This window comes from Flavobacterium sp. RSP15 (genome assembly GCF_003968755.1).
Classification (GTDB): Bacteria; Bacteroidota; Bacteroidia; order Flavobacteriales; family Flavobacteriaceae; genus Flavobacterium.
Genome location: NZ_RYDL01000013.1, coordinates 1 through 57,671, shown reverse-complemented (window position 1 = coordinate 57,671; position 57,671 = coordinate 1). Strand labels below are relative to the sequence as shown.

Here is a 57,671-nt window from a genome sequence, read left to right as displayed (position 1 = left end):
TCAATTTGTTTTTTTGTGCATTAACACTTGTAAAAAGGAAGATTAATAGAAGAACCGCAAACGGCTTTTTCATGTTTTTAAAATTTATTAGAAAGCTAAAATACACAATATATTCCTAATGAAAGTCACTAGTTTATTCCTTTGAAAAATTATAACAACTTCATCTAAAACTGTCAACAAATTTGTATTTTTGACTCCTGAAATTCAATGAACACCGTTGAAAACAAAATACAGTAAAGTAAACTCAACCTCAGAATGCATTTTAAACATCCCGAAATTTTATACTTTCTGATCTTGTTGATTGTTCCACTTTTGGTTCATTTGTTTCAATTACGCCATTTCAAAAAAGAATATTTCACCAATGTTCGGTTCTTAAAAGCACTTTCAATTCAAACCAGAAAAAGCTCTAAAATCAAAAAATGGTTGCTTCTCGCCTGTCGTTTATTACTTCTAACTTGCCTTATTTTCGCATTTTCGCAACCTTTTTCCGAGTCCCAAGACAGCAAAAATGCCACCAATGAATTGTATATTATTTTGGACAATTCTTTTAGCATGCAAGCCAAAGGCAAAAAAGGGGAATTGCTAAAAAGAACGGTTCAGGAATTACTTGAGGAAACTCCGGAAAATGTAAATTTTTCTTTAATTACCAATTCCGAAAATTATTGGAACACAGATATAAAGTCGGTTCGTGATGCTTTGCAAAATCTAAAATACAGCGCAACTCCGTTCCAATTAGACAACATAATGGCAAAAATAAAAGCGCATAAATCCGCTTTTAAAAAGGATATCATTATCATTACTGATGCAATAGGTCTTGATGAACAACAACTAAAAAAAAGTGATGCAACTGATTCTCCTTCGTTTATAATTCCAAAAGCAGAACAAAAAAATAATGTTTCTATTGACAGCGTATTCATTCATAAAACAGTAGAAAATTTTTATGAAATTAGTGTCCAAATATCCAGTTATGGCAAGAATTTAAACCCGATTCCAATTTCTCTATACAATGAAAACAAGCTTATTGCTAAAACTATAACAACTTTAGACACAAAGAAAAAAAACCTCAGTTTCACGATTCCTAAACAATCCTTTCATGGTTATTTTTCTATAGTTGACGATGGTTTGTCTTATGACAACACGTTTTTTTTCAGTATTTCAAAAACGAAGAAAACCAACATTATCAGCATTGGAGAACTATCGAAAAGCAACTTTCTTTCCAGAATTTATACCAGTGAAGAATTCAATTATAACAATTATATCTTAAACAGCTTAGACTACAATAAACTGGAAGAACAAGACGCCATTATTCTTAATGAATTGGATGAAATTCCGCAAGCTTTGATAACCACTTTGAATTCTTTTGTGGAGAAAGGTGGAAATTTAATTGTAATTCCTTCGGCGATAAGTTCCATTACCAATTTGAATTCTTTTTTCTCGAATTTTGGAAACCTCACATTTAATTCTTTAGAAAACAGAGAAAAATTGATTACCAAAATCAACTTCAATCATCCTATATTCAATAGCGTTTTTGAAAATAAGGTGACTAATTTTCAATATCCAAAGACAAAAAAATCCTTTATAATATCCAGTTCCAATCCTGCTGCTTTGTTTTATGAAGACCAAAGCGTTTTCTTGACATCGATAGCAAATTCAGTTTCAGCGGTTGCTGTTTTTGCTGCTCCTATCAACAGCAAAAATTCAAATTTTCAGCAATCGCCATTAATTGTACCTACGTTTTATAAGATGGCTATGAACAATCAAAACAACGACGTTAGTGCTCTGATAATTGGGAATAATAACCCGCATTTAACCGAAGCATCGCTAAACAAAGACGCTATTTTAACGGTAAAAGGCTTAGAAGAACAATTTATTCCTATCCAGCAAATTCTGAATAATAAAGTCAAAATGACTTTCAATAATTATCCGGAACAAGCAGGAAATTTCAGTATTTACAATAAAAAAGAGTGGATTGAAAACATCAGTTTCAACTACAATAGAACCGAAAGTGATTTGGCTCCAGCAAATGAAACTATTCTTTCTGACTATAAAACAATCCAATCAATCCCATCGTTATTTGACACTTTACAAACTGACAGAACTGATAATCAAATTTGGAAATGGTTTGTTATCTTTGCACTGTTATTTCTAATAATTGAAATGGCAATTATACGATTCGTAAAGTAAATAACGGAGTTAAACACTTAAAAGTCAATATGAAACGAGCATGACTGTACTTTAGCCATAAAAGGCAATGCAAATTTTATATTCAATCAAAAAAACAAATAGTATCTATATATGAAACTAATCATCAGAGACGCCAAAATTATCGATTCGAAAAGTACCTTTCATAATAAGACTGCAGATATTCTAATTGTTGATGGTTTTATACAAAAAATTGGAACATGGCTACCAAATCCAGATAAAGCAGACGAAATACAACTCGATAATTTACATGTATCCCAAGGCTGGTTTGACAGCAGCGTTTCGCTTGGAGAGCCTGGTTATGAAGACCGTGAAACCATAGCAAACGGACTTACTGTAGCTGCCAAAAGTGGCTTCACGGCAATCGCATTACAACCCAACTCCTTCCCAATTATTGACAATCAATCCCAAGTGAATTTTGTTTTAAACAAAGCACAAGGATTTGCAACTCAACTGTATCCTATCGGCGCTTTGAGCAAAGAAAGTGCAGGAAAAGACATGGCTGAATTGTATGACATGAAAAAAGCGGGAGCAGTTGCTTTTGGAGATTATAATAAAAGTTTGGACAATGCTAATTTGCTAAAAATAGCCTTACAATACGTTCAGGATTTTGATGGATTACTTCTTGCTTTTTCCCAAGACGAAACGATAAAAGGAAACGGAGTGGCTAATGAAGGCGCTGTTTCTACCAGATTGGGTTTGAAAGGAATTCCAAATCTTGCCGAAGAATTGCAAATAGCACGAAATTTATTTCTGTTAGAATATACCGGCGGAAAACTTCATATTCCAACCATTTCTACTAAAAAATCAGTTCAATTAATCAAAGAGGCTAAAGCTAACGGACTAAATGTAACGTGCAGCGTGGCAGTACATCATTTAGTTTTAACCGATGAAAAACTGGAAGGTTTTGACACCCGTTATAAAATTTCTCCACCGCTTAGAACTGAAACCGATAGGAAAGCATTACTGAAAGGAATAAAAGACGGAACGATCGATATGATTACATCCGACCATAATCCGATGGATATTGAGCACAAAAAAATGGAATTTGATGGAGCCAAGAATGGAACTATTGGTCTGGAAAGTGCTTTTGGAGCTTTGATGACTGTTTTGCCATTAGAAACCGTAATAGAAAAACTCACTTCAGGAAAAACAACTTTTGGCATCGAAACAGTATCAATTAATCAAGGTTCAAAAGCAAATATTACCTTATTTAATCCGGAACCAAAAAGCATTTTTACAAAATCATCCATTTTATCCAAATCTAAAAACACTGCTTTTTTAGGAACTGAACTAAGAGGTAAAGTGTACGGAATTGTGAATCAAGGAAAATTAATTTTAGCATAAAAAAATGAATACTATTAATAATAATAATTCAGAGTCAGGAAAGACGGCCGCAATCACCAGTTATATTTTAGGAATTGGCGTATTTATTGCCATGTCTATGAACTCCGAGGACAAAAATGAATTTGCTTCATTTCACATCCGTCAAGGACTGGGACTTACTTTAACATTCATATCACTGGGATTAATCATCAGCAATTTTGACAGCCTAATGATTTCGGCTCCCATGTGGATTTTCGTATTTGTTTTATGGTCTTACGGTATTACCAGTGCTATAAAAGGAGAAACAAAACCGGTTCCATTATTGGGAACGTATTATCAAAAATGGTTATCAAACATCTCATAATCCCATGAATTTATCTTTAGAATATAAAATACGAGAACCTAAAATAAAATTAGACGAAAATCCACTTTTACTTTTATTGCACGGATACGGTAGCAATGAAGACGATTTATTTTCATTTGCAACCGAGCTTTCTGATGAATATTATATTGTTTCAGCACGTGCGCCTTATACCATGCAATACGGTGCATATGCATGGTATGCAATCAATTTTGATGCGGATCAAAATAAATTTTCGGATCACGAACAAGCCAAAGTTTCAAGAGATTTAATTGCCGGATTTATTGATGAATTAATTCAAACCTACCCCATAAATGCTGAGAAAGTCACATTGATTGGCTTCAGCCAAGGATCTATATTGAGTTATGCAGTTGCACTTTCATACCCTGAAAAGGTTCAGAAAGTAGTTGCGATGAGCGGGTACTTAAATTTAGAAATTGTCGCTGAGAATTACCTAAAAAACAATTTTCATACCCTGAAAATATTTGCTTCACATGGAACAGTGGATCAAGTAATTCCAGTTGAATGGGCAAGAAAAACACCCGCAATAGTAGAAAATTTAGGGATAAATATAACCTACAAGGAATATCCTATAGGACATGGAGTTGCTCCACAGAATTTTTATGACTTCAAAAACTGGATTTTAGAGAATGAATAATTAATATTGTGCCGTATTCAGGACTTTATAAACGGAATACGATACCTTAATTATTTTTGGTACAACAACGATTGATTGACCTCAAAAGAAATACTTTCATCATCATTGACAAAATATTTCAACAAAACTTCACCCCAAATTTCACCATCACTATAATCAGCAATAATCCATCTGTGGTTTAGTATTTTTACTTTGTTAATAATAAATTTATTTGTGCTAATTTGATCTTGACCCGTATACGGATTTCCCTTTGGGTTGGCGTTCAAATCCAATAATTTTTCAGTGACGAAAGGAATCAATTTCTCGTATTGAATTGTTTTGTTAGCGCTTGTAGTATCAAAATAATTTTGAGCATTCTCATTTTTTTCCAAAGAAAAATAGTTGGCATCCACTAATTGATTCGAAACCAAACTCAGACTGTCTCTTAATTTTTTAGTGGTTTTTTCATATCTAGTTTGCTCAAATACTACTTGTTTACTCAAAAACATATACGTAAAAACAGTAGAAAGCACAGCCAGAATAGTAAGGTACAGGAATAATGAATTTTTCATTTTAAATACAATTAAATTTTAATTTCTAGATTATCATAGGCGAGATAAACATGCTCGGGGAGATTTTTTTGAACCTCCTCGTGATACCCCATGATATGACTAATATGTGTAAGATAGGCTTTTTCTGGTTGGACCAAAGCTATAAAATCCAACGCTTCTTTTAAATTGAAATGCGTTTCATGAGACTCTTCCCGTAAAGCATTTACAACCAATACCTTTAGATTTTTTAACTTGACTATTTCACTTTTTTCAATAGTTTTCACATCCGTTAAGTAGGCAAAATCATCAATTCTATACCCAAAAACCTGAAGATTTCCATGCATGACACTGATGGGGACAACCGTTTTGTTGCCAATGGCAAATGACTGGTTATTGACAACTTCAATAGTTGTAACAGAAGGTGCACCGGGATATTTATTGACCGTTTCAAAAACATAATCGAAACGTCTTTTTAGATTAGTTATTACCCGTTGATGTGCATAAATTGGAATTTCTCCTTGTTTGAAATTAAAAGGCCGAATATCATCGATTCCTGCGGTATGATCCGCATGTTCATGAGTAAATAAAATACCATCTACTTTCTGGCAATTTGACACAAGCATTTGCTGTCTGAAATCAGGTCCGCAATCAATTACAAAAGAATAATTCTCCCAAGAAATCCATACAGAAACGCGCAGTCTTTTATCTTTAGAATCAAAGCTTTTACAAACAGGGTGATTACTACCAATAACAGGAATGCCTTGTGATGTACCAGTTCCTAAAAAATATACCTTCAACTTTCTTTATTTTATTTGCAAAAATAGGGTTAATTCCCTTTCATTAGAAACCTATTTAACTAACTTTACAAAATATTAGCCATATTAAAAGAAAATGGATACAGAAATAAAATTAAAAGGTGATAAAATCATCGAACAAATCCCTTCAGTCAAAGATAAAGCACTCCGTATTAATTTGAACGAAAATATCTATGGAACTTTTGCAGAAATTGGCGCTGGACAGGAAACTGTAAGACATTTTTTTAGATCTGGTGGATCCTCGGGTACAATTGCAAAAGCAATGTCAGCCTATGACAAAGACTTTAGCGATGCCGTTTATGGAATCGAAGAAGACGGTCGTTATGTGACCGAAAGTCGACTCAAAAAAATGCTTTCTCATGAAGTAAATCTAATAGAAAAAAGGCTAAGCAGAGAAAAACATCCTAATAAAATGTTTTTTAGCTATGCGAATACCGTGGCCACTATTGACTTTGCCAAACAATTCAAAGGACATGGCTGGGTCGGTATTAGTTATCAAATTGAGCCGGATGAGGATTATAATGAAATTATTCTTCACATTCGATTTAAAGAAACTGATGTGCGTTTGCAACAGGAAACATTAGGTATTCTGGGCGTAAACTTAATTTACGGAGCGTATTACAAATACAATGATCCCAAACGTCTCTTGCGTTATTTGTATGACCATTTAGACAAAGATCAATTAGAAATAGACACCATAAATTTCTCAGGTCCTCGTTTTGCTGATGTTGACAATCGTTTGATGAGTTTACAATTAGTCAAAAATGGAATGACTGATGCCGTTATGTTTAATCCTGATGGAATAAACATACTTCCTGCTGCTATCTTATACAAGAAAAACATCCTTGCTTTTAGGGGTAGTTTTCGTCCGGTTACAAAAGTCAACATGGACATGTATGAGAAATCATTAAAAATGTTTTTAAATGAGAACAAGGTCAGTCCGGAAAACACATTAGTGATTTTTGAAATTACATTATCCAACCTACGATCTGATGGAGAAATCGATGAAAGAGATTTTATGGATCGAGCCGAATTGCTCTGTTCACTTGGACAAACCGTAATGATTTCAAATTTTCAGGAATATTACAAAGTAGTGGAGTATTTTGCTAATTATACCAAAGCCAGAATGGGATTAGCCATGGGTGTGAATAATTTAATAGATATTTTTGACGAGAAATATTACCGTCATTTAAGTGGTGGAATTCTGGAAGCGTTTGGAAAATTATTCTACCGCGACATGAAAGTATTCTTGTATCCAATGATTGGGGAAAATGGAGAAATCATCACCTCCGAAAATTTAAAAGTACACCCAAGAATGAAAGAACTCTATAAATTCTTTAAATTCAACGGAAAAGTAGTTGATATAGATAATTATGATCCCACTATTTTAGAGGTGTTCTCTCGTGAAGTTTTAAATATGATTAATAATGGAAAGCCCGGTTGGGAAACAATGCTTCCCCCTGGTATTGCAGAAATAATTAAGGAACACAGACTTTTTGGATTTGATCCTAATAAAGTTTTGAAGGAAATCAATTCGTGAATCAGTAGTCAAATTTTGAGTTAAATTAAAAACAAAGTCCAGAATTTAGGTCGATTAAAACCGCAGATCTGGACTTTGTTTATTATTAAAAGTTGGTTTGCATTTATATTTGCAAATGCAAAAAAAAATGACTTTGACTGAATCCTTATTTTAGTATCTGAGCAGCATGCAATTTGGTTTTTACAGCCGAAATAACCTCATCAATAATCCCGTTTTCATCAATTATAAAAGTAGTTCTGTGAATCCCGTCATACTCTTTTCCCATAAATTTTTTGGGACCCCAAACCCCAAAAGCCTGTATCACTGATTTGTCTTCATCTGCAAGTAATGGAAAAGGAAAATTATACTTTTCCTTAAACCTGACCTGTGCTTTTTGAGCATCGGCACTAACGCCCAGAAGTGCATAATTGTTAGCTTCAAATTGCTCGAAATTATCTCTTAAGTCACAAGCCTCAGCTGTACATCCTGGCGTATTTGCTTTTGGATAAAAGAAAATAACTAATTTTTTACCTGCATAATCTGCCAATTGATGTAATTTTCCGTCTTGATCCAGACCTGAAAAATCAGGTGCTTTATCTCCTTTTTTTAATGTTGTCATTATTTTTATTGATTTGAATTTGAATTTTACTAATGCCACCGAAATTGTTTTTCTTTACCAATCAAATTTAATAAATAATGAATAAACAGGAACGTGTAATTTTTGTTATAAATACGTTAAAAAAACTATATCCTACGATTCCAATTCCCTTGGATCATAAAGACCCGTATACGTTGCTGATTGCCGTTTTATTATCCGCACAATGTACGGATATTCAAGTAAATAAAATCACTCCTTTACTTTTTGCAAAAGCAGATAATCCGTTTGATATGATCAAAATGTCAGTCGAAGAAATTAAGGAAATCATTCGGCCTTGTGGCTTATCGCCAATGAAATCAAAAGGAATTCATGGTTTATCCCATATATTAATTGACAAACATGGCGGAAAAGTACCTCAGAGTTTTGAATTTCTGGAAGAATTACCCGCTGTAGGACATAAAACGGCTAGTGTCGTGATGTCGCAAGCTTTTGGAGTTCCGGCCTTTCCGGTTGACACACACATCCATCGCTTGATGTACCGCTGGAATTTAACAAATGGAAAAAACGTAGTTCAAACGGAGAAAGATGCTAAACGTCTTTTTCCTGAAGCAATTTGGAATGACCTGCATCTTCAAATTATTTGGTACGGAAGAGAATATTCTCCGGCTCGTGGCTGGGATTTAGATCAGGATATTATTACTAAAACAATTGGCCGAAAAACAGCTATTGATGCGTATTATAAAAAATAAAGGATACTAAAAAACCGCTACTTCCAAATGGAATCAGCGGTTTTTTCGTCTTTTACAATCCAAATAAAAAAGGAAAGCTGCTATCTCTACATCAATTCAATATAATTTCGAAATTTTTATTGTCAATTTTCAGTATGCTTAACGCCTTAGAATAGCTTAATAAAAAAGAAATTGTTTCTTTACTGGGTTTCATTGTTTGAGAAACTAATGATTTTTTTGAGTAAGTTTTTGCCATACAATAATACATATTTGTTTTCTATTACAACGCAGCAAGTTTCAGTATATTGTCAATTAGTCAAAACAATTTGGTGTTTATCAATCACTTTTCTCAAATTCATCAAAGCGTAACGCATTCTTCCTAAGGCGGTATTGATACTCACTCCTGTTGTCTCTGAAATTTCTTTAAAACTCATATCCTGGTACATTCGCATCACCAAAACTTCTTTTTGATCAGCAGGAAGTTCTTCTATTAGTTTTTTTAAATCCAGTTCGACTTGTTCCGATATTATTTTGTTTTCTATGGTCAACGAATCATCGGACATAATTGAGAAAATGGAAAACTCTTCCGTTTCTCTGAACATAGGCATTTTTTTAGTTTTTCGGTAATGATCAACAACCAGATTATGGGAAATACGCATTACCCATGGTAAAAATTTACCTTCTTCATTATAAGAATTTGATTTTAAAGTTTTTATCACTTTAATAAAAGTATCCTGAAAAATGTCTTTGGTAATATCTCTATCCAGAATTTTAGAATATATAAAACCAAAAATTTTTGATTCATGCCTTTTTATCAATTTAGCTAAGGCATCCTCATTACCTGAAATGTATTCCTTTACCAATAATGCATCAGGGAGTTGTATATTAACCATAATTATACTTTTTAGTTTTTAATTAAAATTGGAGAGTTTTCTCTAAAAAGTAGTTTTGTATATAGGCTAAAGAGTTTTTAGGTTTGTTAAAGTTTTCAAATTTAACCAATTATTATTTTAACATCCAAGTAAAATTAATAAAAATTAACAGAGGTTCATTAAAATTTGTTAAAGTTTTTCTTGTTTTTTCACATTTACAATACAAATATCATGCCGACGAGTACAACTAAATGATTTTGTACCAAAAACCTCCTAAATTTTAAAAAAAACTAAAACAAGACCTTGCGATCCTAAAACAGAATACAAAATGATATTTTAGTTTTGATTATAGCATTAGTTACTGATAAACCTTTATGTAATCTACTATAAAATCCTGAGGAAGTATCGCATCATCCACTTCTGGTCCTCCAAAATTCCCTCCTATCGCCATATTCACGATAAAGTAGAACGGCTGGTTAAATGGCCAGATTGCTTCGGTTTTATTTTCAGGCTGAAACGTGTACACTAAAATATCATCTACATAAAATTCCATTTTATCTTCCGTCCATTCCACGGCGTAAATATGAAAACCTTCTTCAATAGTATCAAATCTGGTTTTCTTAGTATTTACAGTATTTCCGTGACTATCCTGAGTGTGTAAAGAAGTAAAAATCATATGGGGTTCTTTCCCCACATATTCTAAAATGTCGATTTCACCAGATTTAGGCCAACCTACTTCACTGATATTTGACCCTAACATCCACCAAGCTGGCCAAATTCCTTGGCCAACAGGCAACTTTGCTCTGGCCACAAAACGTCCGTATTGGAACTCTTTTTTACCTTTAGTAGTAATCCGAGTTGAAGTGTACGTATCACCCTCTTTTTTGGCAGTGATGATTAACTGACTATTGGCAATTGAGTGATTTTGTTTCGTGTACAATTGTCTCTCGTTGTTTCCCCAACCACAATTAGGGCAACCATCGCCAATTTCAAAATTCCAATTTTTTTCGTTTAATTTGGTCCCCTCAAAATTTTCCTCCCAAACTAATTTTCTTTTGTGCTGTTGTGCAAAAGCAAAATTGACCACAAGTACAAATACTATAATTTTTTTCATTATATTTTAATTAGAATATTGAAAATCCCCTTCCAATTTTGTTACTGAACTACCTCCGATGAATACTTTAAAGTCTCCGGCTTCTGCTTCCCACTTTCTATTGGCTGTGAAATATTCGATTGTTTTTTCATCGATTGTAAACACCACTTTCTTGGTCTCATTAGGCTGTAGTTCGATCATTTCAAATCCTTTCAACTCTTTCACCGGACGTGTAATACTTCCTATTAAATCTCTAATATACAATTGAACCACTTCTTTTCCGGCAACTTTTCCAATATTTTTCAAATTTACGGAAACTTCAATTTTACCCTTTTTACCGAATTTATTAGATGATAATTTCAAATTGGAATATTCAAATTTAGAATAACTGAGTCCGTGACCAAAAGGATACAATGGTGTATTTTTTTCATCGATATAATGCGACCAAAATACACTTTCGGGCTCGTTCTTTACTGGTCTTCCCGTATTTTTATAATTGTAATAAATAGGAACCTGACCTACGTTTCTGGGAAAAGTCATAGGCAATTTTCCACTTGGATTGTAATCACCATACAAAACCTGCGCAATGGCGTGCCCGCTTTGTGTTCCTAAATGCCATCCTTCAAGAATTGCAGGAATATTTTCATCCGCCCAAGGAATGGCTAATGGTCGACCGTTATTTAAAACCAAAACCACATTAGGATTGACCTTGTAAACTGCCTCTAATAATTCTTGCTGGACTCCCGGCAAACCTAGATCAGCTCTACTTCTTCCCTCGCCTGATTGCAAACCGTGTTCTCCTAAAACCATTACCACCACATCAGCTTGTTTTGCTACCGCAATTGCTTCTGCAAATCCGCTCTTATCAGTCGTATTGATTTTAGTTTCCCAAATAAACTGGGTTCTTCCCTCGGTTACATCAGCTCCTTTGGCAAACGTTAGCGTATTTCCTGAATACTTTTGCAATCCTTCTAGAACTGAAACAGCCGAATTATCGTCAGCAGCAATTCTCCAACTTCCTAAAGGACTTGTTTTATCAGTTGCCAAAGCACCAATTAATGCAATTTTTAGTCCTGACTTTTTTAGCGGTAATACTTCTTTTTCATTTTTCAAAAGTACTATTGATTTCTTGGCCATATCCAAAACTCCTTCTTGAAATTCTTGTTTTCCAACGGTTGCCAATTCTCGATTTTCATCACAATATTTATACGGATCATCAAACAAACCTAATTCGAACTTTACCTTTAGAATTCGTCTTGCCGCATCATCAATATCACTTACTTTGACTTTGCCTTCCTGAACTAATGCAACTAAATGCTCCACATACGCGCTGGATTCCATATCCATGTCTGAACCAGCATTAATGGCTATTTCAGCTGCCTGCTTACTATCCTTGGCATATCCATGCGGAATCATTTCGTTGATAGAACCCCAATCCGAAACTACAAAACCATCAAATTTCCAATCTCTTTTTAATACTTCTCTTTGTAAATAGGCATTTCCTGTTGCGGGAATCCCATTCAATTCATTAAAGGAATTCATAAACGTGCGCACACCTGCATCAACCGCTGCTTTAAAAGGCGGAAAAATAGTATTCTGCAACACCGTTTCGCTTATATCAACGGTATTGTAATCTCTTCCGGATTCTGCAAAAGCATATCCTGCAAAATGTTTGGCACAAGCCAAAATAGTATTCGTCGCGGCTAAATCTTCACCTTGAAAACCTTGTATACGCGCAACGGCAATCTTACTTCCTAAAAAAGTGTCTTCACCAGCACCTTCCATAACACGTCCCCATCGGGCATCCCTCGAAATATCAATCATAGGTGCGAAAGTCCAATTCAATCCTACTGCAGCGGCTTCTTCTGCAGCTATTGCAGCTGACTTTTTTATTGCTTCTAAATCCCAACTTGCTGCTTCGGCCAGCGGAATTGGGCTGATGGTTTTGTAGCCGTGAATTACATCAAACCCAAAAAGCAAAGGAATTCCCAATCGGGTTTGTTCTACCGCTATTTTCTGTAACGCTTTCACATCCTTAACTCCTTTTACATTTAGCATTGATCCGACTAACCCTTTTTTCAGGTCTTCGTATTTTTTGGCTGCCTGCCCTTCTTTTGGACTGGGGCCTGTGATATCCCAAAAACCATTATACTGATTGAGTTGCCCTACTTTTTCTTCCAAAGTCATCAGCTGGAGAACCGAATCTACTTTTGTATCCAGAATATTTTCTTTGGAATAAGAAACCGGTGATTTTAAAATTTTAGTGCTGCAACCTGCAATTATTAGAGCTGTTATAGCAAAAGATGCTAACAGGGATTTATTTCTCATCATTATCCTTTTTTATTACAATTAAAAGGCCGGTAAAAAACCGACCTTTTTATATTAATTACGTATTTTATTGATAAATCCTTACATAATCAATCTCCATCGAAGATTGTGTAAAAGCAGGATCAATGGCTCCGCCAAAACTTCCTCCCATTGCCACATTCAAAATCATGAAAAAATCACTGTTGAAAGGCACTGAACTACTATTGGCAAACGTATGAAAAAGTTTATCATCCACATAAAACTGTATCGAAGTTGGACTCCATATCGTTTTATAAATATGGAACTCAGTAGCTGCATTTGCTATTGTTGTTTTAGCTGTGTTTGGGTTTGCTCCAAAATTACCCGGATAATGTAATGTTCCGTGGATGACATTTGGATCATTTCCTTTGTGCTCCATGAAATCAATTTCACCACATTTTGGCCAAGTATTAGTTTTATAATCTTGTCCTAGGGACCAAATTGCAGGCCAAGTTCCTCCACCAACTGGCAGTTTCGCTCTAACTTCAATTTTACCATAGGTAAATTCATATTTATCTTCTGTTTTCAATCGTGCGGAAGTGTAGCCTGTTCCTGATTTTTTAGCTGTAATTTTTAAATTTCCATTTTGAACAATTACATTATCAGCACCGTTTGTATACGTTTGGGCTTCGCCATTACCCCAACCGCCAGCGCCAAGGTCATATCCCCATTTTGTAGGATCCGGAGCACCGGCAACATTAAATTCATCAGCAAATTTCAAAACAGTATAATCTGTTGTTGGCGTAGGTGTTACAACTGCCGCAGGAGCTGCTGTAGTAAAAGTATGGTACCATGCCAAAAATGGATTCCCGGATTGAATCACTCTTACTACCATACGATTATCGGTAATTGATAAGATTTCATACGAACTAGATCCGACAAAGTAGCCCATAAAACCACCATCTGCAAAGTTCATTGTAGTTCCTCTTGTTTGAGTGGCGCTATTCGGATTTTTAGTTACAAAGGAATCTGACTTACTCAACGTTACAGTTTTAAGACCGCTTGTATTTAAGTCATAACAGGCATCCTCGCCGCCTCCTTTGAAAGCTCCGTTATAATACGTTTGTCCCTTGTTATCCAATTCAAGTTTCAAATTGCCTCCAACTATAGAAAAAGTCATCACACTTTTGTACAAACACGTTGCAGATTTTTCATTTGCTTTAGCAGAGTAGAAATCAGGGTAGTAATTTTTTGTTCCAAAAGTAGGATCAGACCAAGCTACGTTTGGACCAACACCTAAATGGCCATCTTCGGATTGTGCCCAATACCATTTTCTGGATGCGCCACCTGTTAAGAATTGTACCGCTTGCTCATCTTTAAAATTACTGAAAACAGTTACTTCTAAAGTCACATTAGTCGCAATCCCTCCTGCTCCAGAAGCAATAACGGTCACTGTGTATGTATTTGTACCTGGTGTTGCAAAGGTGTTTTCAAGAATCCCGCTTGGCGAATTTTGAGAAGTTCCATCGCTAAAAATGTATTTATACGATATTGCATTTTCTGCCGTGCTCGTGAATTTTACTTTCCCGGAACCATTTCCGTTTGGCAAAGCCGCTGTTTTACCAACTAACTCTGCTGTAACCTGAAGACTCGCAGGCGTATCTAACGCTCCAAAACCTAAATTATCCTCCTGACAATTGACCATCAATAGAAGGACAAAAACGGATACTAAATTTATTACTATTTTTTTCATTTTTACTATTTTTTAAAAAACATAACTGTGATACTCGTTGTATACCAATTCATTTTAAACTCATAATTACTTGCTACTATCTATCTTTTTATTAATTATGAAAATAAACATTGTCAACATAAACAGTGTTATTTCCGGCAGGCGCACCTACATAAATGAGCTGTGCAATGTGCGCTCGTGTGGTTAATCCTGTAAAAGAACTCAATGGAATATCTAAACTTACCCAAGATCCTTTTGCTGGAGATGAAACTGTTATTTCATGTTCTTTGTCGTCGCCCCCGCCAAAAGCTCCATTGGCACCAAAATCGACTAATTTTATTTTGAATTGTGTAAAGTCTGATGACCAAACGTCCGTATGAAAATGGGTCATTGCAGTAGCATTAATAGGACTTGTGGTTGCTTCGATACCAACAAAATCCAAGGCACTGTATTTTTTTGTCGCATTTCCATTAATACTCAAATCCGTCAAAGTGGCACTTGACCAGGAAGTTCTCCAGGTATCAACAGGGACATTTGCATACGCATCACTGAACATTGAAATTACTTTAGAAGCTCCTAAAGTAGGAGATGGCGCTGCACTAATTGAGCCCACCTGATTGTAAAAGAAAACATTATCTACATAAACCGTAGTATTTCCTGAAGGTGCGCCAACAAAAATTAATTGCGCAATGTGAGAACGAGTAGTCAATCCAGTGAAATTACTTAACGGAATATCTAAACTCACCCATTTTTCTTTCGCCGGATTTGAAATTGTGATTTCATGTTCTTTATCATCACCTCCACCAAAAACTCCATTAGCACCAAAATCAACCAATTTAACTTTAAATTCTGTCAAATCTGAAGACCATATATCGGTGTGAAAGAAAGTCATCGCCGAAGCATTAATTGGCTTTGTAGTTGCTTCAATACCTACAAAGTTTAAAGCGCTGTATTTTTTAGTTTTGTTACCACTAATATCAATGTCTTCGAGATTAGCCTGTGACCAAGATGTTCTCCAAGTGTCAACAGCAACATTTGTATAACTATCGCTAAACATAGAAATCACGTTCGCTGCTGGAATTGTAGGAACTGGTGCAGCAAATAAATTGGTTACAGTAATGGCTTGTGTTTTTTGTGTGGTTGCTGCACCTCCGCTCAAGGCAACTACTTTTACTTGATACGTTCCAGGATTCAAATATGTGTGTTTAATCACTTGACCTTCCATAAAATCAACGGGGACTTCATTAGTTACATCTCCAAAATAAACCTGAAAAAACGTTTCTAATTCAGCTTTTGCAGTTACAGTAATTGATAGGTTACTTCCAATAGTAATCGTGGGTTCAAAATTTCTTGGTGCCAAAAAAGAAACCGTTACTTCTTGAATCGCTTCAGTTTTTTTACCATTTATAGTTACCCCAACAATTTTCGCCTGAAATTTACCCTCTTTATATTTATGGGTAAAGGTACCACCCGGATTTACGTAAGCAGGCGCTGTGGTGGCATCACCAAAATAAATTTCGAACTGAGTTACTCCTTCCCCTTTTGGCAGAAAAGTAACATTTCCTGAATTATCTTGTGTAATGGTCGTCAGAGCAGATATATTTGAAGGCGCATTTACACCATCCAGATCTACGTCATTATTTTCGTCTGAACATCCCAAAAAGATCGTTAGAACAAAAAGACTTAGTATTAATTTTAATTTTTTCATATTGTAAATAATATTAGTTTTTAATATCCGGGATTTTGTGCCCAATTGCCATTTGCGAATTGAATTTCCTCGATAGGAATTGGAAACAATTCATTTTTATTGACTTTAAATCCAGTAATCTCCGTGGCAGCTTTACCTGTTCGTACTAAATCGAAGAAACGGTGGCCTTCACCAACTAATTCCACTCTTCTTTCTGCTAAGATAAAATCAGTCAAAGCAGCACCAGAAGATGAAATATCATGATTTAAATCGCCAAAAGCTCGTCTTCGAACTTGGTTCAAATAGCCTCTTGCTTTCGTATCATTCAGTCCTCCGCGATTGTAAGCTTCGGCCGCCATCAAAAGAACATCTGCATAGCGAATGGCTCTGTAATTATTAGGATTTGTGAGGTTTAAATCACCTTGTGCATTAGCACTTCTTTTTCTTGGAATATATTTTCTGTTGAAAAAACCGGTGTGTTCATATCCTTTTCCAAATGTGGCTCCTGTGGCTGTAGCCCAAGCTTCGATATCTAATATCGCAACTGCTTTTCTATTATCGCCTGCTTCAAATGCGTTTACGACTTTTTGAGTTGGAACATTAAAACTGAATCCTGAGGTAAATAAATTACCTGAATAATTTCTTGGTCCACTAAAACCAACGGCTACATTGCCTTCACTACATTGGAGACATCCAAAACCTGCTCCTTCAACATCCGTATATTGTACTTCAAAAACTGATTCTAAACCATTTTCTCCTGCATTTTCAAAAATAGTATTGTAATCTGAAACCAATGAATACGACGAAGTTGCAATCAAATTTTCAAGGGTTGTGGCCGCTTGTGGGTATTTATTTTGGTACAAATATGCTTTACCTAATAATGCTAAAGCAGCTCCTTTCGTGACTCTTCCTTTTTGTGCTGCTGTTGCTGATACGTTTTGAGAAGCAAAGATTAAATCTGCTTCGATAGAAGCGTAAACTTCCGCAACAGAGGAACGTTTAATAATTTTCTCGTCTCCAGAGCTGAATCTTACATCGCCTTTTAGTGGAATTCCACCAAACCATTTTACCAATTCAAAATGATAATAGGCTCTAAGAAAACGAGCTTCACCAATCACTTGATTTTTCCCTTGAAAATTAGTTTTATCTTTGAATTCTAAAATATAATTAGCCCTTTGTACTCCAGCAAACATCCAGTCCCACAAGTTTTTTAGATTACTGTTGACAGGAGTATGGATCATATCATCAATTTGCTGAAATCCTGGTGTATCCGATTGACTTTCGCCTCCGGCCAAGGTATTGTCTGAGGCTATTTCGCCTAATATTGCATTGAGATACGTGGATTGCAACAAATCATAGGCAGCAATCAAAGCATTGTCATAATCTGATTTCGAATTAAAATAGTTCTCAGAATCGATCGAATATTCTATTGGTCGGTCCACAAAATCATCACTGCAGGAAATGGTTACAGTTGAGAAGATTGTTATCGATATAAGGGTAATAAATAGATACTTTTTCATTTTAGTAGGAATTAAAAATTAATGTTTAAACCTAACAAATAGGTTCTTGGGATTGGATAAAAACCATAGTCAATTCCGCCGCCAATTGGAGCACCATCAGAAGCGCCTGGATCAAAACCTTTGTATTTTGTAAACGTATACAAGTTATTGACTCCTGCATATAATCGTAGTTTTGTGATTCCTGCTTTTTCAGAATATTTAGAATTTATCGAATAACCCAATTGTATGTTTTGAATTCTTAGATAGGATGCATCTTCAACAAAATAGCTGCTAAAAGTAGAATTTCCTGTGGCACTTGTAGTTACTCTTGGCGTCGTATTAGTACTTCCCTCACCAGTCCATCGATCTAGAACATAATTAAGACGATTGACATCAGTAAGATTTCTTTCATAATTTCGAACCATATCATTCTCTATAGAAGCAAATGTATAGACTGCAAAATCAAGGTTTTTGTAATTCATTTGTAAATTGAATCCCATTGAAGCAGCTGGAATTGGGTCTCCAATATTTGTTCTGTCACTCGCATCCAATATTCCATCTCCGTTCACATCTACAAAACGAAGATCACCAGGGCTGGCATTAGCACCCAGAGATAATTGAGACGGATGTGCATCAACTTCGGCTTGATTTTGAAAAATTCCATCTGTTTTATAGCCGTAAAAATAACCAATTGGCAGTCCAACTTCCATTCTTGAAGGTGGCTGTTGACCTACTCCAAAGGATCCTCCTTGTAAAAATGGTACTCCATTTGTGCTTAAAACTTCATTTTTAAGAAAGGTAACATTGTACCCCACACTCATTGAAAAATTATCAGAGAATTTATTTTTGTAATCTATAGCAAACTCAAATCCGGAATTTCTTACTGTCCCTCCATTGATTGTTGGAGAACCTGAACCAGGAGCTTCGGTCCCATTAATTCCTGAAACCGGTATATTCGTGATTAATAAGTCCGCACGTGTATCAATAAAATAATCGGCTACGATAGACACTTTATTTTGGATCAATTTAAGGTCTAAACCAACATCAAATTTTCTGGCTTCTTCCCACTTTAAATTTGGGTTCGGAATTTGTCCTACTGATAAACCATTGACCAATGCACCATCAAAAACATACGTCGCTTCCCCCGTTAATTGAGAAACATATCCATTATTACCAATTTGGTCATTTCCTAAAGTACCATAACTCCCTCTTAATTTCATGAAGTTGATTACCTTATCTTCTCCAAAAAACCCTTCATCTGATACTACCCAACCTGTTGTAAACGAAGGAAAATAACCCACTTTATTTCCGGGTCCAAATTTAGTTGAAGCATCACGACGTATCATGGCAGAAAAAAGATATTTTCCTTTATAATCATATTGCGCTCTTGCAAAATAGGATAGTCTTCTTTCATCATAATTATAAGCACTATTTGGAACTGTTTCAACGATTCCTCTTGTCAAACTTATATCAGCAAATTCCCATGAATTATATGGGACATCATATCCAGTGGCAAACAATCCGTTTCCAAATTGTTTAAAAATAGTGTTTCCTACTGTTGCCACGACATTATGGTCCTCCCCTATTTTCTTAGTATAGGTTCCAAATAAATCAAAGGAATAATCATTATCATTAATGGCACTTTGAGACACAGAACTTCTGGGTACATCAAACACTTTTCCACCATAATCAATTTGCTTGGCAAACGATTTAGATTCACTGTTTGAAGTATTAAAACCAATGGAACTCGAAATCGTAAAATCCTTGAAAACTTTATAATCCAATCCAAAATTACCGTTGACTTTCTTGAAGTTATAGTCATTATAGGTATTTGCAACTTGTGCCAATGGATTTATAATTTCTATTCCTAACCCAGTATTAGAAGGCACTTTTGTAAAATCACCATTTGCATCATACGGATTTAGCGTTGCTGGAGTGTTCAAGGCATTAAACAAAACAGAACCTAAACCTCTTTCGTTCAATGACTTTCTATTGAAATAAGTATAGATTACGTTTGTTTTTAATTTTAATTTATCAGTAATATCCGCTCCTAAAGACACTCTGGCTGTATTTCGTAAAAACCCAGATTTACTTCCGCCAATAATTCCCTCTTGATCCAGATGAGAACCACTTACTGCGTAAGTAATTTTATCAGAACCACCTGAAAAAGAGATATCGTGATTGATAATAGGCACACTAGTGCTAAAAATTTCATTTTGCCAGTTTGTTCCTTTCCCCAAACCGGAAACAGTAGGAAAAGGAATTGCATTCCCACCATTTGCATAACTTTCATTCAACAGTAAGGCATAATCAGTTGCATTCAATACAGGTAAGGTTCTTGAAGTTTCTTGAAAACCGGTATACGTATTGTAACTAATTCTCGCTTTTGAATTCTTTTTACCGGATTTAGTGGTGATAAGGATAATTCCATTAGCACCAATAGTTCCATAAATAGCAGCCTGAGCATCTTTCAGAACCGTAATGGACTCTACATCATTTGGATTTAGTAATCCAAGTTCACCAACATATCCATCAATAATTGTTGTAGGTCTATTATCTCCATTGGTTGCAATCCCCCTGATACGAATATCCAAAGCTGCACCCGGAGCACCAGAAGTGGTAGTGACATTCACACCCGAAACAGTTCCCTGCAACGCTTGCTCAATTTTAACTGGTTTCAAAGCTTCCAAAGTTTTACTGTCTACTACAGATACAGCGCCTGTAACTTCTCGTTTTTTCTGAGTTCCATAACCAATAACGACAACTTCGTCCAAAGTACTGGAATCCTCTTGTAATGTGATAATAAGTGCGCTATTATTAGACACCACTTTAAAGTCTCGATTTTTAAATCCTAAATAAGAAAAAGTAAGTGTTGCACCAGAGGGAACTTGTTTTAAGTAAAAGCGGCCATCCATATCTGTTGCTGATCCTATTGTTCCATTTTTGACTTTAACATTTACTCCCGGTATAGGTAAACCAGAACCTGCTTCTTTAACAACTCCTCCAATATCATATCCTTGGGCGAAACCAAACGAGGATAGAAATAGAAAAAGGATTAGTAGATAGTTTGACTTCATAATTTATGTTTTTTGTGAATTATAAAATTAATCGGAACCATTAATAATAAATTAAAAAGAACCTCAACAAAAAACATACAATGCAAAAATTTTGGTATTTAATTTACAATACTGAAAAAAGTATTGAATATTAAGAAGAAATTATGATAGTTGCTTTTCATCTAAAATAAAAAAACCACAACAATAACGCTATTGTTGTGGTAATGTATAGTTTTATTTGCAAAATCACATCCGAACTATACAGCCAAGATATACTCAACTAGTCCTTGTTCGTGTGATAATTCCATTTTTTTACGCAAACGATATCTTTTTATTTCAACACTTCGAACCGAAATATTTAACAAAGGAGCCACTTCTTTAGATGAAAGATTTAATCTTAAATAAGCACACAAACGCAAATCATTTGGAGTCAGTGATGGATGAGCCAATTTCATTTTTTTCAAAAAATCCTTATCTGCATTATCGAAGGCTTCCTTAAAAACACTCCAGCTATCCCCTTCTGAAATATTCTTATTAATAGTAGAGATGACTGATTTTATACTTCTATTGCCGTCGTCAGGTGTTTTCTTTAGGTCTTCTTTGATAAAAGCTAATAACTCGTTTTTACTGTTTAAACTCATCGTAGATACTGCTAATTCTCGACTTTTAGTATCTACATCCTGAGAAAGTTGCTCGTTTCTAATTCGCATTACTTCCTGTTCATTTTCAAGTTCTTTAATTTCCAATAAAAGATTATTCTCCTCTATCAATTTCTCTTTCTGTTTTTGGTAGTAATTTTTATAAGCCTTGTGAATAAATTGAGCCATCACAAGCACCAATATGAGGTACACAAATAAAGCAATGTTAGTAAAATACCACGGTTTTTTAACGGTAAAAGAATACTCTATACTGTTTTCCAGGGCAGAATTCGCAAATTTAGCTTTGACCTTAAAAGTGTAATAACCCGGTGGCAAATTTTTAAAACTCACTGTTGGTTTTGCGTTCCATTCACTCCAATCCTCCTGGAATCCTTCTAATAAATACTGATATTCAGCATTAATATATTTATTAAATTCAGGAACAGTATAATTAAAGCTAATGTTATTTTCATCATAACTGAAACGCCCCTCTTCTTTAATATCACGGTTTACAAAGCTTTCATTCAGCTTGTTTGTTGTTATTGCAGCGAACGAAATACTATGATTTTTAAAACTCAAATCATTAATATTCAATACATAATACCCATCTGTTGTTCCAATCAAATAATTTGAATTAGATATTTGGGTGATGTTTTCAAAACCCAACATAGAATTAGTCAATGAAGCCGGGATAGGAATTACATTTTGTTTGAGTTGATTACTCAATTTACTCGATGAAAAATAATGAATATAATTCTTTGAAAACAACCATATTTTATTAGAATTATCCACTATCAATTTCCCTGATGTATATTCCTCTTTTTCGAAAACAGCACTTAACAACTCGTCTTTGGCAAATCGTTTTGTTGTATTGTTGAGTTTAAAAATCCCTTCTTTATTGGCATAATAAATCGTATTATTCAATTTTGTCAAACTTGCATTCTTCCCTTTTTTAGGAGAAGAATACGTAGTAAAGGGTTTAGTTTTAAGTAGCGTATTATCTAGTTGCAATCTAAAAACACCTTTATATTCATGGCTCACATACACTTCAAGCGCAGCTGTTATTTCAAAATATCGCGAAGAATAATTAAATCCTACAATTTTATTTTTAAAAATCCATTGGTTGTTAATTTTTTTTAAAACAGAAATTCCGTAATAATTTCCTTGAAGTACAAGTTCTTTTTGATTGGGAACCGTCTCAAATTTCCAAGTTCCTGATGCTGAAAACACATTTTTTGCAACGGCGTTCTCAATCACAAAAGTTCCGGAATCATGACCACAAAAAAGCGTTCCGTCATATTCAAACAAAGACCAAACCTGCCCCTTTGTGCCATTTATGAATTTGAATTGCCCATTAGTTTGGTGATCTTTATAAAACAACCCTTGATTTGTTCCTATATATAAATTTCCCTTATATAATTTTGACGTGTACACTGTCCCTAAAATTCCGGTATCATCGACAAAATTTTGTATCGGAGATTGCAAATTGATACAATTGATTCCGTTATCTAATCCTACCCATAAATTTTGATCCGCATCTTCAAACAAAGACAAAACAGTATTGTTACTTAGTCCTTTGTTTTGAGTAATATGATACTTAATGTTTCCTTCATTGGTCAAAATAAAGATTCCATTAGAAACTGTTCCTAAAGCGAAACTTCCATCAGAAAGCAATTGACTGCTATATACGCTGCTGGCAGCTAATTCGGAGTCAACTTCGGTAGAAAACTTAGTCAAAGTAGGACCTATAAGTTTGTAAAATCCGTTGAGCTGTGTCTGGATCAAAAGTCCTTCCTCAATACTAAAAACATTTACGATCCTATTGCTTTGCAAAATAGGATTATTTGAAACCAAGCGCCCTTTTCCGCTTTCAATTTCAAATAGACCGCCATGAATCGTTTGAAAATAGATACCATTTTTAGTTCGGAATGATTTAGTGATTTTATAATTTGGCGCAATTACCTTGAACGTACCTGTTTTAGTATCGTAAATATAAATTCGATCTAATGATTGAAAGATTACCCACTGGTCATAATTTAAAACATTCCAGAATTGTTCGTCATCTAGAATCTTGTTTTTTATTCTGTTACTAAGTGAAGTGTATTTTAGTTTCCCATCTGTCTGTCGTGTCCAGAAGCCAAATTCCATGTAACATCCGGTGTAAATTTTGTTTCCTATGACTTTTACGGAACGAATAATTGTTTCATTAGGTGATGGATACAATTCCCAATTTGAACCATTGAATTCTAACAATCCGTCATTATTAGCAAAAAAAACATAGCGGTTTTGATCTTGTGCGATCATCCAGTTTTGGTTACCAGCCCCATAAGTACTCGATGTGTATTTTACAATTGGGGGTAACTCTTGAGAAAAAGCACAAAAGGACATTAAAAAAATAAAAAAAAGTAGTTTTGTTTTCAAGGGTATCATTTTGTTAATTTATTCCAAAAATAGATTTAAAATTAGCATTTATTTATGGGATAGAAAACATAAAAACTATACAACTTAGAAAAACAGGAGTAACAACCCCTTTTTAATCATTATTTGTGAGTTGTTCAATCCCTTTTCTCTGTTGAAAATTGATTACTTTTGTGAAAATTATCTTTTTTATGCAAGTTGACCTTTCGAAACTAGATCCAAAGAAAAATATTATTATAAAAGGAGCGCAAGTACACAACCTAAAAAATGTAGATGTCGCAATTCCCAGAAATAAGTTAGTGGTTATCACCGGACTTTCGGGTTCTGGAAAATCAAGTTTGGCTTTTGATACTTTGTATGCTGAGGGACAGCGTCGCTATGTAGAAAGTTTATCTTCGTATGCGAGACAATTTCTTGGACGATTGGATAAACCAAAAGTGGAATACATAAAAGGAATTGCTCCGGCAATTGCTATTGAACAAAAAGTAAATACTACCAATGCCCGCTCTACCGTAGGAACCTCAACCGAAATATACGATTATGTAAAATTGCTTTTTGCCAGAATTGGACGCACTTATTCGCCTATTTCTGGTCGAGAAGTCAAAAAAAATAACGTTACAGATGTCATTACCGATGTCAAAACATTTGAAAAAGACAGCAAATGGTTGCTGCTTGCACCGATTCATCTAGAAGAAGGACGCAAACTGGAAGATAAGCTAAAAGTACTTTTACAACAAGGTTTTGCCCGAATATTAGTAAATAATGAAATGGTACGACTAGACGATTTGTCGGATTCATTAGACAAAAAACAAATTTTCCTAATCATTGACCGAATTGTGATTAATCACGATACTTCAGGCGAAGAAGAGTTTTACAATCGATTGGCAGATGCTGTGCAAACGGCTTTCTTTGAAGGAAAAGGAATTTGCTATTTACAGGAATTAAACGCTGATAAAAAATATTCTTATTCCAATAATTTTGAGTTGGATGGTATTACATTTCTAGAACCAAACGTTCATTTATTTAGCTTCAATAATCCGTATGGAGCATGTCCCGTTTGTGAAGGATATGGAAATATTATAGGAATTGATTCCGAATTAGTCGTGCCGAATACCACATTGTCCGTTTTTGAAAATGGAATCTTCCCTTGGCGAGGAGAAAGTATGAGCTGGTTTCGCGACGAATTAGTAAATAATGCCTACAAATTTGATTTTCCAATACACAAACCGTATTATGAGTTGTCTGAGGATCAAAAAGAACTACTTTGGAATGGAAATAGTTATTTCCAAGGATTGAATGATTTTTTTAAAGAACTGGAAGAAAAAAATTATAAAATTCAAAACAGAGTAATGCTCTCCCGATATCGAGGCAAAACCAAATGCCATTCCTGCAAAGGAAAACGCTTGAGAGTAGAAGCTTCCTACGTGAAAATAAACGCAAAAACAGTTTCTGATTTAGTTGATTTACCGATTAAACATCTGGTTACTTTTTTCGAAAACATTGATTTAGATGTGTATGAAAAGCAAATTTCCAAACGCTTATTATTAGAAATCAACAACCGTTTGTCCTTTTTAACCGAAGTAGGATTGGACTACCTTACATTAAACAGAAATTCTGCAACACTTTCCGGAGGAGAATCACAACGCATCAACTTAGCCACTTCGCTTGGAAGCAGTTTAGTAGGATCTATGTATATTTTGGATGAGCCCAGTATTGGTCTGCACCCTAAAGATACGGAACGCTTGATAAAAGTATTGCTATCGTTACGCGATTTAGGAAATACGGTCATTGTGGTAGAACACGATGAGGATATCATGAAAGCCGCTGACATGATTATTGATATAGGTCCGGAAGCAGGAACTTTAGGCGGGCATTTAGTCGCGCAGGGAACCTATGACGAAATATTAAAATCGACTTCACTTACAGCGAAATATCTAAACGGTGATTTAGAAATTAGCGTCCCTAAAAAACGAAGACTTTTCAAGAATTTTATTGACATAAAAGGAGCACGAGAAAATAATTTACAAAATATTGATGTTACTTTTCCACTGGATGTATTAACGGTTATTACAGGAGTTTCTGGAAGTGGAAAAAGTACGCTTGTTAAGAAAATCCTTTTTCCGGCCATGCAAAAAAAGTTGGAAAACGCAGGTGAAAAAGCAGGACAATTTACTGAAATGACCGGTTCTTTTGCTCAAATTAAACACATAGAATACGTAGATCAAAACCCAATAGGAAGAAGTTCCCGTTCTAATCCGGTGACGTATATCAAGGCGTATGATGATATTCGAGAATTGTATGCTAGAGAAAAATTATCAAAAATAAGAGGCTATCAAGCCAAACATTTTTCTTTTAATGTTGATGGCGGAAGATGTGAAACATGTAAAGGAGAAGGTGCTATCAATGTAGAAATGGTTTTTATGGCTGATGTACAATTACCTTGTGAAACCTGCAACGGGAAACGATTCAAGAAAGAAGTGCTGGAAGTCGCTTTTGAAGGTAAAAACATTCACGATATACTAACGATGACAATCGATGACGCTATTGCCTTTTTTATAGCAAATAAACAACCTAAAATAACTCAAAAATTACAGCCTTTGCAAGATGTAGGATTGGGATATGTTCAATTAGGGCAATCCTCATCTACTCTGTCTGGAGGAGAAGCACAGCGTATAAAACTGGCTTCATTCTTGGTAAAAGGAGCGACAAAAGACAAAGCCTTATTTGTTTTTGATGAGCCTACAACGGGATTACATTTTCATGACATCAAGAAACTAATGGCTTCCTTCAATGCATTGATTGATAAAGGACATTCGATTATTGTTATCGAACACAACCTTGATTTAATAAAGTGTGCAGATTGGATTATAGACTTAGGGCCTGAGGGGGGAGAAAATGGCGGGAAATTGCTTGCAGTAGGAACTCCTGAACAAGTTGTAAAAATAAAACAATCAATTACAGGGCAGTATTTAAAAGATAAATTGTAAACGGATTACCCCATATAACATTTCTCCTCAAAAGCATTTCCATCTTCATCAATAGCTACAAGTATTTTTTTAGCTTTTGAGGAAACCTGTGTAATATAAATCCAGGCGATGGACCACAGTCCTAACGTAATGCAACATATACAAAAATTAAAAAGATGATCTACTTTTTGTCTTTTTTTCAATAAAATAGCGAAGGGCAACTTGTCGTTTCGTTCCAACACTATAAATCCATGACTGGTCTTATTTTCCAGGATGGAGGAAAACTTTACAAAATTCTGCTCGGTTGTACTTGTATTGCTTTTCATATTATTTCAGATAATTTACCGCTGCTTTTTAACAAACAGTGATAAAATGACAATTACAAAAATAATGGCAATTTTAGAACTTCACAATACCCACTTTTAGTGATATTTTGCATTTCTATTTTTTATTAAATATAAAAAAAATAATTATAAATACATGAAAATAAGCGACTTAATACGTAAAAATCCGAAAATAAATAATATTTAGGTGAATTTTTTTACAACCAAATTCAGAGCTTCGTTTATCTCTATTGAAATAACAAACTTGTAATTAATATAAATATATAAAATGGCTACTAAAATAGATTTTAATCCTATGCTTATGATTGGATGAAAAGGAAATTCCCAGAAATAAAACATCAAGAACAATACAAAAGTTATCGCAAGAGAATATAATGTCTGTATTGTAAACGGATACAAGTGCATACGCTTGACTACAAAAAGCAGTTTAGCCAAACTATACAGCGTTATTGATAACAAAGTAGCTACTGCAGTTCCTGTTATAGCATATCTTGGTATAAAAAACATGTTCAGTCCTATTGTTAGAAAAACAAGTAATAAACCTAAAAACAAGACCATACGGTAGTATTTTGAATTAAAAATAATAGCATTATTATTTCCTAAAATCAAATCAAAATATTTAGAAATCCCTATCAAAAATACCACTAGAATTCCTCCGCTATACTCTTTTGGAACCATTATATACAACTGGTTGATATTGACAAAAATACACAGCATTACAAAACCGCCTACAACTTGCAAATTAATTGATGTTTTTTTGTACAAATCATTTAATTCATCCTGTTTATTCTCATGCATTAACTTAGCCGTTATGGGATATGTAATTTGATGCATCGCCCTACTGGGAACTGCTATGACAGATGCAATATAAGTAGCAACGGAGTAATAGGCTATATTCTCAATTTTAATGTATTGATTCAGCATAATTTTATCAATATCCAACAACATAACCGCAACACTACCTGATAAAATAATGAAAAAAGTATATACTAAAACATCTTTCACATTTTGAGGAATGGAAAACTGAAATACAGGTTTTTTTATTCGGAAAGCATAAAACATCGTTATAGCAAAAGCCAAAAAATAAATAATAGCAGTAACATAAATAAATTGTACCACTGTAATCCATTTATAATAGACTCCAATCAAAGCAAATAAAGAAAATAATCTCAATCCTACCTCTTTTACAAAATTTCCAAAAACCGAATGCATATGCACTCTGGCCCAAGCATAAAAGATCTCGAAATAAGCCATACTAAGTCCTATAAATGGAATAAGCCATAAATAATCCTTAACTACAGGATTTTCTTTGCTCAAGTATAATGAAATAGGTTCAAAAAAGAAAAATCCAATCAATACTAAAGGAATACACAACAACAAAGGAATTAATACAGTAAACGAGAGAAACTGAGAGCGTTCTTCCTCTGTTTTATACTGGGTATAAAACTTCACCAACGTATTTTGCATACCAAAAGCCAGCAAAGGCATAATGATATTTGCCCAAGAAAGAATATAGTTTGTTAACGCATAAAATACTGTTCCTAAAAAAAACGGATACAAATAAAGTGTATTTATTGCCCCAATACCAAAACCAAAATAGGTAATTATCGTATTCTTTAAAGATTGATTTAATACTATTCCCATTTCTTTATCATTGCGAGACACAAAGCAATCTCACTTTTAATTTATATTTTATTAAGCAGTTTAACCAATTCTTTAGTAAGATTTTTTCTGGAATAACGCTGTAATCCAACTCCGTTTACCTGTAATTTACCTTCCAAAAACTGATTATAAAAGTCCAAAATTACACTTTTAAGTTTCATTTTCTCCGAATAATCAAAAAATATGCCCGTGTTGGTAGTGGTAATAATTTCGGCAAAATCAGAACCGTTGGGTCCGATAGCAATGATAGGCCTGTTAGAAACCATATATTCAAATAATTTTCCAGGGATAATACTTTTAGTCTCTTGAGAATTAATTTCGACAAGCAACAAAACCTGAGATTTTCTTTGATGTGCAATCGCTTCCGAATGTGAAACGTAGCCCAGATTATTCAAAAAGGAATTTAGTTTAAATTGCGAAATGGTTTCTAAAACTTCCTGACTTACTGCTCCAATCAATTTGATTTCCAAATGCGATTTGAACTCCGGAATCTCATTAATTAATTCGATCAAACTCTCCCATAAAATCAGAGGATTTCTCTCGGAGAGAAAAGAACCAATGTGTGCCAAAGAAAATTTAGAATCCAACGCTTGTTTTTCGACTTCCTCTGTATCATACCCATTGGTAATTACCGCAATGGGTTTATCTGTAATCGCCTCAAATTCGGTTTTGGTGGTTTTGCTTGTTACGATAATAGTATCGGCTGTATTCAAAACCTGATGTTCTAGTGATTTGTGTTTTTTAGCAGCAAAACGAGACAACCGCAAGGATTTGTGATAACCAATTGTGGTCCATGGATCTCGGAAATCAGCAAACCATTTTAAATCTAATTTCTGTTTTAATTCTAATCCAATAAGATGCAGACTGTGCGGTGGTCCCGAAGTAACAATGGTATCAATATTATTTTCTACAATATATTTCTCCAGATAAGCAACTGATGGTTTTACCCAAAAAACACGCGCATCGGGAATAAAAAGATTTCCACGAATCCAAAGAAAAGTTTTGTCTAAAAAAGATTGCTTTTTCTGATTTGGAATAATTCCTGAACTGATTTTTTTAGTTTTGTTTTTCGAAAGAAACGAAGCCAGTTGATACGGTTCGAAAATTTTCTGTTTCAAAATAATCGCTTTAACAGAAACTTCTTTAACCAAGTTTTCATCAACAATAGGATATGTTGGATTCTCCGGAATATACACAATCGGCTGAATGCCAAAGTCTGGCAAGTATTTAACAAACTTTAGCCAACGTTGTACCCCAGGTCCTCCAGCCGGTGGCCAATAATAGGTAATTATTAAAATTTTTTTTGGTTCCAAGTTTAGGATTTTGTTGTAATTGATTTTAAATCCGTAAAAAACAAAGTACTGTTTTGATACAATCCTTTTGAAATAATGTAAAAAGCCGGTAAAGCGGGGATTACTGAATAATATTTAAATTTGTCAGGTATAAATAAGTAAATACCAAACAATACTCCAAAAATAAAACCTAATAAAAAAAGCAACAACAATATTTGTTGAAACGATTTTAAACCGAATAATTCTATCATAATTTTAATAAATATTTTTGTTATTTAGTTTCTCCAACTCTTCAATATCTAGTTGATCCTTAAGTCTATTAGCTGCTTTTTTGGAAATAATCAAATTATCATAATCAATAAAAAACACTGGAATTCCATCTATATCTATGATGTTTGCTTTTTCTAAAAGTGCAGCAAAAGGTTGATTTTCTAAACCTTTAACAGAAGTCATAATATCCAGTCTAAAATTAATATTTAGAGTGAAATCTGTCCAACCGGGAATGAATTGCATAGTTTTAATACTTTCAAAATCACCCAATCCCATTTGTTTAATGGCCTTTCTCAAATTTTCACGATTAGCTATTGTATCTTCAATGAAAATATCAATATCTCCTGTGTTTCTTCCGTAGCCGTAAATATTTACTGCAAATCCACCGATGGTTAGATAGTTTACCTTGTTTTCTGATAAATACTTCCAAACATCTATTATTTGTTTCTGCATATTCATTTCAAATTATTTTGATTTTGAATATTTTTTTGCTGCCTTTAATAAGCAAGATATTTCGATTATTGCCATCAGTTTTTCAAAACGTTGCTGATAAGTCAATTGTCTTGTTTCCTCAACATATCTAGCCTCCTTTACTGTTGGATGTTCGTGATTTAATTTGACTTTACCCATTGCATTAAAAATTTAGAATGTATTCGAAAATTTATTAGATCAAATTTACAAATAAATATCAGACAGCTAACGCCTTTTTTTTCTTTCAAAATAAATCCCACCAATCAAAAGCAACAACATTCCTATGGAACTTACCAACGTAATCGTGCTTCCGGTTTTTATAACTTGAGGTTCAAACTTAAATTCTATTTTGTGTTGACCCCCTGGAAGAACTAGTGCTCTCAATACATAATCAACAGGGAAATGAACTGTTTTTACGCCATCAACATAGGCATTCCATCCCTTTTCATAATATATTTCAGAAAAAACTGCTAAAGCATATTTAGTATTATTAGCAGTATATTTAAGATAATTGGGTTTGTATACGTCTAATTGAATGGTTCCACTGGTATCCCATTTTCTTTTCAATCCAACATTTCTAAACTTAGATCCATGCTCATGCCGGTTAAATATTGCGACATCTTTAGTATTTAGTTGTCCTAACGATTTCATCTCGTCATCAGGGGTATTAACCACTTTCACGCTGCTTACAAACCAGGCATTCCCATTGGCATTTGGGTTCGAAGTTGGAAATTCTTTTCCTTCCTTATCCGTCTGAATTACATACTTGACATTTAGCATGTTTAGGATTTCCATATTATTATTGGCAATTTGATAATCAAATAATTGTTGCATTCTTCGTGGCTTCACGGCACTGTAACCACCTATTGATTTATGAAAATAAGAAGCCCGTGCGCTGGACAAGTTTCCACTTACTTCAAAAACTCTGTAATGAGTTGTATCCTTGAGAATTTCAACATCGGAAGCTGTTTCCTGAAATGGGACTTCCACTTCCCTACCGCTGACAAAATCTTTTCCTGACACATAATTTTTATCAACAAAAAACAAATCAAAAACCATCAATAAGCCTACAAGTATAATAGCGGTTTTCTGAGCAAACCTATTTTTAATAAACAACCATAAAATACCCGCTGTAATTACTATCAAGAAACCAGATCGCAATAAATCAGCACTATACAAACTCATTCGGTCCTGTTTTAAGGCATTAACAAAGTCAGGTCCGTAACTTTGTTGATAATACGCATCATTACCTCCAGAGAAACTAAACATACTTTTACTAAAAAACAAGATCAGTATTAATCCCAGCCCTAAAACACCGGTCTCCATTACGGCTTTCTTTTGTAGTTTTTTGTCCAATGTAAAGAAAGACTGTAAGCCCATAATAGCCAGAACAGGAAAACACAATTCAAGAATAACTTGTATGGAGGAAACTGCTCTAAATTTATTGTACATAGGAATATAGTCAATAAAAAAATCAGTCACTAAAGGAAGATTCTTCCCCCATGAAAGTATCAAAGCAACTACAGCTCCAGAAAGGAATACATATTTTATTTTGCGTGTATCAATAAACAAGGCCATAATAGCCAAAAAGAAAACCACTATACCAATGTATGCGGGAGCAGCAACTATGGGTTGATCTCCCCAATAGGTTGGCATTCCTGAAACAAAATCAGTTGCCTGATCTTCTGGTACGCCCTTGCCCACCATTAGTTCAAACATATTACTGTCTTTTCCTACTGCCTCATTATTTGAGCCTCCAAAAAGTCGGGGCGCTATCAGATTAAAGCTTTCCATAATTCCATAACTGTATTCCGTTATGTACTCATACGTCAAGGCGCTATTACTATCCTTTTTTGAACCATCAGGATTAAAGATTAATTCACTTTTCCCTCGAGTACTAAAATCTGCATATTCGGCAGTAGCTAATAAATTAGTCGCATTGGTGCCAATAGCAAATATTCCCGCAACCGCAAGTATTCCAAATGAATACAGTAGCGATTTATAGTCTTTTTCTTTTACTTGCTGGTACACAAAATATATAGAAAGAATCAATAAGAAAATCAATAAATAATAGGTCATTTGAAAATGATTCGCATTGATTTCTAATGCTGTCGCAAAAAGTGTAATCAAACCTCCTAGTATGTATTTTTTTTGAAACACCAAAATAAATCCGGCAATAACCAACGGCATATATGCAATCGCATGCGCTTTGGCGTTATGACCAACACCGAGAATAATAATCAGATATGTAGATAAACCAAAGGCCAATGCTCCAAAAAAGGCTTTTAAGGGATCCACTTTTAATACCAGCATCAAACCATAAAATCCAAGAAAATATAAAAACAAATAATCAGCCGGACGCGGTAAAAATCGCAATGCATCGTCTATCGCACCAATGTAATCGTGTGGATATTTTGCTCCTAGTTGATAGGTTGGCATACCTCCAAATGCGGAATTAGTCCAATACGGCTCCACATCATTGGTGGCTCTAAAGTCATTTTGCTCTTTGGCCATTCCTGTATATTGCACAATATCAGACTGGAAAATTTGCTTTCCTTGTAACACAGGATAAAAATATATCAGAGAAATCACAACAAAACCAAGTATGGCTAAGGCGTGTGGATAGAACTTATTTATTATTTTCAATGTAAAATGGTTTGGATTATAGTAAAAATGATGCTGATAACGACAAATTTAATCTATTTCTTCGTAATCAACATAATCGCCCACTTTTTTGGTTTCGCGTGGGTTTTTAGTATTTGCTGTTGTGTAAAGAACTTCTTCCTCCTTCGATTGCGTTTTTTGCCACGTATTCTCTTGTGCATACTGCTGTTGCTTCTGCATGTTTTCGCCTGCTTTCTGCACTACTTTTTTTACTAATAATGGCAGAAATAATTTCGCCAAAAATCTAAAAATATAATAGAAAGCAATCATATAAAAAAGTGCTTTTATAAAACCAGTAAATGAAGCTGTTTGCATATAATTGTAATTTTTTCCAAAATTAATAAATCAACTGTTCAAAATTAAACTATCTCTCTTAAATAAATAATAAAATATACTACATTTGAAAAGCGTTGTTACTTTTTAACTAAAAAAAATAAGATGTCCAAAATCAAAATCTTACTAATTGTAGCTCTCTCAATGATTCCAAGTATTCATTATGGGCAACATACGGATCAAATCAATTCGAACAGACCGGGTGAAACCATGTCGGCTTTTGCTGTTGGAAAGTCTGTTATCCAAATAGAAACTGGTGTTTACGGGATCAAACAAAACCATCGTTTATTGAACTATGATGCAAACGGTTTTGGGATTGATGCCACATTGCGATGGGGATTATTCATGGAAAAGCTGGAATTGATAGCCGATATACAATACCAAAACGAACAATACACTTCTTTATTCAACAAAACCAATCGTGCAGACTTCAAGCAAACGGTTCTGGGAGCTAAATATTTAGTGTATGATCCTTTCCGGAATTATGAAAAAAAAACAAACCTCTACAGCTGGAAAGCCAATCAAAGTTTTGACTGGCATCAATTAATTCCTGCTGTATCTATATTTGCAGGAGCTAATTTTACGATGGCAGACAATCCCTATTCTTTTTCCCCTGAATCCAGTATATCTCCAAAAATTATGTTGATTACCCAAAACCACTTAGGCGATGGCAGGTGGGTTTTTGTGACGAATATCATTGCTGACTATATTACTACTGAATTCCCGAGTTATGGCTACGTGGTAACTTTGACTAGAGGGTTTAATAACAAATGGTCCGGATTTGTAGAAAATCAGGGGTTCAAAAGTGATTTTTACAGCGATGCAATTGTTCGTGGTGGCGCTGCTTATTTGTTAAATAAAGACATGCAAATTGATGCCTCAATAAGTACAAGTCTTAAAGATACTCCATCTGCACTGTATGGAGGTATTGGTTTTTCCTGGCGCTATGATGCCAATTACCAAGAAGTAAGAATAAATATTGACAATTAAGTATTCCGATAAAAAAGCCTTAGAAATAAGCGGTATAAAAGAATCCCAAAACTTTCGTTTTGGGATTCTTTGTATTTATCTTTTCTAGTCGCTGAAAAGAGTACTAAAAACTATTTTACTTCCATCAATTCGACATCAAAAATCAAAGTAGCATTTGGCGGAATTGCTCCTCCGGCACCACGAGATCCATACCCTAAATGAGATGGAATTACAAAACGTGCTTTGTCACCTACACGCAACAAGGCAATTCCTTCATCCCAACCCTCAATAACCTGACCTTGCCCCAATCTAAATTCGATTGGTTTTTTTCTTGGATAAGAGGAATCAAACACTTTTCCATTCTCTAATGAACCTTCATAGTGAACAGCAACGGTTTTTCCACTTTCTGCTTTTTTACCTTCTCCTCTTTGGATGAATTGGTAACGCAGTCCACTTTCTGTTTTTTCAAAACCCGCAGCTAATTTTTCCATCGCAGCTTCAGCATCGGCTTTCAAAGTAGCATCACGTTTGTTCCGTGATCCCTTAAAGCTAATAAAAGCTTCAATTGCATTCCAATTTTTAGCTTCGTCTCCTACTCTAACGATCTCTAAAGTCTCTAAAACATCGCCTTGAGCGATAGTATCAACGACATCCTGACCTTCAACTACATGGCCAAAAACAGTATGCTTATTATCCAGCCATTCCGTAGGAATGTGTGTAATGTAAAATTGAGAACCATTCGTTCCTGGTCCTGAATTGGCCATCGCCAAAACACCCGGACGATCATGTTTTAGACTTGGATGAAACTCATCATCAAATTTGTACCCTGGATCTCCAGTTCCTGTTCCTTGTGGACAACCGCCTTGTACCATAAAATCAGGAATTACTCTGTGAAATTTTAATCCATTATAAAACTTAACTCCTTGTGGTTTAACTTTATTTTCTAAGTTACCTTCTGCTAATCCTACAAAGTTCCCAACTGTACCAGGAGTCAAATCGTGCGTTAGTTTTACTAAAACAGCCCCTTTTGTGGTGTTGAACTTAGCATATATTCCGTTTTCCATTGCTTTTTAATTTTTATTGAAATGCAAATTTACAAAATTAATTTATTTGAACCTATTCACTAAAACGTTACATTTGATAAATCATCTTGAAATTTCTTCCAATTTTCTGTCTTAAAAAGGATCCTATTTAAAGCTACTTGAAATTTAATCTTTGATGTAATTCTAACACAACCTGTATTCAAATGATTCTTTTTATACCGTCACCACTAAAAACCTATTTATCTATGAAATCTATTTATTACCTTTTATTCTTTTTTAGTTTCATTTGCAATGCGCAAGAAAGACCAGTACCGCTAGCGTATTTTTTGCCGCAAAACGAAACGTACAATGACAAAATTCCGACACCTAAAAGTGTTTTTAATTTTGAATTAGGAGAAATGCATACTGATCACAATCAAGTAGTTCGCTTTATGGAAGCTATTGCAAAAGCTTCTGACAGAGTGCAAATAGAAACAACCGGTTACACTTATGAAAACCGTCCACTACAATTACTTACCATTTCAAGTCCTGAAAATTTAGCAAAAATTGATGAAATTCATAGAAAACACCTCGCTTTATCGGATTCAGATACTAATGCTTCGGATGTATCTAATTTGCCTATCGTACTCTATTTAAGCTATTCAATCCATGGAAATGAATCCAGCGGAACCGGTGCCGCAATTGCTCTGGCCTATTATCTTACAGCCTCAGAAAGTCCTGAACTAAAGAAAATGCTGGATAATACGATTATTCTATTAGATCCAAGTTTAAATCCAGATGGTTTGCATCGTTTTTCAACTTGGGTGAACAGCCATAAAAGTAAAAACTTAGTAACAGATCCTAATGATCGAGAATTTAATGAAGCATGGCCAGGCGGAAGATTTAATCACTACTGGTTTGACATGAACAGAGACTGGCTTCCCGTTCAACTTCCAGAAAGTCAGGCGCGCATTAGGACTTTCAGGAAATGGATGCCAAATGTATTGTGTGATTTTCACGAAATGGGAACTAATTCGACTTACTTTTTTCAGCCGGGAGTTCAAAGCCGCACCAACCCACTCACTCCTGAATTAAACCAAAAACTAACCAAAAAAATTGCAGGCTACCATGCCAAAGCATTGGATAAAATCGGAAGTTTTTATTATGTCGAAGATGGTTTTGATGACTTTTATTACGGCAAAGGATCTACCTATCCTGACATCAATGGAGGTATCGGTATTTTATTTGAACAAGCAAGTTCAAGAGGACATGCCCAACAAAGCGTAAACGGAATAATCACTTTTCCATTTACCATCAAAAATCAATTTACAACCAGCTTGTCATCATTACAGGCTGCGTATGAAATGCGAAAAGAGTTGCTGGAATACCAACGCGATTTTTTTACTAATTCCAGTGCCGAAAGTAAAAGAAACAAAACAAAAGGCTATGTATTTGGAGATGAAAAAGATGCTACTAAAGTTCAAGAACTCGCCAAAATACTTAGCCAGCATAAAATTGAAATGCTGCAATTGAAAGAAGACATCACCATCAACAAAAAGAAATTCAGTAAAGATTTGAGTATTATTATTCCCATGGAACAAAAAAACTCAAAGCTCATACACGCTATTTTTGATAGACAAACCAAGTTCAAAGACAGTATCTTTTATGACATTTCAGCATGGAATTTTGATCTGGCTTTCAATTTAAATTTTGAGGAACTGAATTCCCTTTCACAAGCCGGGGCACGTTACGAAAATGTATTGAAACCCGGAACGGTCAATCAAAAAAGTGATGTAGGATACCTAATCGAATGGACAGACTACAATTCTCCTAAACTTTTATACCAATTACAGGCCAAAGGACTGCGTATAAAAACCACTAAGAAACCATTTGTCCACAACGGAAAAACTTTTTCCTATGGGAGTTTGTTAGTACCTGTTCAGAATCAGACAATGAGTTCAGACGAAATGTATGCGTACCTGAACCAAATTATCCCGGAATACGCTATTGCTATTACCGCCGTAGAAACCGGGTTTACTGATGGTGCCAATTTAGGAAATCCCAATCTAGTCAATCTTACCATGCCTAAAGTAGCTATGGTCGTGGGACGTGGTGTTGATCCATCAGATGCGGGAGAATTATGGCATTTATTTGATCAAAAAGCACAAATTCCATTGACTAAAATAGATATGGAACAACTACAAAGAGTGACTCTAAGTGGTTATACGACTTTGATCATGGTCAATGGAAATTATGGTGGACTTTCACCAGCTACAGCAGCTAAAATAGAGCAATGGACTCAAAGTGGAGGAACTTTAATTGCATATCAGGATGCTATTAAATGGCTGAATGATAGTAAATTAATTGAATTAACTTTGAAAACTACTAAAAATGAAGCTAAAGCAATTTCATTTGAACAAACTAGTGATTTCAAGGGAGCACAAGAGATTGGCGGGGCAATATTTGAAACCAGATTAGATTTATCACATCCTATTAATTATGGAATGCCACGAAATATGATGCCTATTTTCAGAAACTCCTCTATTTTTATTGAACCCAATAAAAACAGTTTTGGTAATCCAATCCAATATACTAAAAATCCATTGTTGAGCGGTTACATTTCGAAACCAAAACTGGAATTGTTAAAAGAAACGGTACCGTTTCAAGCCATTCGAAAAGGAGATGGAGCCATTTTAATTTTCACAGACAATACTAATTTCCGAGCCTTCTGGCTGGGAACAGAAAAATTGTTTTGGAATGCTGTTTTCTTTGGCAAACTCATGTAAAAAACTATATTCTTTTTAAAGTATTTCAGAGTATTATAAAAAAAGCGCAAAGTCAAAATACTTTGCGCTTTTTTTATAATCAATTCATTGTACTTTTTGCACTTTGTCTTTGCGTTTATAAGTAACTGCATAAACAGTTAATGCTAATAAAGACAAAATAATACAACCCAAAGTAACGGCCTCCCAGCCTCCATATTTCCATAACATCAAACCATAAGCTGAACCTGCCGCAGTTCCTAAAAAACTAAACGACATATATACGGTGTTCATACGGTTTCGTGCCTCTGGAAGTATTGAATATACACGGGTTTGATTTGAAATATGAACACTTTGTAAACCAATATCAATACAGACAATCCCTGTAATTATTCCGATAATACTTTGTCCTGAAAAATAAAAAATAACAAAACTGACTAACATCAATAAACTGCCATATCCCACAACAACTCTAGAACTGCCTTTGTCTCCGATTTTACCGACTAAAGGCGCCGCTAATGCTCCGGAAGCGCCCACCACGCCAAAAAGACCTATTGTTGCGCTATTAAAATGAAAAGGATCATCAGAAAGCAATAACACCATTGTGGTCCAAAACGCTCCAAATTGAGCAAAACAAAACACATTCATCACGGTTGCTTCTCGCAATAACGGTTGGGTTTTTATCAGAGAAAAAAGCGATTGAATTAATTGCGCATAAGTTCCCTCGAATACTGGTTGGTTGAATGGAAATTGCTTGTAGATTACAAAAAAAATAAACAAACATATTCCGGCGGCTATCCAAAACATGGCTCGCCAGCCCCAAATATCTCCAATAAAGCCGCTAAGGGTTCTAGATAATAATATCCCCACAAGCAAACCACTCATAATGGTCCCTACCACTTTACCCCGTTCTTCCGGCTTACTTAAAGAGGCAGCCAAAGGTAAAATCAATTGTGGCACTATAGAAGTAATACCAATAAGTAATGAAGCAATTTCTAGCACCACAAAACTTTGGGCAGTAGCCGCAATAATCAAGGCTATTACTGAGGCAAAAGTGGTGATTAAAATCTGTTTTTTACGTTCAATCTTATCGCCAAGCGGAACCATAAAAAAAAGTCCAATGGCATACCCTGCTTGCGTCAGGTAGGTTATTGTACCGGAATCCGTTACGGGGATTTTAAATTCGGCTGCTATTAAAATAATTAAGGGTTGGCAATAATAGAGGTTAGCAACGATAAGTCCTGTGCAGGCTGCCATAAACAAAACACTTGATTTGGATAAATTCATGTGACAAAAATACTATTCTAATTTTTCCTGAAAAAATTAATAAATATTTTTTTTCATACATTCCTGCACAATTTACGGCTTCAATTGGAACGTACTACGTACCAATTATTGAAAATAAGCAAGTACGTTTTCAATTGTATCAATTAATTGTGTTGGACCCAAATGAGTTGTGAAGTATTGTAGCCAAGGTCTTGTGCTGTTTTTAGATACGCCTGTTTTATATTTTGAGGCATTGTTTTATCTCGTGAAAGCAACCACAGATTCTTAATGCTTTCCCCCGCAACCAAAACATATTTATAATCCGAATCAAGTGCTATAATGGTGTACCCTGAATAAAATGGACCAAAAAAAGAAACTTTTAATTTTCCGGTGTTTGAATCGCCCACAAACTTAACCCTGCCTGTAGCTGCCACGTATTTGTTCTTTATAAAATTAAAACCCCGATTTATCATTTTAAGACTTTCATCCTCATTGAGTGAGTATTCAGCTGTGGTATTGTTTAAATTTTTTTCAAAAACAAAATCCAGCCGTGCAATTTCGTACCAGTTGCCTAGAAATTTGTCTTTATTAAAATTTTGTATTGCCTTTACCTTTTTAGGTGTAGAATGGCACAGATTCATTACGAATAAAGTTACTGAGAGCAATGTTAGACTTCCTAAGGCCAGAATTTTCTTTTTCATGATCTATCTTTAGATATCAAAATTCAGAAATAAAAAACTGTAAATCAATACAATTTAGAATACTTTAGGATTTGTTTTGGGTTTTTCGCGCAAATAATTTACACCCTCATTAAACAGAAAAAACGTATTTTATCTATTGACAAATAATGTTAGATGCCCACCACCGCTATCATTGTTAAATTTGACTCTAGTTTAATTTCAGGAATAGCTGTAGTCTTTTTTTTATTCAACTGTTCTGTTCTGTCATTCCATAAATGTTCCAGAAGTTGATTCATTTGTACTCTACAGCTTCTTTTGAGTATAAAAAAATACTCTTTTATAGACCAAAGCTAAAAAAAAACGAAAAATAAAACCTAATTTAGTACTCTTAGTAAGCGGCAGAAATACTTTAGCGAATACCCTAAAAAACTTAAATTACGATGATCAAGTATCACTTTAGAAAAGCAGAACCCTCTGAGATATCCCCAATATGGGAGATATTACAACAAGCTATCATTCGAAGAAAAGAAGACGGCAGTAATCAATGGCAAGACGGTTACCCAAATCCAGAGGTTTTACAAAAAGACATTGAAAAAGGGGAAGGATTTGTTTTGGTTGAAGGAAAAACCATTATTGGTTATAGCGCGGTATTAATCAATGACGAACCCGCTTATGAGAAAATTGAAGGGAACTGGTTAACCAATGATGATTTTGTTGTACTGCACCGCGTATCTATTGCTGAAAAGTATTTAGGCAAAGGCTTGGCTAAAATGATTCTCGGACACATTGAGGATTTTGCGGTAAGCAACCTCATTTACAGCATAAAAGCAGATACCAATTTTGACAACATTGCCATGATAAAAATTTTTGAAAGTTCAGGTTATACCTTTTGTGGCGAAGTATATTTTAGAGGAAGCCCACGAAAAGCATACGAGAAAGTCTTGGCTAGACAGAACCAATTGGAATTATAAAAAACTTAGTATTAAAATTTAAAAACCGCAAATTCGCAGATAAAAACAGTTAGCAACGGTTTCTATAATTTGCGAATTTACGGTGAGTTTTATTTAATACAATTTGTCTTAAACTGCAACTTCTTCTTCAAGTGCGGTTTCAAATTCCATGTGATCTTCTATCTCGACAGTTGCTTCCGGTTTAGAGGCTTTGATTGCATTGAACCTTTCTAATTGTTCCAATTCTCCTTCTTCTCCACTGAAATACGGAAAAACATCCATAATAGGAGATTCTGAAATAGCAGGAATCGTATAATCTCCCATCGTGCCTTTCATCACACTGATAGTATTATCATAAGCCTCTTTTACCTCATTGGCTTGCACTAATAAATACATATTGGTCTTGCGTTCTTTGCCACTTTCTTCGTCATAGGCGAGTAATGAAACTTTAGATCTAAACCAGCGATCTGCATTTTCAAAAGGATGAATCTCGGCATAATTAGCCACTTTTATATTCGTGATTTTGAATTCTTCACTAATATACGCTGACATTTCTTCATTAATTCGGCTTTCGGCTTCTGTGTAAGATAACGCATCTACCAAGTAGGGTTCAGTCGTAATTTTTTGCCCGCCGGTTTCATCTGTTTTTCTATATTTTACTTTGCATTCGTACCAAGTTGTGCTCATTTTATTTTATTTTTAGGATGTCAAAGATAGATTTTAAAGGAAACTAAATTAACTATTCCTAAAATAGATATTCACAATCTTAGATAGAAGTCACCGTTCCCGAAACCTTCCTTTTTGAGACTATCAAAAATAAAAAAACCGTTCGGCTTTATTTAAAATGTTAAAACAATGTTAAATAAAAACCAAACGGTTGTTTAATTTAAACGCTTGTTTAGTTTTGTTTTTGAAAAAATTAAATTCCATTGAAACATAATTTTAACGACAAACAAATTCAAATCCTGGAAGTTGCAGAAACTCTTTTTGCAGAAAAGGGATTTGACGGCACTTCGATTAGGAACATAGCAAAAGAGGCAAAAATCAATATTGCTATGGTTTCGTATTATTTTGGGTCCAAAGAGCGACTACTGGAATCGCTTATAGTGTACAGAACTTCAGATCTTAAAAATCAATTAGAACATTTATTGCTGGAAGATCTGGAACCCCTTGACAAAATCAATAAGCTGATTGAACTGTACATCAACAGAATCAATAGTAATCGAGGGATTTATAGAATATTACACTTTGAATTCCCCTCCAAAAAAAGCAAACAAAATCTTTCGGTTTTTTCAGAATTAAAAAAGGGAAATCTAAAATCCCTTGAAATTATAATTGAAGAAGGCCAGAATAAAGGCATTTTCAGAAAAGATGTTATTATTCCGCTTATCACACCCACAATTCTGGGCACTTTTTTTCATTTTCACATGAACAAACCTTTCTTCGAAAATTTATTAAACTTAAAAACAGAAGATTTATACAATAATTATATCAAAACCAATTTGACAACGCACATTCAACAAACTGTAAAGGCACTTCTGATCCATGAAATGAGCGCCCCATAAATGCTATGCAAAAAATAATAAAGACCTATGCGAATTCCATATTCCTATAAAAAACAAAAATTATCTACGTATGAAAGTTAGTCCATTCATGCTCATTGTGATTTTCTTCATTGGAATTTCATCTGCAGCAGCGCAAGAAAAAACAAGTTTAACATTGTACGAAGCCATCAATTTGGCTTGGACCAAAAGTAATGAAGTTACGCTAGCCAATACAAAAGTAAAAACCAAAAAGTACGAGCTGCAATCCACAAAAAACAATCAATATCCTGATTTGAAACTTTCAGGACAATACCAAAGATTGGCAAATGCTTCTGTTAATTTCAAACTCAATCAAAATAATACAGGAACTCAGGAAGCACTTCCAATTGTCAATCAATTAATGATTGGACAGTTGAATGCCAGTGTTCCGATTTTCGCAGGTTTTAAAATTCAAAATAGCATCACCGTTTATGAAAATTTGTATCAGGCAGAAATGGCTACGGCATTGCAAACAAAGGAGGAAATTGCGTTGCGGGTGATTGATTATTATGCCAGTTTATACAAAGCCCAGAAAACAATTGAACTGCTAAAAGAAAATCAAAAAAGTGCGCAACAGCGGGTAAACGATTTTATAGCCCTTGAAAAAAATGGAATTATCCCCAGAAATGATTTGTTAAAATCCCAATTACAGGCTTCGAAAATCCAATTGTCATTAGACGAAACAAATAATAATTTAAAAATCATCAACTTTTACCTGGTTACGCTTTTAAAACTAAATCCGGACACAAAATTAGAGATTCGAGAGCGTGATTTTGCCGATTTTCAAATGACTAATATCCCTGAAAATGAATTACCTGCACTAGAAAATCGGAAGGATTTAGAAGCCCTTCGGTTTCAGGGAAAAGCCAGTGAAGCCAATATAAAAATAGCAAAAGGGTCGTACTATCCGGCCATTGCATTAGTTGGCGGGTATACGGCATTAGACCTGAGCAATGTGATTACGGTGCAAAACGCGATGAATATAGGCGTCGGGCTTTCGTATGATTTGAGTGCCATTCTAAAAAACGGAACTTTAGTGCGGCTGGCCGAAAATAAATTTTTAGAAGTCCAAAACTCTGAAGCCATACTAACAGATTATATTAAAATCCAAGTTCAAAAAGCGATTGAAGATTATGATTTAGCTTTAAAACAAGATGTTGTCTATGGACAAGCGCTGGAACAATCTTCTGAAAATTACAGAATCATCAAAGATAAATATGATAATGGTCTTTCGGACACCAATGATTTACTGGAGGCTGATGTAGAGCAATTGAGTTCTAAAATCAATAAGACTTTGGCCAAAGCCAATACCATTCAAAAATATTATGAGTTACTCTCGGTAACCGGCCAATTATCTCAAACCTTCACTATTTCAAAATTATAATATACCTACCATGGAAAACAAAAAAACAAATACAAAATTTATCATTATCCTAGTGGCATTGGTAGTTTTAGGTGGGACGTACGGAACTTTTAAATACCTGCATTCACAATCTCACGAAGAAACTGATGATGCGCAAATTGAAAAAAACATGAACCCAATTATCCCAAGAGTTTCAGGATATGTGGATAAAGTGTACATCAAGGACAATGATTTTGTAAAGAAAGGCGATACGCTTTTTACCATTGACAAAAGGGATTACCAGTTAAAAATTGAAGAAGCACATGCTGCAATGATTGGCGCTGAAGGTAATTTTGAAGTTACTAAAGCTGATATAGGAAGTGCTTTAGCCAGTATTTCTGTTTCGGATGCCAATGTACGATCTGCAAGTGGTAATATCGAATCCGCAAAAATAAGATTGGGACGCATAACCAGTGATTACAATCGATATGATAATTTATACAAAAGCCATTCGATCACAAAACAACAATACGAACAGGCTTTAGCCGCCAAACTGGAAGCTGAAAGTCAAGTACGCGTGTTACAACAACAAGAAAGAGCCACTGCCTTTCAAAAATCAGTTATTATAGCTAAATCTAAAGTTTCAGGTAAACAGACAGAAGTGGCTGCAGCCAATATACAAAGAGCAAAAGCAATGCTTGATGCCGCAAAATTAAATTTAACCTACACTGCTATCACTGCTGCTATTGATGGTCAGGTATCAAAAATTGATATTCAGCCGGGACAACTCGTGCAACCAGGGCAATCCCTATTTTATATTATCAACAACAATGAAGCATGGGTAGTTGCTAATTTCAAAGAAACGCAACTCAACAAAATGGTTATTGGCCAAAAAGTAATCGTAAAAGTAGATGCGTATCCCGAATATGATTTCAAGGGAACCATTACTTCCTTTTCCCCAGCAACAGGATCCCGTTTCTCCTTGTTACCGCCAGATAATGCCACAGGAAATTTTGTAAAAACCATTCAAAGATTACCTGTTAAAATAAGTTTGATTTCAACAAATGACCCTGAAAAAATAAAATTACTGCGTCCGGGAATGAATGTAGATGTTGATGTACATTTAGATTAAAGCTGTTTTTTTGAATTAAAAACGGCACCTCTTTTAATAAAATGATAGTTTACACTTTAGTATAAATGGTACAAGCAGGAGAAGACGATTTAGTAGAATATGGCTACAGACGAGTTCTTATTACGATCACAGCAGTACTTTGTGCTTTACTTGAAATCGTAGATACCACTATCGTCAATGTGGCACTTACAAACATGAGAGGAAGTCTGGGTGCCACATTAAATGATGTTGCTTGGGTCATTACTGCTTATGCTATTGCAAACGTGATTGTAATCCCTATGACCAGCTGGCTTTCACAACAATTTGGAAGACGAAATTATTTTGTGACTTCCATTATCATTTTTACAGTAGCCTCTTTTTTGTGCGGCAATGCCAATAATATATGGGAACTTATTACGTTTAGATTTATTCAGGGTTTGGGAGGTGGTGCTTTATTAGTGACCGCACAAACCATTATAACGGAGAGTTATCCCATTGCAAAACGAGGTATGGCACAGGCTATTTATGGAATGGGAGTTATAGTGGGACCTACTTTGGGTCCGCCATTAGGGGGTTATATTGTTGACAATTTCTCTTGGCCTTATATTTTTTATATCAATATTCCCATTGGTATCATAGCTACTATTCTAGCGTTAACTTTTGTAAAAAGTCCTAAATATGGAGAAAAACTAAAAGCCAAACAGGTGGATTGGTTAGGAATTTTTCTGTTGACCGTATTTATTGGTTCTTTGCAATATGTTCTAGAACACGGACAACAAGATGACTGGTTCAACAATATAACAGTTATATTCTTGAGTACGGTATCCGTTTTTGGCTTAATATTATTCATTTGGAGAGAAATGACCTATAAACATCCTATTGTCAATTTGAGGGTTTTAAAAGATGGAAATCTAAGAATTGGTGTCATAATGTGTTTCATATTGGGCTTTGGTCTTTATGGTTCTACCTTAATAATTCCAATTTATACCCAAACAATTCTAGGCTGGACTGCTACAGACGCAGGATTATTGCTTATTCCGGGTTCAATCACCACCGCTATTATGATGCCTATTATTGGGAAATTAATTCAAAGAGGTGTTCCGCAAAGTTATATGGTGGGTCTTGGATTTTTGATTTTCTTTTTCTTTACGATGATGATGCACAACAGCTTGACTCCTAATACGGGTGTTGAGCATCTGTATTGGGGATTGATTTTAAGAGGAATAGGATTGGGACTGCTATTTGTACCCATAACTACACTGTCACTCTCCACCTTGAAAGGAAAGGATATTGGCGAAGGTGCAGCCTTTACAGGAATGATGCGCCAATTGGGAGGTTCATTTGGAATTGCAATTATCACCACCTTTATCACGAGATTTAGTCAGGAACACAGAGTAAATTTGATTTCAAATTTAGATGCCAGCAAGTTCGAAGTCCAACAACGCGTTATAATGTTGCAAAAAGGGTTTATGTCAAAAGGATTTAGTGCTAATGAATCGCTGAAAAAAGCCTATCAGGTTATTGATTATTCTGTCCTGAAACAAAGTACCGTTTTATCATATATGGATATTTTTCTGTATCTGGGAATTATGTTTCTGTGTTGTATTCCAATCATCTTTTTTATCAAAAGAGGAAAAAACAAAATCAATCCTGCTGATGCCATGCATTAATGAAGAGCCGATTAATAGCGTCTCTAACGGGTAAAAACCAAATGATTGCCCTCCGATAAATTTGCATCAAATTGATAGCTATCATAATTGAACCCTTTCAAATCTTCAATCGTTTGAGCATCCGTATCAATAATATAACGCACCATCATTCCCCTTGCTTTTTTGGCAAAAAAGCTGATGATCTTTAATTTTCCGTTTTTGTACTCTTTGAATTCTGGAGTGATCACAGGAACTTTCAACGCCTTGACATCAATTGCCAAAAAGTATTCCGTGCTTGCAAGATTGACAAACAATTCGTCTTCTTTGAGCTCTTTATTTAAAGCTTTTGTAACGATTGGTTTCCAAAATTCATACAGATTTTTGCTTTCGCCAATGGGTAATTTGGTGCCCATTTCCAATCTGTACGCCTGAATTAAATCCAATGGTTTCAGCAAGCCATACATACCGGATAGGATTCTTAAACGCTCTTGTAAAGCTTCTGTTCTTTTTTCTGGAATCGAATACGCATCTAATCCAATGTACACATCACCATCAAAAGTAAACACAGCCGGACGTGCATTTGAAGTGGTAAAAGGTGTTTTCCAATCTTGATTTCGTTTCCAGTTCAAATCTGCTAACTTATCTGAAATACTCATCAAAATTGATAAATCAGCAGGCTTCATCTCTTTTAAAACTTTGTGGACTTCTCGCGACTCTTTTAAAAACAAAGGTTGGGTGTGCAACTCCGTAGGTAGCTGTTTCTCTAAATTTAACGACTTGGCTGGCGATATTACAATTTTCATACACATTACTCTTTCGAGCGCTTTTTATTAATTCTCCCAAAAGTACTAATTGAAATCAAGAAATCAAGAGCCTTTAAACTAATTTGTTTAATAGTGTACTAGAGGATTTAGTTTAGCAACCTTTTTTTTGGTATTTTTGAGTTTAAAAAATAACACAAAAGAGTAGGCCAACATGAATCTAATTGAAATTAGAAAAGCTACAATCGCTGATCTTAAAGAACTACAAAAGATAAGTATCCAAACATTTACAGCGACTTATGCTGCTGTAAACACCCCTGAAAACATCACTAATTACATCGAAAAAAACTTCAATGCAGTACAATTAACAACTGAAATAAATAATCCCAATTCCCTTTTTTATATAGCCATTTCAAAATCAAATATCGTTGGATATTTAAAAATAAACATTGGTGATGCTCAAACGGAAAATATAAACAAAAATGCTTTAGAAATACATCGGATTTATGTTTTACAAACTTTTCATGGTAAAAACATTGGGCGACTGTTGCTGAACGAAGTGAAAAAGATTGCACAACGCACTGGCGTTGATTATATTTGGCTTGGTGTCTGGGAAGAAAATCACCGAGCCATTCGATTTTATACTAAAAATGAATTTGTTGTATTTGACAAACATATTTTTAGCTTAGGAAATGACGAACAAACTGATTTAATGATGCAATTTCAAATACAGCAACAATAATCAAAATTTAAATTGTAGTTTCTTTCAGTGACACTAAAACGCTTTTTGGCTTATTTTTGTGCCAAATATTATTAATAAGCTATGAAACAGGATGTAATTATTGTGGGAGCGGGATTGGCGGGATTATCCGCAGCAGTTCATTTGCACCGTCAGGGTCGAAAAGTACTTCTTCTGGAAGCCACTGATCGCGCGGGCGGAAGAATAAAAACGGATTCCCATGAGGGCTTTCTTTTAGACAGAGGTTTTCAAGTACTGTTAACGGCTTATCCAGAAACACAGTCATTACTTGATTACAAGGCTTTGAATTTAAAAAAAATGTTACCCGGAGCCACCGTGCTGTATGACGAAGGAAGTTTTGAAATTGCAGATCCATTCCGAAGACCGTCAGCGGCACTTGCCACTCTTTTTGCTCCCGTTGGCACTTTAAAAGATAAAATAAATACACTTTGGTTAAAAAATAAACTTCAAAAATTAACAATTGACGAAATTTTCGAACAACCAGAACAAGCTACCAGCAAACAATTGATTGATTATGGTTTTAGTCCAAAAATGATTCAACGTTTTTATGCGCCTTTCCTTTCTGGCATCTTTTTAGAAGACGAACTGCAAACTTCCAGCAGAATGTTCGATTTTGTGATGAAAATGTTTTCGGATGGTGATGTGGCCGTTCCTGAATTAGGAATGGAAGAAATCCCAAAACAATTAGTTGCCATGCTTCCAGAAGGCAATATTCAATGCCATACACATGTAACTGCTATTAATGAAAATACCGTAATTACGGCAGACGGAACCGTTATCGAAGCCAACCAAATCCTTTTGGCTACGACCGCAAACAAACTTACCCAAAAATTCTTTCCGAAACAAAAAATGACCTCGCGTCAGGTAACCAATATATATTTTGAAGCTAACGAGGCGCCTACTGACAAAGCGGTTGTAGTTTTAAATGCCTCTCCTAATAAAAAATGGGTGAATAATATGACTGTGGTCTCCAATGTTTCTAAAGCCTATGCGCCAGAAGGAAAAGTGCTTATATCCGTTTCCTACAATGGAATCCCACCTATTGACGATGCGACTTTGGCTGCAAACATGAAACAAGAGCTGAAACAATGGTATGGTGAAAAAGTAAGTTCGTGGAAAATTCTAAAGGCGTATCGCATTGACTATGCTTTGCCTAATCAGGCAAGTGTGCGAAATACGATTGCTGTTTCGGAAATAAAAATATCAGATACGCTGTTCATTTGTGGCGACAACTTACTCAATGGTTCTATCAATGCTGCTCTGAAAACAGGACGATTAGCTGCAGAGGCGATGAAAGTATAGCTTATTATAAAAATACGAAGTAAGATTATCGCTATATTTTTAACGATTGTAATTCGGATAAAGATATAAAATTAGCGAATCTGTGGCTATTCTTTTTTGAGTTGCTTCAAGTTGTAAAGCTAGTCAACAACAACTTTATAAGTAGGATCTTCCAAAATATTTACGTCAATTACGCTATCCGCGTTTTTTAATAACACTCTACAATCTTCGCTTAAATGTCGCAAATGAACCGTTTTATCGACTTTTGCATACCGCTCTGTAATTTTATTTACGGCATCAATAGCACTCATATCGGTAATTTTACTTTCTTTAAAATCAATAATGACTTCGTTTGGATCATTCAAAATATCAAATTTTTCCAAAAAAGCGGTTGTTGAAGCAAAAAATAAAGGCCCATAAATTTCGTAATGCTTCACTCCTTTATCATCTAGGTATTTTTTAGCCCTAATTCTTTTAGCGCTTTCCCAAGAGAAAACTAATGCAGAAATGATGACTCCAACTAAGACGGCTAAAGCTAAATTATGTAAGATTATTGTAATTAGTGCCACTAAAATACCAACAAAAATATCGTGCTTTGGCATTTTGTTGATGATTCTGAAACTCGCCCACTCAAATGTTCCAATTGCTACCATAATCATGACACCAACCAGAGCCGCCATAGGCAACTGTTCAATTATTGGAGCACCAAACAAAATAATTACAAGTATGGTTAGTGCAGCAATGATTCCCGATAATCGCGCTCTGGAACCCGCCGAAAGATTAACTAATGTTTGTGCAATCATAGGGCAACCGCCCATTCCAAAGAAAAAACCATTCAAAATATTAGCACTTCCTTGGGCGATACACTCTTTATTTCCTTTGCCTTTTGTTTCAGTTATTTCATCGACTAAATTCAAGGTCAATAATCCTTCTGTCAATCCCACAGAAGCCATGATTAATGCGTAAGGAAATATTATTTGTAACGTTTGCAGGTTAAGAGGAATATTAGGAATATGAAAAGGTGGAAAACCGCCACTTACGGAAGCAATATCCCGCACCGTTTTGGTCTCGATTCCAAAGAAAAAAACCAGTCCAAATACCACAATAATTGCCACTAATGAAGATGGAACTGCTTTTGTTAGTCTGGGTAGCAACACCACAATTGCTATTGTCAATGCAACTAACCCTGCCATAATAAAGAAAGATGTTCCAGAAAGCCATTCGCTTTTACCATTTACAAAGGTTTTGAATTGATCCAATTGCGACATAAAAATAATGACGGCTAATCCATTCACAAAACCAAACATAACGGGTTGTGGCACCAGTCGGATAAATTTTCCAAGTTTAAAAAGCCCTACTAAAATTTGTAAAATTCCGGCCAAAGCAACTGCTGCAAGAACATATTCTATTCCATTTGAATTCATTAAAGCTATTAGAACAATTACTGTTGCTCCTGCTCCTCCGGAAATCATTCCCGGTCTTCCTCCAAAAACGGCTGTAATCAATCCCGCAATAAAAGAAGCATATAAGCCCATCAACGGAGGAAAACCAGCTACAATAGCAAAAGATAATGATTCCGGAATCATAGTCATAGCCACGGTTAATCCTGCTAAAATTTCTGTTTTGTAATTGACTTGCCGTGAAAAATCAAATAAGTTAAATACTTTTTTCATGTGATAATGATAATAAGAATATTTGGGTACAATTTCATAATAAGAAGTTGTATCGACAAAAAATGTGGTAAAATGTTTTTAGAAAACTCTTTTGATTTAAAAACTATAAATTAAGGCGGAGTACCTTGAGAGATTATAAGATTATCGTATTTCATAAGAGTTGCAAAAATAAAACTTTTTAATTGTTTCACCAAACAGAAAGTGAAATTGCTTAAATTTGGCAAAATGTATATCTTTTTTTCAAAAACAAGGATTTAAATACCACATCAATAGATTCAATCGTAAAAAATATCCATTGCATTAAAAGCTTAAAAGCAAAAAACCATTTTTGGAAAAAGAACTAGTAAAATACTACCAATACAATTAAAAAATCATGAAATTACTCTATACTTTATTCTTCGCACTTTTTTTAAATAATAGTTACTCACAATCAACGAATGACTATTTTGAAAAGATTAGAAACAATGAAGCAAAATTAACTGCGTTTTTTTCGCAAATGCCAAAAGGCGGTGATTTGCATCATCATTTTTCAGGCTCCATTTACGCTGAATCCATATTGCAACGCGCTATTGCAGACAATTTTTATCTCAATATTGAAACGATGGATGTGTTAAAAGAAAAACCAGCAACGGGAAACTGGCAATTTTTTTCGACATTGAAAAATAACGGAACATTAGAAGCATACAAACAAAAAATTATGCAAAAGTGGTCTGTAAAAGACTATAATGATGTAGATTATCCATCCGACAAGTTGTTTTTCGAATCATTTATGAAGTTCGAACCGGCCATCAAAGGGAATTTTGGACAAGGATTATTGGAACTTAAAAACAGAGCTATTTCAGAAAATGTCAGTTATATTGAAACCCAATTGTCTACAATCCCAACCGATATGAATACCGATGATTTAACAAAATTCAATTCCAGATTACGAAAATCAGCAGTAGCAAAAGATGAAAACGCAGTTTTAAAATCATTGGATTCGGTGTACAATTCACTACTAAAAAAAGATGCGGAATCCTATGCTAAAGCCTTCAATACCAATTTTGTTGCTAAGCTGCACAAAGACCTTAAAATCGATGACAAACAATTTACAATGCGGTATCAAAATTTTGTATTACGATTTATGGAACCCGTAGATTTATTCAAAAATCTGGTAATCGCATTCATATCTGCAGATGAAAGTTCACTGATGGCAGGAGTTAACATTGTTTCTCCAGAAGATGGAGAAACCTCGATGAAGGATTATTGGTTACACATGCTAATGTTTAAATACTGTCATTCCCGTTATCCAAATGTAAAATATACAATGCACGCCGGCGAGTTGACGCTTGGTTTGGTACAACCAGAAGAGTTAACGTGGCATATTGGATCAGCCGTTTATACTGCAGGAGCCAACCGTATTGGGCACGGAGTAGATATGGCCTACGAGAAAGATTCGTATAATTTGCTGCGTTATATGGCAAAGAAAACCATTCCTATCGAAATCAATTTAGTAAGCAATGAGTTTATTTTGAAAGTAAAAGAAAGCCGTCATCCATTGACTTTATATAAAGAATTTGGCGTGCCAATCGTAATTAGTACGGATGATGCAGGGATTTTACGCACGAATATGACCGAACAATATGTCTTGTTAGCCAAAAGATACAAAGACGTTTCCTATAAAGATATAAAGCAATATGTGTACAACAGCATTCAGTACAGTTTCATCAAAGAGGCATCTGTAAAAAAACAATTGCTAAATGATTTAGAGTCCAGATTTAAGGCTTTCGAAGCTACATTTCCTTTGAAGTAAATCATTTTCATAGTATAAAATCTTTTTTTATAACACCAAAAAATCCGCTCGAAAGCGGATTTTTTTTGTAAAACAGAATCTAAGTTTTGATTATTTTGGATTTAAAATCAATTCAATTCTTTTAATCGCGTCTTCATAATGGTATCTTGTTTCTGCATTTACAACTCTGGTTTTAGCAACTGCTAAGATGGTTTTTAATACATTTAACTCGCCTCTCACCAATCCTCTCACATCGGACTGAGCCACATTATAATAGTCAGAAGAACGTCCGGATTTAATTTCTTCTTTCATCAGATAACTCATTCTTTCAATGTATGCGCGTTGCAAATTTCTTCTGTAAATAGTCACATTCGAAGCTAAATTGGCTTCTTTCCAAATTCCTTTACGCATATCACTCAATAGATCTAATGCTTTATAATTAGTAGTTCCCATTATTTCCGCATCCATCAATCGACCAATTCGTTCAAAACTCAACATAGCATTCAAATGTCTGGCTTGTAAATTTCGAAAACGTTCTGTGTAACCGGAGTAATCAATATTTTTCAATGTACTTACATTCACCAACCACGTTGGAGAAGTAAAAGCATTGGCTTGTAACCATTGCATGGCTTCTTGTTGTTTTGCTTTTGGTACAATTTCATAAATATTTCCGGTTTGGTTTGGCTTTTTGGTTGTTTCATAAACACCGCCCACATTCGTTACCACATGTCCCACATATCTACTCCAGACATCCAGCATTTCTTTGTATAATTCGTCTAAATCCTCATAGTTATTAGTCACATCACTCGTCCATTCTGATAAATGAGAAGCTACATATTGCAAGTTTTTAAGTCCGTATGAACTTGCTTTCATGGAATTATTTCCAATATCTTCCGTTTGTGAAGTTGGATCAAAACTACTACTTTGTTTCCCATATTTATAAACAGGGTTTCCTGCTTTTTCCATAATCCATTGGTCTAAAATAGGCACTTCTACTTCCGGAGAAGAGGCATTAGGAATGACTCTATAGCCCCAATTGGTAGCATAATGATCGTAAGGCCCCATCTGGCGTATGAAACGAATGTCTTTATCTCCAGGTTGAGCGATATAATTAAAACGGGCATAATCCATCAAACTCGCTGCAATTCCATTTTTTTGAGTAAAGGCACCGTCTCTGTAATTCTCAGTATCATACGCACAACTCGCTCCCATATTATGAGGAAAACCAAGCGCATGCCCTACTTCATGTGCAATAACCATGCGCATCATTTCACCCATTTCTTCGTCAGTGGTATTCAAGGTTCTTGCTGAAGGATTTGCTGCTCCGGTTTCTAACAAATAACGGTTTCTGTAGGAACGCAAATGATTGTGGTACCAAATTACGTCACTCTCGATAATTTCTCCCGTTCTGGGATCAGAAACACTTGGTCCAACCGCATTACGCGTCGTACTCGCTACATAACGAATCACAGAATACCGAATGTCTTCCGGGCTAAAATCAGGATCCTCGTCTTTAGTAGGCGCGTCTTTGGCAATAATTGCATTTTTAAAACCAGCAGTTTCAAAAGGCTTTTGCCAATCTTCAATTCCTTGTTTGATGTATTTGCGTAGTTTTTCAGGCGTGGCAGGATCTAAGTAGTACACAATAGGTTTGATGGGTTCTACCAGTTCACCTTTTGCGTAAGCGACAGGATCTTTTGGTTCCAATTTCCAACGGCGGATATAGGTTTTACTGTCGGATTTCAATTCATTACTTCCATAATCAATCTGGCTCATGGTAAACCAACCCACTCGCGGATCTGCTAATCTGGGTTGCATCGGCTTTTCCGGCAACAGAATCATCGATTGATTCATTTGGATACTAATTGTTTCTGCATCTTCCTGAACAGGCGGTTTAGATGCATTGTAAGTAAAATCCTGAACCACTTCAATATTCATAGGATAACTTTTCATCGTATTGATAAAACTACGGGATTCATCGAGACCTTTTACTTTATAGGTTTCTCTCATTTCACTAGATAAACCACTGATTGATTTAACGTCAGTGCTATAAAATTTAGTCACATCAATAACGGTATTTAACGAATCTTTACTAAATGCTACAATATCAAAAGCAAATAAAGTAGGTTCATAATTATTTGATTTTACTGAAATACTAATGGGTAAACTGTCATTGGCAACGGCACTAAATGATTTTAATTTGATCAGAATTTTGTCCTGAAAACGATGCCAGATAATTAATTGTTCATTGGTTTCGGAACCCGCATTTACATATCCGCCTCCTAAATTAGCCGGTAATTTAGCCAACCTACTTACCAAAAGCATGTCTTTATCCAAGTATTTATTCGGGATTTCGAAAAAATATTTTTTGTCCACTTTGTGTACCATAAACAAACCTTCGTCAGAAACGGCGTCTTTCGTAATCACCTTGCTGTATTCTTTGATGGTAGCTTCTGGTTTCTTTTCTGGAGGAGGGGCTACAGTGGTGTTTTTATCTTTTTTTCTTTTCGATTGTGCAAATTGGGTTGTAGGCACAAGCATTAATGCTGCGATTGAAGTTAAAATGAAAAATTTCTTCATTAATAGGTTTTTTATTAGTTAATCAATATCAAAAATAAATTTTAGCACTTGTAAATTACATATAATCTATTGGTTTAACTTTTAATTAACAGCCAACCAATCTGTTTTTAGGCAATATAGTAACAATACGTTTATAATGTGATTTTAGTTAGATCTTTTTTTTTTATTACATTTGAGAAGATTTTTTTTTATAATTAAGTTTAAAATTATTACTCAAACCTATATTTTTAATTGTCACCGTTTAAAAATACCTTCTAAAAGTCACCATGTGATTTGTAGAGAAGCATTAATTTTTTTGGACAACCAATCTCCTTTTAAATACAATTATAAAACAAAACAATAAAAAATGATTCAAAATAATCTCTTTAAAATACCCTTGTTTTTAGCAGCTTTAACATTGCTTTCCTCCAATGGTTACTCGCAAAAGAACCTTTCAAAAATTGCTTTTGGATCGTGTTCAAACCAAAGTAATTCCCTGTCTATTTTTGATGTCGTGGTAAAACACCAACCAGATTTATTTATATTTCTTGGAGATAATATTTACGGTGACACTGAAAATATGCACACACTGCAAGCAAAATACGAGCAATTGGCAGCTAAACCTACTTTTCAAAATTTGAAAAAAAATATGCCTATCATAGCTACTTGGGATGATCACGACTACGGCCAAAATGATGCAGGAAGGCATTATCCCAAAAAGAAAGAATCAAAAGAACTTTTTCTTAATTTTTTTGAAGAACCTATAGCTTCCGAAAGACGAAAACACGAGGGAATATATACCTCTTATTTGTATGAAACTAAAGGCAAAAAAGTACAGATTATCCTGTTAGACAACCGTACTTTCCGGGATGATTACAAGCTATATAATAACGAATTTAAGGATGACAAACGTTATTTTTACTCCTTGGACTATGCACCAGTACAAAACCCGGATTCCACATACCTAGGAGCCGAACAGTGGAAATGGTTAGAAACAGAACTACAAAAACCAGCTGATCTTCGCCTAATTGGTTCAGGATCCCAGTTTGGGATTGAGTACAACGGGTATGAAGGCTGGGCTAATTTTCCACTGGAGCAACAAAGATTATTAGATCTAATCAAGAAAACCAAAGCAAACGGTATTTTGTTTTTGACCGGAGACGTTCATTATGGTGAAATTTCTAAACTTACAGAACCCGAATTATATCCTATTTACGACTTTACCTCCAGCGGACTTTCCTCCACTTGGCACTTTGCGACACCCAACAAAAATAGAATTGAAGGCCCTATTATGGATAACCATTTTGGCTTATTGACAATTAGTTGGAAAAAGAAAATTCCTGAAATAAAAATGGAAATTTGGGATGTCAACAATAATCAACGTGCAGAATACACAATTGGGCTGGATGAAATTAGTTTTAGAAAATAAAGAAAGCCGCATGGCGAACACGTGGTATCTATAAACAAAAGAACCCCAGTCTTTTCAGACTGGGGTTCCAATAAAGAAAGGCG

General features: G+C 34.8%; 45 protein-coding genes (1 of these 45 running past the window's edge). 18 read left to right on the top strand and 27 right to left on the bottom strand.

Features of this window, described 5'->3' with window-relative positions:
• On the bottom strand, window positions 1-73 hold the 5' portion of the coding sequence (locus EKM00_RS12450) for a lactonase family protein (protein WP_126516417.1). The gene continues 1,040 nt to the left of window position 1, outside the view; 73 of the gene's 1,113 nt are visible here — the first part of the coding sequence; it begins with the start codon at window positions 71-73; its stop codon lies off the left edge, out of view.
• Window positions 74-255: 182 nt separating this feature from the next.
• Here EKM00_RS12450 and EKM00_RS12445 point away from each other — a divergent pair, with 182 nt between their 5' ends.
• The 4 genes from EKM00_RS12445 (at window position 256) to EKM00_RS12430 (ending at window position 4,547) form a co-directional block, all read left to right on the top strand.
• Window positions 256-2,184 carry a BatA domain-containing protein gene (locus tag EKM00_RS12445; protein ID WP_126516416.1) on the top strand — a complete coding sequence of 643 codons (1,929 nt, stop codon included), beginning with the start codon at window positions 256-258 and terminating at the stop codon, window positions 2,182-2,184.
• Between the two features lie 111 nt (window positions 2,185-2,295).
• Window positions 2,296-3,549 carry a dihydroorotase gene (locus EKM00_RS12440; RefSeq protein ID WP_126455459.1) on the top strand — a complete coding sequence of 418 codons (1,254 nt, stop codon included), beginning with the start codon at window positions 2,296-2,298 and terminating at the stop codon, window positions 3,547-3,549.
• Between the two features lie 4 nt (window positions 3,550-3,553).
• The gene (locus tag EKM00_RS12435) at window positions 3,554-3,892 is read left to right on the top strand and encodes a hypothetical protein (protein WP_126455457.1); all 339 of its coding nucleotides are present in this window, start codon (window positions 3,554-3,556) and stop codon (window positions 3,890-3,892) included.
• Window positions 3,893-3,896: 4 nt separating this feature from the next.
• Window positions 3,897-4,547: an alpha/beta hydrolase gene (locus EKM00_RS12430; RefSeq protein WP_126516415.1), complete on the top strand. Its 651-nt coding sequence runs from the start codon at window positions 3,897-3,899 to the stop codon at window positions 4,545-4,547.
• A gap of 50 nt (window positions 4,548-4,597) precedes the next feature.
• Here EKM00_RS12430 and EKM00_RS12425 read toward each other — a convergent pair whose 3' ends face one another.
• Window positions 4,598-5,098 (bottom strand): hypothetical protein, encoded by a 501-nt coding sequence (locus EKM00_RS12425; protein ID WP_126455455.1) that lies wholly within the window; start codon window positions 5,096-5,098, stop codon window positions 4,598-4,600.
• A gap of 11 nt (window positions 5,099-5,109) precedes the next feature.
• Window positions 5,110-5,874 (bottom strand): MBL fold metallo-hydrolase, encoded by a 765-nt coding sequence (locus EKM00_RS12420; protein WP_126516414.1) that lies wholly within the window; start codon window positions 5,872-5,874, stop codon window positions 5,110-5,112.
• Between the two features lie 94 nt (window positions 5,875-5,968).
• Between EKM00_RS12420 and EKM00_RS12415 the strand changes: the two genes are divergently transcribed.
• The gene (locus EKM00_RS12415) at window positions 5,969-7,432 is read left to right on the top strand and encodes a TonB-dependent receptor (RefSeq protein WP_126455453.1); all 1,464 of its coding nucleotides are present in this window, start codon (window positions 5,969-5,971) and stop codon (window positions 7,430-7,432) included.
• Between the two features lie 145 nt (window positions 7,433-7,577).
• Here the strand turns inward: EKM00_RS12415 and bcp are convergent, their stop codons facing one another.
• Window positions 7,578-8,030, bottom strand: coding sequence for a thioredoxin-dependent thiol peroxidase (gene bcp / locus EKM00_RS12410; RefSeq protein ID WP_126455451.1), 453 nt, complete (start codon window positions 8,028-8,030; stop codon window positions 7,578-7,580).
• 77 nt (window positions 8,031-8,107) lie between these two features.
• On the opposite strand from bcp, the gene EKM00_RS12405 reads away from it, so the two are divergent.
• Window positions 8,108-8,758: an endonuclease III domain-containing protein gene (locus EKM00_RS12405; protein WP_126455449.1), complete on the top strand. Its 651-nt coding sequence runs from the start codon at window positions 8,108-8,110 to the stop codon at window positions 8,756-8,758.
• Between the two features lie 287 nt (window positions 8,759-9,045).
• On the opposite strand, the gene EKM00_RS12400 is transcribed toward EKM00_RS12405, so the two are convergent.
• From EKM00_RS12400 to EKM00_RS12365, 8 genes are all read right to left on the bottom strand, one after another.
• Window positions 9,046-9,630, bottom strand: a complete 585-nt coding sequence (locus tag EKM00_RS12400) for an RNA polymerase sigma factor (protein WP_126455447.1) — start codon at window positions 9,628-9,630, stop codon at window positions 9,046-9,048.
• A 337-nt stretch (window positions 9,631-9,967) separates the two neighbouring features.
• Window positions 9,968-10,723, bottom strand: a complete 756-nt coding sequence (locus EKM00_RS12395) for a glycoside hydrolase family 16 protein (protein ID WP_126516413.1) — start codon at window positions 10,721-10,723, stop codon at window positions 9,968-9,970.
• A 6-nt stretch (window positions 10,724-10,729) separates the two neighbouring features.
• Window positions 10,730-13,030, bottom strand: a complete 2,301-nt coding sequence (bglX, locus tag EKM00_RS12390; protein WP_126516412.1) for a beta-glucosidase BglX — start codon at window positions 13,028-13,030, stop codon at window positions 10,730-10,732.
• 67 nt (window positions 13,031-13,097) lie between these two features.
• Window positions 13,098-14,741 carry a family 16 glycosylhydrolase gene (locus EKM00_RS12385; RefSeq protein WP_126516411.1) on the bottom strand — a complete coding sequence of 548 codons (1,644 nt, stop codon included), beginning with the start codon at window positions 14,739-14,741 and terminating at the stop codon, window positions 13,098-13,100.
• 91 nt (window positions 14,742-14,832) lie between these two features.
• Window positions 14,833-16,428 carry a PKD domain-containing protein gene (locus EKM00_RS12380; RefSeq protein WP_126516410.1) on the bottom strand — a complete coding sequence of 532 codons (1,596 nt, stop codon included), beginning with the start codon at window positions 16,426-16,428 and terminating at the stop codon, window positions 14,833-14,835.
• Window positions 16,429-16,448: 20 nt separating this feature from the next.
• Window positions 16,449-17,927, bottom strand: a complete 1,479-nt coding sequence (locus tag EKM00_RS12375; RefSeq protein ID WP_126516409.1) for a RagB/SusD family nutrient uptake outer membrane protein — start codon at window positions 17,925-17,927, stop codon at window positions 16,449-16,451.
• Between the two features lie 11 nt (window positions 17,928-17,938).
• A complete protein-coding gene (locus EKM00_RS12370; RefSeq protein WP_126516408.1) occupies window positions 17,939-20,983 on the bottom strand; it encodes a SusC/RagA family TonB-linked outer membrane protein in 3,045 nt (1,014 codons plus the stop codon).
• A 236-nt stretch (window positions 20,984-21,219) separates the two neighbouring features.
• Window positions 21,220-24,030 carry a triple tyrosine motif-containing protein gene (locus EKM00_RS12365; RefSeq protein WP_126516407.1) on the bottom strand — a complete coding sequence of 937 codons (2,811 nt, stop codon included), beginning with the start codon at window positions 24,028-24,030 and terminating at the stop codon, window positions 21,220-21,222.
• Between the two features lie 179 nt (window positions 24,031-24,209).
• On the opposite strand from EKM00_RS12365, the gene uvrA reads away from it, so the two are divergent.
• The gene (uvrA, locus tag EKM00_RS12360) at window positions 24,210-27,005 is read left to right on the top strand and encodes an excinuclease ABC subunit UvrA (RefSeq protein ID WP_126516406.1); all 2,796 of its coding nucleotides are present in this window, start codon (window positions 24,210-24,212) and stop codon (window positions 27,003-27,005) included.
• A gap of 5 nt (window positions 27,006-27,010) precedes the next feature.
• Here uvrA and EKM00_RS12355 read toward each other — a convergent pair whose 3' ends face one another.
• The 8 genes from EKM00_RS12355 to EKM00_RS12325 all read right to left on the bottom strand — a co-directional run bounded on the left by EKM00_RS12355 (window position 27,011) and on the right by EKM00_RS12325 (window position 34,002).
• A complete protein-coding gene (locus tag EKM00_RS12355; RefSeq protein WP_126455431.1) occupies window positions 27,011-27,310 on the bottom strand; it encodes a hypothetical protein in 300 nt (99 codons plus the stop codon).
• Between the two features lie 201 nt (window positions 27,311-27,511).
• Window positions 27,512-28,972: a lipopolysaccharide biosynthesis protein gene (locus tag EKM00_RS12350; protein WP_126455429.1), complete on the bottom strand. Its 1,461-nt coding sequence runs from the start codon at window positions 28,970-28,972 to the stop codon at window positions 27,512-27,514.
• Between the two features lie 41 nt (window positions 28,973-29,013).
• Window positions 29,014-30,303 (bottom strand): glycosyltransferase family 4 protein, encoded by a 1,290-nt coding sequence (locus tag EKM00_RS12345; protein WP_126516405.1) that lies wholly within the window; start codon window positions 30,301-30,303, stop codon window positions 29,014-29,016.
• Window positions 30,304-30,305: 2 nt separating this feature from the next.
• The gene (locus EKM00_RS12340) at window positions 30,306-30,533 is read right to left on the bottom strand and encodes a hypothetical protein (protein WP_126463410.1); all 228 of its coding nucleotides are present in this window, start codon (window positions 30,531-30,533) and stop codon (window positions 30,306-30,308) included.
• 4 nt (window positions 30,534-30,537) lie between these two features.
• Window positions 30,538-31,011, bottom strand: coding sequence for a nucleotidyltransferase (locus EKM00_RS12335; protein WP_233592293.1), 474 nt, complete (start codon window positions 31,009-31,011; stop codon window positions 30,538-30,540).
• Window positions 31,012-31,017: 6 nt separating this feature from the next.
• On the bottom strand, window positions 31,018-31,182 hold the full coding sequence (locus EKM00_RS14750) for a hypothetical protein (RefSeq protein ID WP_158614749.1): 165 nt from the start codon (window positions 31,180-31,182) through the stop codon (window positions 31,018-31,020).
• A gap of 66 nt (window positions 31,183-31,248) precedes the next feature.
• Window positions 31,249-33,669: a YfhO family protein gene (locus EKM00_RS12330; RefSeq protein WP_126516404.1), complete on the bottom strand. Its 2,421-nt coding sequence runs from the start codon at window positions 33,667-33,669 to the stop codon at window positions 31,249-31,251.
• A 48-nt stretch (window positions 33,670-33,717) separates the two neighbouring features.
• Window positions 33,718-34,002, bottom strand: coding sequence for a DUF4834 family protein (locus tag EKM00_RS12325; protein WP_126455421.1), 285 nt, complete (start codon window positions 34,000-34,002; stop codon window positions 33,718-33,720).
• 123 nt (window positions 34,003-34,125) lie between these two features.
• Between EKM00_RS12325 and EKM00_RS12320 the strand changes: the two genes are divergently transcribed.
• Window positions 34,126-35,010 carry a transporter gene (locus EKM00_RS12320; protein ID WP_199734695.1) on the top strand — a complete coding sequence of 295 codons (885 nt, stop codon included), beginning with the start codon at window positions 34,126-34,128 and terminating at the stop codon, window positions 35,008-35,010.
• 110 nt (window positions 35,011-35,120) lie between these two features.
• Here EKM00_RS12320 and EKM00_RS12315 read toward each other — a convergent pair whose 3' ends face one another.
• A complete protein-coding gene (locus tag EKM00_RS12315; RefSeq protein ID WP_126516403.1) occupies window positions 35,121-36,053 on the bottom strand; it encodes a peptidylprolyl isomerase in 933 nt (310 codons plus the stop codon).
• A gap of 224 nt (window positions 36,054-36,277) precedes the next feature.
• Here EKM00_RS12315 and EKM00_RS12310 point away from each other — a divergent pair, with 224 nt between their 5' ends.
• Window positions 36,278-38,797, top strand: a complete 2,520-nt coding sequence (locus EKM00_RS12310) for a M14 family metallopeptidase (protein WP_126516402.1) — start codon at window positions 36,278-36,280, stop codon at window positions 38,795-38,797.
• A gap of 84 nt (window positions 38,798-38,881) precedes the next feature.
• Here EKM00_RS12310 and EKM00_RS12305 read toward each other — a convergent pair whose 3' ends face one another.
• Both EKM00_RS12305 and EKM00_RS12300 read right to left on the bottom strand, forming a co-directional pair.
• Window positions 38,882-40,060 carry an MFS transporter gene (locus EKM00_RS12305; protein ID WP_126516401.1) on the bottom strand — a complete coding sequence of 393 codons (1,179 nt, stop codon included), beginning with the start codon at window positions 40,058-40,060 and terminating at the stop codon, window positions 38,882-38,884.
• Window positions 40,061-40,203: 143 nt separating this feature from the next.
• Complete coding sequence (locus EKM00_RS12300; protein WP_126516400.1) at window positions 40,204-40,740, bottom strand: lipocalin family protein; 537 nt, start codon at window positions 40,738-40,740, stop codon at window positions 40,204-40,206.
• Window positions 40,741-41,159: 419 nt separating this feature from the next.
• Here EKM00_RS12300 and EKM00_RS12295 point away from each other — a divergent pair, with 419 nt between their 5' ends.
• Window positions 41,160-41,690 (top strand): GNAT family N-acetyltransferase, encoded by a 531-nt coding sequence (locus EKM00_RS12295; RefSeq protein ID WP_126516399.1) that lies wholly within the window; start codon window positions 41,160-41,162, stop codon window positions 41,688-41,690.
• Window positions 41,691-41,798: 108 nt separating this feature from the next.
• Here EKM00_RS12295 and EKM00_RS12290 read toward each other — a convergent pair whose 3' ends face one another.
• Window positions 41,799-42,356, bottom strand: coding sequence for a DUF4494 domain-containing protein (locus EKM00_RS12290; RefSeq protein ID WP_126455916.1), 558 nt, complete (start codon window positions 42,354-42,356; stop codon window positions 41,799-41,801).
• Window positions 42,357-42,598: 242 nt separating this feature from the next.
• On the opposite strand from EKM00_RS12290, the gene EKM00_RS12285 reads away from it, so the two are divergent.
• The 4 genes from EKM00_RS12285 (at window position 42,599) to EKM00_RS12270 (ending at window position 47,375) form a co-directional block, all read left to right on the top strand.
• Window positions 42,599-43,234: a TetR/AcrR family transcriptional regulator gene (locus tag EKM00_RS12285; protein WP_126455914.1), complete on the top strand. Its 636-nt coding sequence runs from the start codon at window positions 42,599-42,601 to the stop codon at window positions 43,232-43,234.
• A gap of 70 nt (window positions 43,235-43,304) precedes the next feature.
• Complete coding sequence (locus EKM00_RS12280) at window positions 43,305-44,636, top strand: TolC family protein (protein ID WP_126516398.1); 1,332 nt, start codon at window positions 43,305-43,307, stop codon at window positions 44,634-44,636.
• Window positions 44,637-44,646: 10 nt separating this feature from the next.
• Window positions 44,647-45,726, top strand: a complete 1,080-nt coding sequence (locus tag EKM00_RS12275) for an HlyD family secretion protein (protein ID WP_126455910.1) — start codon at window positions 44,647-44,649, stop codon at window positions 45,724-45,726.
• A gap of 65 nt (window positions 45,727-45,791) precedes the next feature.
• Window positions 45,792-47,375 carry an MDR family MFS transporter gene (locus EKM00_RS12270; RefSeq protein WP_126516397.1) on the top strand — a complete coding sequence of 528 codons (1,584 nt, stop codon included), beginning with the start codon at window positions 45,792-45,794 and terminating at the stop codon, window positions 47,373-47,375.
• Window positions 47,376-47,398: 23 nt separating this feature from the next.
• Here the strand turns inward: EKM00_RS12270 and yaaA are convergent, their stop codons facing one another.
• Window positions 47,399-48,157 carry a peroxide stress protein YaaA gene (gene yaaA / locus EKM00_RS12265; protein ID WP_126516396.1) on the bottom strand — a complete coding sequence of 253 codons (759 nt, stop codon included), beginning with the start codon at window positions 48,155-48,157 and terminating at the stop codon, window positions 47,399-47,401.
• Window positions 48,158-48,329: 172 nt separating this feature from the next.
• On the opposite strand from yaaA, the gene EKM00_RS12260 reads away from it, so the two are divergent.
• On the top strand, window positions 48,330-48,857 hold the full coding sequence (locus tag EKM00_RS12260) for a GNAT family N-acetyltransferase (RefSeq protein WP_126516395.1): 528 nt from the start codon (window positions 48,330-48,332) through the stop codon (window positions 48,855-48,857).
• An 81-nt stretch (window positions 48,858-48,938) separates the two neighbouring features.
• Window positions 48,939-50,177, top strand: coding sequence for an NAD(P)/FAD-dependent oxidoreductase (locus EKM00_RS12255; protein WP_126516394.1), 1,239 nt, complete (start codon window positions 48,939-48,941; stop codon window positions 50,175-50,177).
• A 119-nt stretch (window positions 50,178-50,296) separates the two neighbouring features.
• On the opposite strand, the gene EKM00_RS12250 is transcribed toward EKM00_RS12255, so the two are convergent.
• Window positions 50,297-51,829: a SulP family inorganic anion transporter gene (locus EKM00_RS12250; protein ID WP_126516393.1), complete on the bottom strand. Its 1,533-nt coding sequence runs from the start codon at window positions 51,827-51,829 to the stop codon at window positions 50,297-50,299.
• A 373-nt stretch (window positions 51,830-52,202) separates the two neighbouring features.
• Between EKM00_RS12250 and EKM00_RS12245 the strand changes: the two genes are divergently transcribed.
• The gene (locus tag EKM00_RS12245; protein ID WP_126516392.1) at window positions 52,203-53,621 is read left to right on the top strand and encodes an adenosine deaminase; all 1,419 of its coding nucleotides are present in this window, start codon (window positions 52,203-52,205) and stop codon (window positions 53,619-53,621) included.
• Window positions 53,622-53,711: 90 nt separating this feature from the next.
• Here EKM00_RS12245 and EKM00_RS12240 read toward each other — a convergent pair whose 3' ends face one another.
• On the bottom strand, window positions 53,712-56,180 hold the full coding sequence (locus EKM00_RS12240) for a zinc-dependent metalloprotease (RefSeq protein WP_126516391.1): 2,469 nt from the start codon (window positions 56,178-56,180) through the stop codon (window positions 53,712-53,714).
• 346 nt (window positions 56,181-56,526) lie between these two features.
• Here EKM00_RS12240 and EKM00_RS12235 point away from each other — a divergent pair, with 346 nt between their 5' ends.
• The gene (locus EKM00_RS12235) at window positions 56,527-57,588 is read left to right on the top strand and encodes an alkaline phosphatase D family protein (RefSeq protein WP_126516390.1); all 1,062 of its coding nucleotides are present in this window, start codon (window positions 56,527-56,529) and stop codon (window positions 57,586-57,588) included.
• The last annotated feature ends 83 nt before the right edge of the window (window positions 57,589-57,671 follow it).

What these genes read in the sequence shown, in the direction of transcription:
- EKM00_RS12445 (WP_126516416.1), top strand. Translation starts at nt 256, where the DNA reads ATGCATTTTAAACATCCCGAAATTTTATACTTTCTGATCTTGTTGATT.
- EKM00_RS12440 (WP_126455459.1), top strand. Translation starts at nt 2,296, where the DNA reads ATGAAACTAATCATCAGAGACGCCAAAATTATCGATTCGAAAAGTACC.
- EKM00_RS12435 (WP_126455457.1), top strand. Translation starts at nt 3,554, where the DNA reads ATGAATACTATTAATAATAATAATTCAGAGTCAGGAAAGACGGCCGCA.
- EKM00_RS12430 (WP_126516415.1), top strand. Translation starts at nt 3,897, where the DNA reads ATGAATTTATCTTTAGAATATAAAATACGAGAACCTAAAATAAAATTA.
- EKM00_RS12425 (WP_126455455.1), bottom strand. Translation starts at nt 5,098, where the DNA reads ATGAAAAATTCATTATTCCTGTACCTTACTATTCTGGCTGTGCTTTCT.
- EKM00_RS12415 (WP_126455453.1), top strand. Translation starts at nt 5,969, where the DNA reads ATGGATACAGAAATAAAATTAAAAGGTGATAAAATCATCGAACAAATC.
- bcp (WP_126455451.1), bottom strand. Translation starts at nt 8,030, where the DNA reads ATGACAACATTAAAAAAAGGAGATAAAGCACCTGATTTTTCAGGTCTG.
- EKM00_RS12405 (WP_126455449.1), top strand. Translation starts at nt 8,108, where the DNA reads ATGAATAAACAGGAACGTGTAATTTTTGTTATAAATACGTTAAAAAAA.
- EKM00_RS12400 (WP_126455447.1), bottom strand. Translation starts at nt 9,630, where the DNA reads ATGGTTAATATACAACTCCCTGATGCATTATTGGTAAAGGAATACATT.
- EKM00_RS12395 (WP_126516413.1), bottom strand. Translation starts at nt 10,723, where the DNA reads ATGAAAAAAATTATAGTATTTGTACTTGTGGTCAATTTTGCTTTTGCA.
- bglX (WP_126516412.1), bottom strand. Translation starts at nt 13,030, where the DNA reads ATGAGAAATAAATCCCTGTTAGCATCTTTTGCTATAACAGCTCTAATA.
- EKM00_RS12385 (WP_126516411.1), bottom strand. Translation starts at nt 14,741, where the DNA reads ATGAAAAAAATAGTAATAAATTTAGTATCCGTTTTTGTCCTTCTATTG.
- EKM00_RS12380 (WP_126516410.1), bottom strand. Translation starts at nt 16,428, where the DNA reads ATGAAAAAATTAAAATTAATACTAAGTCTTTTTGTTCTAACGATCTTT.
- EKM00_RS12375 (WP_126516409.1), bottom strand. Translation starts at nt 17,927, where the DNA reads ATGAAAAAGTATCTATTTATTACCCTTATATCGATAACAATCTTCTCA.
- EKM00_RS12370 (WP_126516408.1), bottom strand. Translation starts at nt 20,983, where the DNA reads ATGAAGTCAAACTATCTACTAATCCTTTTTCTATTTCTATCCTCGTTT.
- EKM00_RS12365 (WP_126516407.1), bottom strand. Translation starts at nt 24,030, where the DNA reads ATGATACCCTTGAAAACAAAACTACTTTTTTTTATTTTTTTAATGTCC.
- uvrA (WP_126516406.1), top strand. Translation starts at nt 24,210, where the DNA reads ATGCAAGTTGACCTTTCGAAACTAGATCCAAAGAAAAATATTATTATA.
- EKM00_RS12355 (WP_126455431.1), bottom strand. Translation starts at nt 27,310, where the DNA reads ATGAAAAGCAATACAAGTACAACCGAGCAGAATTTTGTAAAGTTTTCC.
- EKM00_RS12350 (WP_126455429.1), bottom strand. Translation starts at nt 28,972, where the DNA reads ATGGGAATAGTATTAAATCAATCTTTAAAGAATACGATAATTACCTAT.
- EKM00_RS12340 (WP_126463410.1), bottom strand. Translation starts at nt 30,533, where the DNA reads ATGATAGAATTATTCGGTTTAAAATCGTTTCAACAAATATTGTTGTTG.
- EKM00_RS12335 (WP_233592293.1), bottom strand. Translation starts at nt 31,011, where the DNA reads ATGAATATGCAGAAACAAATAATAGATGTTTGGAAGTATTTATCAGAA.
- EKM00_RS14750 (WP_158614749.1), bottom strand. Translation starts at nt 31,182, where the DNA reads ATGGGTAAAGTCAAATTAAATCACGAACATCCAACAGTAAAGGAGGCT.
- EKM00_RS12325 (WP_126455421.1), bottom strand. Translation starts at nt 34,002, where the DNA reads ATGCAAACAGCTTCATTTACTGGTTTTATAAAAGCACTTTTTTATATG.
- EKM00_RS12320 (WP_199734695.1), top strand. Translation starts at nt 34,126, where the DNA reads ATGTCCAAAATCAAAATCTTACTAATTGTAGCTCTCTCAATGATTCCA.
- EKM00_RS12315 (WP_126516403.1), bottom strand. Translation starts at nt 36,053, where the DNA reads ATGGAAAACGGAATATATGCTAAGTTCAACACCACAAAAGGGGCTGTT.
- EKM00_RS12310 (WP_126516402.1), top strand. Translation starts at nt 36,278, where the DNA reads ATGAAATCTATTTATTACCTTTTATTCTTTTTTAGTTTCATTTGCAAT.
- EKM00_RS12305 (WP_126516401.1), bottom strand. Translation starts at nt 40,060, where the DNA reads ATGAATTTATCCAAATCAAGTGTTTTGTTTATGGCAGCCTGCACAGGA.
- EKM00_RS12300 (WP_126516400.1), bottom strand. Translation starts at nt 40,740, where the DNA reads ATGAAAAAGAAAATTCTGGCCTTAGGAAGTCTAACATTGCTCTCAGTA.
- EKM00_RS12295 (WP_126516399.1), top strand. Translation starts at nt 41,160, where the DNA reads ATGATCAAGTATCACTTTAGAAAAGCAGAACCCTCTGAGATATCCCCA.
- EKM00_RS12290 (WP_126455916.1), bottom strand. Translation starts at nt 42,356, where the DNA reads ATGAGCACAACTTGGTACGAATGCAAAGTAAAATATAGAAAAACAGAT.
- EKM00_RS12280 (WP_126516398.1), top strand. Translation starts at nt 43,305, where the DNA reads ATGAAAGTTAGTCCATTCATGCTCATTGTGATTTTCTTCATTGGAATT.
- EKM00_RS12275 (WP_126455910.1), top strand. Translation starts at nt 44,647, where the DNA reads ATGGAAAACAAAAAAACAAATACAAAATTTATCATTATCCTAGTGGCA.
- EKM00_RS12270 (WP_126516397.1), top strand. Translation starts at nt 45,792, where the DNA reads ATGGTACAAGCAGGAGAAGACGATTTAGTAGAATATGGCTACAGACGA.
- yaaA (WP_126516396.1), bottom strand. Translation starts at nt 48,157, where the DNA reads ATGAAAATTGTAATATCGCCAGCCAAGTCGTTAAATTTAGAGAAACAG.
- EKM00_RS12260 (WP_126516395.1), top strand. Translation starts at nt 48,330, where the DNA reads ATGAATCTAATTGAAATTAGAAAAGCTACAATCGCTGATCTTAAAGAA.
- EKM00_RS12255 (WP_126516394.1), top strand. Translation starts at nt 48,939, where the DNA reads ATGAAACAGGATGTAATTATTGTGGGAGCGGGATTGGCGGGATTATCC.
- EKM00_RS12250 (WP_126516393.1), bottom strand. Translation starts at nt 51,829, where the DNA reads ATGAAAAAAGTATTTAACTTATTTGATTTTTCACGGCAAGTCAATTAC.
- EKM00_RS12245 (WP_126516392.1), top strand. Translation starts at nt 52,203, where the DNA reads ATGAAATTACTCTATACTTTATTCTTCGCACTTTTTTTAAATAATAGT.
- EKM00_RS12240 (WP_126516391.1), bottom strand. Translation starts at nt 56,180, where the DNA reads ATGAAGAAATTTTTCATTTTAACTTCAATCGCAGCATTAATGCTTGTG.
- EKM00_RS12235 (WP_126516390.1), top strand. Translation starts at nt 56,527, where the DNA reads ATGATTCAAAATAATCTCTTTAAAATACCCTTGTTTTTAGCAGCTTTA.